Source organism: Dyella kyungheensis, from assembly GCF_016905005.1.
In the GTDB taxonomy this organism is placed as follows: Bacteria; Pseudomonadota; Gammaproteobacteria; order Xanthomonadales; family Rhodanobacteraceae; genus Dyella; species Dyella kyungheensis.
On sequence record NZ_JADIKC010000010.1, the window covers coordinates 1 to 56,263 of the forward strand.

54 protein-coding genes and 4 tRNA genes (1 of these 58 cut by a window edge) are annotated in these 56,263 nt (G+C 65.5%); 23 read left to right on the top strand and 35 right to left on the bottom strand.

Annotated elements, in window-relative coordinates; genetic code table 11:
* From ISP20_RS18635 to ISP20_RS18660, 6 genes are all read right to left on the bottom strand, one after another.
* The coding region (locus ISP20_RS18635) for a GTP-binding protein (protein WP_204637643.1) at positions 1-525 on the bottom strand (525 nt) is incomplete at its 3' end.
* Between the two features lie 66 nt (positions 526-591).
* Positions 592-667: transfer RNA gene (locus ISP20_RS18640), tRNA-Thr, on the bottom strand.
* A 29-nt stretch (positions 668-696) separates the two neighbouring features.
* Positions 697-770, bottom strand: a tRNA-Gly gene (locus ISP20_RS18645).
* Between the two features lie 17 nt (positions 771-787).
* Positions 788-873 (bottom strand) — tRNA-Tyr (locus ISP20_RS18650).
* A gap of 103 nt (positions 874-976) precedes the next feature.
* Positions 977-1,465, bottom strand: coding sequence for an acyl-CoA thioesterase (locus ISP20_RS18655; RefSeq protein WP_204637644.1), 489 nt, complete (start codon positions 1,463-1,465; stop codon positions 977-979).
* 74 nt (positions 1,466-1,539) lie between these two features.
* On the bottom strand, positions 1,540-2,004 hold the full coding sequence (locus tag ISP20_RS18660; protein WP_239536151.1) for a GNAT family N-acetyltransferase: 465 nt from the start codon (positions 2,002-2,004) through the stop codon (positions 1,540-1,542).
* Positions 2,005-2,415: 411 nt separating this feature from the next.
* Here ISP20_RS18660 and ISP20_RS18665 point away from each other — a divergent pair, with 411 nt between their 5' ends.
* On the top strand, positions 2,416-5,142 hold the full coding sequence (locus tag ISP20_RS18665; protein ID WP_338031033.1) for a TonB-dependent receptor domain-containing protein: 2,727 nt from the start codon (positions 2,416-2,418) through the stop codon (positions 5,140-5,142).
* A gap of 120 nt (positions 5,143-5,262) precedes the next feature.
* On the opposite strand, the gene ychF is transcribed toward ISP20_RS18665, so the two are convergent.
* The 8 genes from ychF to ISP20_RS18705 all read right to left on the bottom strand — a co-directional run bounded on the left by ychF (position 5,263) and on the right by ISP20_RS18705 (position 12,888).
* Positions 5,263-6,354, bottom strand: coding sequence for a redox-regulated ATPase YchF (gene ychF, locus ISP20_RS18670; protein WP_204637646.1), 1,092 nt, complete (start codon positions 6,352-6,354; stop codon positions 5,263-5,265).
* A gap of 105 nt (positions 6,355-6,459) precedes the next feature.
* Entirely contained in the window at positions 6,460-7,041 is a 582-nt protein-coding gene (gene pth / locus ISP20_RS18675) for an aminoacyl-tRNA hydrolase (protein ID WP_204637647.1), read from the bottom strand.
* A 45-nt stretch (positions 7,042-7,086) separates the two neighbouring features.
* The gene (locus ISP20_RS18680; protein ID WP_204637648.1) at positions 7,087-7,731 is read right to left on the bottom strand and encodes a 50S ribosomal protein L25/general stress protein Ctc; all 645 of its coding nucleotides are present in this window, start codon (positions 7,729-7,731) and stop codon (positions 7,087-7,089) included.
* A 203-nt stretch (positions 7,732-7,934) separates the two neighbouring features.
* Entirely contained in the window at positions 7,935-8,873 is a 939-nt protein-coding gene (locus tag ISP20_RS18685; RefSeq protein WP_204637802.1) for a ribose-phosphate diphosphokinase, read from the bottom strand.
* Positions 8,874-8,926: 53 nt separating this feature from the next.
* Positions 8,927-9,003, bottom strand: a tRNA-Gln gene (locus ISP20_RS18690).
* A gap of 16 nt (positions 9,004-9,019) precedes the next feature.
* Positions 9,020-10,414 (bottom strand): 4-(cytidine 5'-diphospho)-2-C-methyl-D-erythritol kinase, encoded by a 1,395-nt coding sequence (gene ispE, locus ISP20_RS18695; protein WP_204637649.1) that lies wholly within the window; start codon positions 10,412-10,414, stop codon positions 9,020-9,022.
* 108 nt (positions 10,415-10,522) lie between these two features.
* Positions 10,523-11,152: a lipoprotein insertase outer membrane protein LolB gene (gene lolB, locus ISP20_RS18700; protein ID WP_204637650.1), complete on the bottom strand. Its 630-nt coding sequence runs from the start codon at positions 11,150-11,152 to the stop codon at positions 10,523-10,525.
* Positions 11,149-12,888 (bottom strand): tetratricopeptide repeat protein, encoded by a 1,740-nt coding sequence (locus ISP20_RS18705; RefSeq protein WP_204637651.1) that lies wholly within the window; start codon positions 12,886-12,888, stop codon positions 11,149-11,151. Before ISP20_RS18705 ends, lolB begins: the two co-directional genes overlap by 4 nt.
* A gap of 109 nt (positions 12,889-12,997) precedes the next feature.
* On the opposite strand from ISP20_RS18705, the gene hemA reads away from it, so the two are divergent.
* From hemA to ppk2 (ISP20_RS18725), 4 genes are all read left to right on the top strand, one after another.
* A complete protein-coding gene (gene hemA / locus ISP20_RS18710; protein ID WP_204637652.1) occupies positions 12,998-14,272 on the top strand; it encodes a glutamyl-tRNA reductase in 1,275 nt (424 codons plus the stop codon).
* Positions 14,273-14,340: 68 nt separating this feature from the next.
* Entirely contained in the window at positions 14,341-15,420 is a 1,080-nt protein-coding gene (gene prfA / locus ISP20_RS18715; RefSeq protein ID WP_204637653.1) for a peptide chain release factor 1, read from the top strand.
* Positions 15,421-15,478: 58 nt separating this feature from the next.
* On the top strand, positions 15,479-17,584 hold the full coding sequence (locus ISP20_RS18720) for an O-linked N-acetylglucosamine transferase, SPINDLY family protein (RefSeq protein ID WP_204637654.1): 2,106 nt from the start codon (positions 15,479-15,481) through the stop codon (positions 17,582-17,584).
* A gap of 110 nt (positions 17,585-17,694) precedes the next feature.
* Positions 17,695-18,474, top strand: coding sequence for a polyphosphate kinase 2 (gene ppk2 / locus ISP20_RS18725; RefSeq protein ID WP_204637655.1), 780 nt, complete (start codon positions 17,695-17,697; stop codon positions 18,472-18,474).
* Between the two features lie 3 nt (positions 18,475-18,477).
* Here ppk2 (ISP20_RS18725) and ISP20_RS18730 read toward each other — a convergent pair whose 3' ends face one another.
* Positions 18,478-18,978 (bottom strand): VOC family protein, encoded by a 501-nt coding sequence (locus ISP20_RS18730; RefSeq protein WP_204637656.1) that lies wholly within the window; start codon positions 18,976-18,978, stop codon positions 18,478-18,480.
* Positions 18,979-19,212: 234 nt separating this feature from the next.
* Here ISP20_RS18730 and ISP20_RS18735 point away from each other — a divergent pair, with 234 nt between their 5' ends.
* Positions 19,213-22,047: an EAL domain-containing protein gene (locus ISP20_RS18735; protein ID WP_204637659.1), complete on the top strand. Its 2,835-nt coding sequence runs from the start codon at positions 19,213-19,215 to the stop codon at positions 22,045-22,047.
* Between the two features lies 1 nt (position 22,048).
* Here ISP20_RS18735 and yccX read toward each other — a convergent pair whose 3' ends face one another.
* The 3 genes from yccX to ISP20_RS18750 are packed head-to-tail and all read right to left on the bottom strand — an operon-like array spanning position 22,049 to position 24,068.
* A complete protein-coding gene (gene yccX, locus ISP20_RS18740) occupies positions 22,049-22,315 on the bottom strand; it encodes an acylphosphatase (RefSeq protein ID WP_204637661.1) in 267 nt (88 codons plus the stop codon).
* Positions 22,316-22,317: 2 nt separating this feature from the next.
* Positions 22,318-22,797 carry a TlpA family protein disulfide reductase gene (locus ISP20_RS18745; RefSeq protein ID WP_204637663.1) on the bottom strand — a complete coding sequence of 160 codons (480 nt, stop codon included), beginning with the start codon at positions 22,795-22,797 and terminating at the stop codon, positions 22,318-22,320.
* Positions 22,794-24,068, bottom strand: a complete 1,275-nt coding sequence (locus ISP20_RS18750; RefSeq protein WP_204637664.1) for a YihY family inner membrane protein — start codon at positions 24,066-24,068, stop codon at positions 22,794-22,796. Before ISP20_RS18750 ends, ISP20_RS18745 begins: the two co-directional genes overlap by 4 nt.
* A 127-nt stretch (positions 24,069-24,195) precedes the next feature.
* Between ISP20_RS18750 and wrbA the strand changes: the two genes are divergently transcribed.
* Together wrbA and ISP20_RS18760 are read left to right on the top strand one after the other, a co-directional pair.
* Positions 24,196-24,798: an NAD(P)H:quinone oxidoreductase gene (gene wrbA / locus ISP20_RS18755; protein WP_204637665.1), complete on the top strand. Its 603-nt coding sequence runs from the start codon at positions 24,196-24,198 to the stop codon at positions 24,796-24,798.
* On the top strand, positions 24,795-25,139 hold the full coding sequence (locus ISP20_RS18760; protein ID WP_204637666.1) for a DUF2069 domain-containing protein: 345 nt from the start codon (positions 24,795-24,797) through the stop codon (positions 25,137-25,139). The genes wrbA and ISP20_RS18760 overlap by 4 nt, the downstream gene beginning before the upstream one ends.
* A gap of 730 nt (positions 25,140-25,869) precedes the next feature.
* Here the strand turns inward: ISP20_RS18760 and pdxR are convergent.
* The gene (pdxR, locus tag ISP20_RS18765; protein WP_204637667.1) at positions 25,870-27,342 is read right to left on the bottom strand and encodes a MocR-like pyridoxine biosynthesis transcription factor PdxR; all 1,473 of its coding nucleotides are present in this window, start codon (positions 27,340-27,342) and stop codon (positions 25,870-25,872) included.
* 101 nt (positions 27,343-27,443) lie between these two features.
* Here pdxR and ISP20_RS18770 point away from each other — a divergent pair, with 101 nt between their 5' ends.
* From ISP20_RS18770 to ISP20_RS18790, 5 genes are all read left to right on the top strand, one after another.
* On the top strand, positions 27,444-28,442 hold the full coding sequence (locus ISP20_RS18770; protein ID WP_204637668.1) for a transporter family protein: 999 nt from the start codon (positions 27,444-27,446) through the stop codon (positions 28,440-28,442).
* Between the two features lie 12 nt (positions 28,443-28,454).
* Positions 28,455-29,216, top strand: a complete 762-nt coding sequence (locus ISP20_RS18775; protein ID WP_204637669.1) for a class I SAM-dependent methyltransferase — start codon at positions 28,455-28,457, stop codon at positions 29,214-29,216.
* Between the two features lie 161 nt (positions 29,217-29,377).
* The gene (locus ISP20_RS18780) at positions 29,378-30,376 is read left to right on the top strand and encodes an aldo/keto reductase (RefSeq protein ID WP_204637670.1); all 999 of its coding nucleotides are present in this window, start codon (positions 29,378-29,380) and stop codon (positions 30,374-30,376) included.
* Between the two features lie 150 nt (positions 30,377-30,526).
* The gene (locus ISP20_RS18785; protein WP_204637671.1) at positions 30,527-32,173 is read left to right on the top strand and encodes an acyl-CoA dehydrogenase family protein; all 1,647 of its coding nucleotides are present in this window, start codon (positions 30,527-30,529) and stop codon (positions 32,171-32,173) included.
* Positions 32,174-32,335: 162 nt separating this feature from the next.
* Entirely contained in the window at positions 32,336-32,827 is a 492-nt protein-coding gene (locus tag ISP20_RS18790; protein WP_204637672.1) for an asparaginase domain-containing protein, read from the top strand.
* Between the two features lie 66 nt (positions 32,828-32,893).
* Here ISP20_RS18790 and ISP20_RS18795 read toward each other — a convergent pair whose 3' ends face one another.
* The 4 genes from ISP20_RS18795 to sufT all read right to left on the bottom strand — a co-directional run bounded on the left by ISP20_RS18795 (position 32,894) and on the right by sufT (position 38,273).
* Complete coding sequence (locus tag ISP20_RS18795; RefSeq protein ID WP_239536156.1) at positions 32,894-35,551, bottom strand: protease pro-enzyme activation domain-containing protein; 2,658 nt, start codon at positions 35,549-35,551, stop codon at positions 32,894-32,896.
* A 646-nt stretch (positions 35,552-36,197) separates the two neighbouring features.
* Positions 36,198-37,295, bottom strand: coding sequence for a polyphosphate kinase 2 (gene ppk2 / locus ISP20_RS18800; protein ID WP_204637673.1), 1,098 nt, complete (start codon positions 37,293-37,295; stop codon positions 36,198-36,200).
* Positions 37,296-37,331: 36 nt separating this feature from the next.
* Positions 37,332-37,550, bottom strand: a complete 219-nt coding sequence (locus ISP20_RS18805) for an HP1242/YdcH family protein (protein WP_204637674.1) — start codon at positions 37,548-37,550, stop codon at positions 37,332-37,334.
* A gap of 165 nt (positions 37,551-37,715) precedes the next feature.
* Entirely contained in the window at positions 37,716-38,273 is a 558-nt protein-coding gene (gene sufT, locus ISP20_RS18810) for a putative Fe-S cluster assembly protein SufT (protein ID WP_204637804.1), read from the bottom strand.
* A 251-nt stretch (positions 38,274-38,524) separates the two neighbouring features.
* On the opposite strand from sufT, the gene ISP20_RS18815 reads away from it, so the two are divergent.
* Positions 38,525-38,941 (top strand): hypothetical protein, encoded by a 417-nt coding sequence (locus ISP20_RS18815; protein WP_239536158.1) that lies wholly within the window; start codon positions 38,525-38,527, stop codon positions 38,939-38,941.
* 12 nt (positions 38,942-38,953) lie between these two features.
* Here the strand turns inward: ISP20_RS18815 and ISP20_RS18820 are convergent, their stop codons facing one another.
* Positions 38,954-40,384, bottom strand: coding sequence for an NAD(P)(+) transhydrogenase (Re/Si-specific) subunit beta (locus ISP20_RS18820; RefSeq protein WP_204637675.1), 1,431 nt, complete (start codon positions 40,382-40,384; stop codon positions 38,954-38,956).
* Positions 40,384-40,689 carry an NAD(P) transhydrogenase subunit alpha part 2 gene (locus ISP20_RS18825; RefSeq protein ID WP_204637676.1) on the bottom strand — a complete coding sequence of 102 codons (306 nt, stop codon included), beginning with the start codon at positions 40,687-40,689 and terminating at the stop codon, positions 40,384-40,386. Before ISP20_RS18825 ends, ISP20_RS18820 begins: the two co-directional genes overlap by 1 nt.
* Before the next feature lie 138 nt (positions 40,690-40,827).
* On the opposite strand from ISP20_RS18825, the gene ISP20_RS18830 reads away from it, so the two are divergent.
* Genes ISP20_RS18830 through ISP20_RS18840 form a run of 3 tightly spaced genes read left to right on the top strand, consistent with a single transcriptional unit; the run spans position 40,828 to position 42,385 of the window.
* Entirely contained in the window at positions 40,828-41,412 is a 585-nt protein-coding gene (locus tag ISP20_RS18830; protein ID WP_204637806.1) for an RNA polymerase sigma factor, read from the top strand.
* A complete protein-coding gene (locus ISP20_RS18835; protein ID WP_204637677.1) occupies positions 41,409-41,789 on the top strand; it encodes a hypothetical protein in 381 nt (126 codons plus the stop codon). Before ISP20_RS18830 ends, ISP20_RS18835 begins: the two co-directional genes overlap by 4 nt.
* A 23-nt stretch (positions 41,790-41,812) precedes the next feature.
* Positions 41,813-42,385 carry a DUF3106 domain-containing protein gene (locus ISP20_RS18840; protein WP_338031034.1) on the top strand — a complete coding sequence of 191 codons (573 nt, stop codon included), beginning with the start codon at positions 41,813-41,815 and terminating at the stop codon, positions 42,383-42,385.
* Between the two features lie 64 nt (positions 42,386-42,449).
* Here the strand turns inward: ISP20_RS18840 and ISP20_RS18845 are convergent, their stop codons facing one another.
* Complete coding sequence (locus tag ISP20_RS18845; RefSeq protein ID WP_204637679.1) at positions 42,450-43,550, bottom strand: NAD(P) transhydrogenase subunit alpha; 1,101 nt, start codon at positions 43,548-43,550, stop codon at positions 42,450-42,452.
* Positions 43,551-43,720: 170 nt separating this feature from the next.
* Here ISP20_RS18845 and cdd point away from each other — a divergent pair, with 170 nt between their 5' ends.
* From cdd to ISP20_RS18875, 6 genes are all read left to right on the top strand, one after another.
* Positions 43,721-44,128, top strand: a complete 408-nt coding sequence (gene cdd / locus ISP20_RS18850; RefSeq protein ID WP_204637680.1) for a cytidine deaminase — start codon at positions 43,721-43,723, stop codon at positions 44,126-44,128.
* Positions 44,129-44,169: 41 nt separating this feature from the next.
* Positions 44,170-44,739, top strand: a complete 570-nt coding sequence (locus ISP20_RS18855; protein WP_204637681.1) for a nitroreductase family protein — start codon at positions 44,170-44,172, stop codon at positions 44,737-44,739.
* Positions 44,727-45,629, top strand: a complete 903-nt coding sequence (locus tag ISP20_RS18860) for a 5'-3' exonuclease (RefSeq protein WP_204637682.1) — start codon at positions 44,727-44,729, stop codon at positions 45,627-45,629. The genes ISP20_RS18855 and ISP20_RS18860 overlap by 13 nt, the downstream gene beginning before the upstream one ends.
* Positions 45,630-45,799: 170 nt before the next feature.
* Positions 45,800-46,375 carry an NUDIX hydrolase gene (locus tag ISP20_RS18865; RefSeq protein ID WP_204637683.1) on the top strand — a complete coding sequence of 192 codons (576 nt, stop codon included), beginning with the start codon at positions 45,800-45,802 and terminating at the stop codon, positions 46,373-46,375.
* A gap of 92 nt (positions 46,376-46,467) precedes the next feature.
* Entirely contained in the window at positions 46,468-46,833 is a 366-nt protein-coding gene (locus tag ISP20_RS18870; protein WP_204637684.1) for a hypothetical protein, read from the top strand.
* Positions 46,834-47,053: 220 nt separating this feature from the next.
* Complete coding sequence (locus ISP20_RS18875) at positions 47,054-48,250, top strand: GGDEF domain-containing protein (RefSeq protein ID WP_204637685.1); 1,197 nt, start codon at positions 47,054-47,056, stop codon at positions 48,248-48,250.
* 72 nt (positions 48,251-48,322) lie between these two features.
* Here ISP20_RS18875 and ISP20_RS18880 read toward each other — a convergent pair whose 3' ends face one another.
* The 9 genes from ISP20_RS18880 to ISP20_RS18920 form a co-directional block, all read right to left on the bottom strand.
* Entirely contained in the window at positions 48,323-48,700 is a 378-nt protein-coding gene (locus tag ISP20_RS18880) for a cupin domain-containing protein (RefSeq protein ID WP_204637686.1), read from the bottom strand.
* Between the two features lie 391 nt (positions 48,701-49,091).
* Positions 49,092-49,394, bottom strand: a complete 303-nt coding sequence (locus ISP20_RS18885; protein ID WP_204637687.1) for an STAS domain-containing protein — start codon at positions 49,392-49,394, stop codon at positions 49,092-49,094.
* A gap of 11 nt (positions 49,395-49,405) precedes the next feature.
* Positions 49,406-50,590 carry a methyl-accepting chemotaxis protein gene (locus ISP20_RS18890; protein ID WP_204637688.1) on the bottom strand — a complete coding sequence of 395 codons (1,185 nt, stop codon included), beginning with the start codon at positions 50,588-50,590 and terminating at the stop codon, positions 49,406-49,408.
* A gap of 16 nt (positions 50,591-50,606) precedes the next feature.
* Positions 50,607-51,704 carry a protein-glutamate methylesterase/protein-glutamine glutaminase gene (locus tag ISP20_RS18895; protein WP_204637689.1) on the bottom strand — a complete coding sequence of 366 codons (1,098 nt, stop codon included), beginning with the start codon at positions 51,702-51,704 and terminating at the stop codon, positions 50,607-50,609.
* A gap of 108 nt (positions 51,705-51,812) precedes the next feature.
* Positions 51,813-52,472, bottom strand: a complete 660-nt coding sequence (cheD, locus tag ISP20_RS18900) for a chemoreceptor glutamine deamidase CheD (protein ID WP_204637690.1) — start codon at positions 52,470-52,472, stop codon at positions 51,813-51,815.
* Positions 52,469-53,350 carry a CheR family methyltransferase gene (locus ISP20_RS18905; RefSeq protein WP_204637691.1) on the bottom strand — a complete coding sequence of 294 codons (882 nt, stop codon included), beginning with the start codon at positions 53,348-53,350 and terminating at the stop codon, positions 52,469-52,471. Before ISP20_RS18905 ends, cheD begins: the two co-directional genes overlap by 4 nt.
* A gap of 2 nt (positions 53,351-53,352) precedes the next feature.
* A complete protein-coding gene (locus ISP20_RS18910; protein WP_204637692.1) occupies positions 53,353-55,071 on the bottom strand; it encodes a methyl-accepting chemotaxis protein in 1,719 nt (572 codons plus the stop codon).
* Between the two features lie 26 nt (positions 55,072-55,097).
* Positions 55,098-55,604, bottom strand: a complete 507-nt coding sequence (locus ISP20_RS18915) for a chemotaxis protein CheW (RefSeq protein ID WP_204637693.1) — start codon at positions 55,602-55,604, stop codon at positions 55,098-55,100.
* 245 nt (positions 55,605-55,849) lie between these two features.
* A protein-coding gene (locus tag ISP20_RS18920) for a chemotaxis protein CheA (protein ID WP_204637694.1) crosses the window boundary here: on the bottom strand, positions 55,850-56,263 show its 3' portion. It continues 1,566 nt past the right edge of the window; the window shows 414 of its 1,980 coding nt (coding positions 1,567-1,980); its start codon lies off the right edge, out of view; it ends in the stop codon at positions 55,850-55,852.

Consider the following 56,263-nt stretch of genomic DNA (forward strand, 5'->3'; position numbering starts at 1 on the left):
GGCCGAACCCTTGATGATCGGGGTGTCGTCGCCCGGGAAGTCGTACTTGGAGAGCAGTTCACGCACTTCCATTTCGACCAGCTCGAGCAGCTCGGCGTCGTCCACCATGTCGGCCTTGTTCAGGAACACGACGATGTACGGCACGCCCACCTGGCGCGACAGCAGGATGTGTTCGCGGGTCTGCGGCATCGGGCCGTCAGCGGCCGAGCACACCAGGATCGCGCCGTCCATCTGCGCGGCACCCGTGATCATGTTCTTCACGTAGTCAGCATGGCCCGGGCAATCCACGTGGGCGTAGTGACGGTTCGGCGATTCGTATTCGACGTGAGCCGTCGAAATCGTGATGCCGCGTGCCTTCTCTTCCGGCGCCGCGTCGATCGCGTCATACGCCTTGAATTCGCCACCGAAGCGCTCTGCGCCGACCTTGGTCAGTGCAGCCGTCAGCGTCGTCTTGCCGTGGTCCACGTGACCAATCGTGCCGACGTTGACGTGCGGCTTGGTGCGTTCGAATTTACCCTTTGCCATACGCCTAAAACCCCGATGGAGTCAAAATAGTGAAAAGTGAGGTGATACCCGCGGACCGCGGTGAGATGGTGCTCATGACTGGAATCGAACCAGCGACCTCTTCCTTACCAAGGAAGTGCTCTACCGACTGAGCTACATGAGCACTGCAACAGCAAAAACCACGAGAGCCAATGGAGCGGAAGGCGGGAATCGAACCCGCGTAATCAGTTTGGAAAACTGATGTTCTACCATTGAACTACTCCCGCCCTGCGCGGAACTCGTCTGGTGGAGGGAGGTGGATTCGAACCACCGAAGGCGTAAGCCAGCAGATTTACAGTCTGCCCCCGTTGGCCGCTTGGGTATCCCTCCAACAAAGAACGGCTATTGTGTGGATCAGCCTCGAAGCTGTCAACACCTGCGGCGGGAAAATCGACCTTTTCCGGCGATTTTTTTCACGCTTCGGACGCGTCCGTCAGATGTTCTCGGCGACCTGGGCGTCCACCAGCTGCTCCATCTCCTTGGAAAGATTCATCAGCCGCATGGCCTGCTCCTGCAGCTGGCGCTCGTGCTCGTCGCGCGGCTCCCAGGAGGCCACCGGGGTGGGCTTGCCGTCGGGCGCATCAAGCGCCACGAAAACCATCACGCAGCTGGTGGCCAGGCGGTGCTCGTCCTTGCGCAGATCGCGCGCCAGCACGTCCACGGCCATGTGCATGCTGGAGCGCCCCGTGTGGATCAGGCGCGCACGCACGGTCACCAGATCGCCGATCAGGATGGGCTTGACGAACTGGATGCCGCTGACCGAGGCGGTGACGCAATACGCCCCGCTCCAGGCCACGGCACAGGCGTAACCGGCCTGGTCGATCCACTTCATCACCATGCCGCCGTGCACCTTGCCGCCGAAATTGACGTCGGTGGGCTGAGCCAGGAAACGGAAGTTCACTTCGTGCTGCTTGCCGGACATGGACCGGTGACTCCAGGAACAGGGTAGACGGCAATTATGCGCCGCGGCGCGCGGTCGCACACGATGGATATAGCTCAGGCAGCGCCGGCGAGGCGGTAGCGCATCGGAACGGAGACGATCTTGCTTCTTCCGCGAGCCGGGTCGTGATCGAGCGCGAAACCCATATGGAGGTACACGGGAACGGCGCCCGGCGCGGCATTGAGGGTGAATACCCGTGTTCCAGCCCGGCGCATGCAGTCGCGGCGAAGGCGATCCCACAACTTCCTGGCGATGCCCTGCCCCTGGTATCGCGTCCCCACGAACAGCTGAAACACATGACTGTCGTCGCGCACGGCGGCCACCGCAGCGAGCGCATCGCCGACGAAGGCGAGATGGAAACGCTGGCCCGCCTCGATCTTCTGGCGAATGACGCTGGTGCGCAGTCCTTCCTCCAGCAGCATCACGGCGGCGGCGGGCTGCTCCGGCGCAATCCATCGGCGCACCACCCGAAGCGACAGCCTCGAAACGGCCGGCGCATCGTCGATGCGTGCAAGTCGCATGTGCAATGCAGTCATGCGGGAATGACAGCACGCAGACGATTGCCGGACAAGCACGTGGCACTGGGCCGCCAGGTCGACGCTGACAGTTCCTGCGTTTTGGCGTCGGGGTTACATCGACCTTATCTGATGCACGCTTTGGGAATGCTCTGACATCGCAAATCCCGACCCCTGCGTAACTTCCGAACCTCTTAACCAAAACCTAATTGGACGGGGAGATCAGATGAATTTTCGGAACAACACGCTTTGCGCGTCGGTGCGCCTGGCACTGGGCGCACTCGTCATCGGCAGCTTGAGCACCGCGGCGTTCGCGCAGGAGGCCAGTGCGGACCAGCCAAGAGCAAGACGCTGGAAACCGTCACCGTTACGGGCTCGCTGATTCGCCGCGTCGACGTCGAGACGGCCAGCCCCGTCGTGACCATCGATCGCGCCGCCATCCAGGCGACCGGCAAGCAAACGTTGGGCGATCTGATTCAGCAGCTGCCGGCGATGACCGGCGGCAACGTCAATCCGCAGGTCAACAACAGCGGCGGTACGGGCGTCTCCAGCATCAATCTGCGCGGCCTGGGATCGAAGCGCACGCTGATCCTGCTCAATGGCCAGCGCCTGCTCAGCAAGGACCCGAACGCCATTCCCGCCGACGCCATCGAGCGCATCGAAGTGCTGCCAACCGGCGCCTCGGCGACTTACGGCTCGGACGCCATTGGCGGCGTGGTGAATTTCATCCTGCGCAAGAACTACCAGGGCGCCACCTTCACCGCCAACGTCGGCCAGTCCGATCGCAATGACGGTGAACAGAGCGGCTACACCTTCACCTTCGGCCAGACGTCCGACAAGGGCAGCATCATGGCCGGCGTCAACTACAACAAGCAGGATGGCGTCGAATCGGCCAACCGGGCGTTTTCAAAGAATGCCTTGAGCCTGTCCGGTTCGGCGGTATCCGTTGGCGGCTCGTCCAACACCCCATATGGACACATCCAGCTGCCACCGACCCTTGCCGGCAAATTCAACGGCGGGGCCGGCTGCGCCTCGGGTTACGTCACCTTGAATCCCGGCGGCAACAGCACCAGCGTGACGCCTGCGAATTACCACTGCTACGGCAATTCGGACAAGTACAACTACGCGTCGGTCAACCTGATCATGACGCCGCAGGAGCGTACCGGCGGCTTCATCACCGGCGACTATCGCCTGGGCGAGCACGTCACGGCCTATATGGACGCCGTGTACGAGAAAACCTCGGCCAACTTCCAGCTGGCTCCCGCGGTGTATGGCACGGGCACGGGCGTGGTGGTTGCACAGGACAATGCCTTCAATAGTTTTGGCCGCACATTCCAGACACCTGTTGAGAAAACGGACCTGAAGTTCGGCTCACGACTGACGACCGCCGGCAATCGCGCCGCTTTCACCGGTCGCCAGGACGCCCAGATCAACACGGGCCTTCGTGGCGATTTCACCATCGCCGACAAGAACTGGAACTGGGACGTCGGCTACAACTACGGCCACCAGAGCACCTCGATCACCACGACGGGCCTGATCGACCAGACCAAGCTCTACACGGGATCTTCCACGCTCAATGCGAACGGCTCGGCGACCTGCCCTGCCGGCGTGGATGCCGTTGCCTGTCAGTTCAACCCATTCGACAACCGCTCGGCCGGCAGTGTCGCCGCGATCAAGGCGGCCAGCACGGCGGCTCCGTCGACCGTCTATCAGATCCAGAAGACCTGGCACGCGGGCCTCAGCGGCGAACTGTTCAGTCTTCCGGCGGGTGCCGTGCAGTTGGCAGGCGGCTTCGAGTACCGCACGGACTACGTGCACTCCATTCCCTCGCCGCAGCTGGTAGTCGACCCCGCCACGGGCAATTGCGTGCTGGGCAGCCAGTGCCTGGCCGCCGTGCAGGGCGGATACACCACCAAGGATCTGTATGCCGAAGCGTTCATACCGGTCCTCGCCGGCCTGCCGGGCGTGCAGTCGCTGAATCTGACCATCGGCGACCGCTATTCGCGCATCCAGGGCTTCGGCAGCACCAACAACCTCAAGTTCGCACTCGAGTACAAGCCCATCGATGACCTGTTGTTGCGCGGCACGATGGAACACGTGTTCCGTGCACCGAGCCTCACCGAGCTGTATACGTCCGGCTCCGACGCGCCGATGATCCATTCCGATCCGTGCAACGGCTATCGCGGCGCGCCGGCCGGTTCGCCGTTGGCCCTGGCTTGCCAGAACGTGCCTACCGACGGTTCGTTCGTGAACTCCAATGCGGCGGATCGCACCCAGGCGGGCACGATCGTGCAGGGCGCCTACGTGGCAGGCGTGCCGATCAAGCCGGAGCACGGCACCTCGTACGACTTCGGCTTCGTGTACAGCCCATCCTATGTTCCGGGCCTGTCGACCACCGTGGACTTCTGGCGCGTCAACCTCAACGACACGCTCACCACGGTCGGACTGCAGAGCCTGCTCGACGTCTGTGCCGCCGGCGTCACGCAGGACTGCCAATTCATCAAGCGCGACGCCACCGGCAATATTTCGCCCGCCGCCATCGAGCCGATCACCAACCTGGGCACGATCAATACGGCAGGTATCGACTGGTCGGCCAACTACAAGCTGCCGCAGTTCGGCATTGGCCAGTTCAACATCGGCGTGACCGCGAGCTACCTCAAGTACTACGACCTGATCACCGCACCCGGTGTCGCCGATGCCGACGTCTACAAGAACGCCGGCCGCCTGCTGCCCTATGGTTCCTCGGCGTCGGCCGCCTGCCCGGATAACGCAGGCGTCTGCCTGTTCCCGCGCTGGCGCGGCCAGGGCTTCGTGGACTGGCAGTCCGGTGGCTGGAGTGCCCAGTGGCGCATGCGCTACATCGGCCGCTTCCAGAACGGTGCGGCAACGGGCTCGCCGCAGGACAGCTATCCGAACGGCGAATCCGGCACGATCCTGAAGTACGGCGCCACGGTCTACAACGACGTGTCGATCGGCTACAACATCGCGCTGATCAACACCCGCCTGGATTTCGGCGTCAACAACGTGTTCGACAAGCAGCCGCCCATGCTTTATGCGAACAACACGCTCAACGCCAACACCGACCCGAGCAGCTTTGATCTGATGGGCCGCTATTGGTGGGGCCGTGTCACGGTGAAGTTCTGATGCGCTGACAAGGTTTGGCCTCGAACAGCCGCGTGAGCCTTCATGCGGCTGCTCCCGGCTGCTTCCTGGTACAAAAAAAGCCGCGCAGTGCGCGGCTTTTTTTGCGGATTGATCGACCGGTCAAACGTTGAACAGGAAGTGCAACACGTCGCCGTCCTTGACGATGTAATCCTTGCCTTCCTTGCGCAAACGTCCTGCCGCGGCCGCGCCGGCTTCACCCTTGTACTGGATGAAGTCGTCATAGCTCATCGTCTCGGCGCGAATGAAGCCGCGTTCGAAATCGGTATGGATCACGCCCGCGGCCTGCGGCGCGGTGAAGCCGCGCTTGATCGTCCAGGCGCGCACTTCCTTCACGCCCGCGGTGAAGTAGGTCTGCAGGTTGAGCAGCTTGTAGCCGGCGCGGATCACGCGGTTGAGACCCGGCTCGTCGAGGCCGAGGTCCTTAAGGAATTCGTCGCGGTCGGCATCTTCCAGCTGCGACATCTCTTCTTCGATCGCCGCGCACACCGGCACCACTTCGGCGCCTTCGATCACGGCGCGTGCGCGCACGGCATCGAGATGCGGATTGTTTTCGAAGCCATCTTCGCGCACGTTGGCGATGTACATCAGCGGCTTGAGCGTGAGCAGGAACAGGTCGCGCACGAGCGCCTTTTCCTCGTCGTCCAGGCCCAGGCTGCGCGCGGACTTGCCCTCGTTGAGGCCGGCGGCAAGCTTTTGCAGCACCGGCTTCTTCGCGACGGCTTCCTTGTCGTTGGCCTTGGCGGCGCGCTCGGCACGGTTGAGCGCCTTCTCGACGGAATCGAGGTCGGCCAGCGCCAGCTCGGTGTCGATGGTCTCGATGTCGGCGATCGGGTCGACTTTGCCGGCCACGTGGATGATGTCGCTGTGTTCGAAGCAACGCACCACGTGGGTGATCGCATCCACTTCGCGGATGTGCGCGAGGAACTTGTTGCCCAGGCCTTCGCCCTTCGATGCGCCGGCGACCAGGCCCGCGATATCGACGAACTCGACAGCCGTCGGAATCACCTTCTGCGGGTTGACGATGTCCGACAGCGCCTTCAGGCGCGGATCGGGCACCGGCACCACGCCCACGTTCGGCTCGATGGTGCAGAACGGGAAGTTGGCGGCCGCGATGCCCGCCTTCGTCAGCGCGTTGAACAGGGTGGACTTGCCGACGTTAGGCAGGCCGACGATGCCGCATTTGATGCCCATTTGAATTCCGTAGAGTCGGCGCCTTCGGCGCCTGTAAATGGTGAATGGTAAAGGGAAAGGGCCGCTCGCTCTCCGCTTGGCGCTCAGGCGCCGCAGCGGGCGACCTCAGCCCGCCGGTGTGTGGAGCTTCTGCATCGCCTTGTCGAGCTGGCCGTCCACGGCCAGCGGCAGCACATCGAGTGCGCGCGAGATGCCGTCGACGATGGCGCTCTCATCCTTCTCGGAGGCACGCCCCAGCACCCAGGAGGTGACCCTGTCCTTGTGACCGGGATGGCCGATGCCGACGCGCAGACGATGGAACTTGGCGTGGCCCAGGTGCGCAACGATGTCGCGCAAGCCATTCTGGCCGCCGTGCCCGCCGTCGAACTTCAAGCGCACGGTACCGGGGTCGAGATCCAGCTCGTCGTGTGCCACCAGGCACTCTTCCGGCTCGATCTTGTAGTAGCGCAACGCCGAAACCACGGCGATGCCGCTCTTGTTCATGAAGGTGGAGGGCTTGAGCAGCCACACCGGCTCGCCGCCGATGCGGACCTTGCAGGTCTCGCCGTGCAGCTTGCCGTCGAAGCCGAAGCGCTCGCCCTGCCCTGACGCCAGGGCGTCAACAAACCAGAACCCGGCGTTGTGCCGGGTTCGGAGATATTCGGCACCGGGGTTGCCCAGTCCGACGATGAGTCGAAGACCCGCCATAAGATCGAACGGCCCGCGCTCGCGTGGAGCGCGGGCCGCAGCGACTTACTTCTTGGGAGCTTCCGGCGCCGGGGCGGCTTCGCCCTCGGCCGGGGTCTCGTCGACTTCTTCCTTCACCGTGTTGGCGGTGACGACGGCCGTGTCGTGGTCGGCGCCCAGGTGCAGGGCCACGATTTCCACGCCCTTCGGCAGCTTCAGCTGCGAGAGGTGCACGATGTCGCCCGGCTTGAGGTCGGCCAGGTCGAGTTCGATGAACTCCGGCAGATCCTTCGGCAGGCAGGACACTTCCACTTCGGTCAGGTTGTGCGAGATCACCACGCCCGAGGTCTTGGCGGCGGCGGACTTTTCCTGGTTCAGGAAGTGCACCGGCACGTTGACGCGCAGGGCGGCGTTTTCGTCGACGCGCTGGAAGTCCATGTGCAGCATCTGCAGCTTGTACGGATGCTTCTGCCAGTCACGCACCAGCACCTTCTGCACCTTGCCGTCGACGTTCAGGTCGAGCACCGAGGAGAAGAACCACTCGTGCTTGGCAGCGAGCAGGATGGTGTTGTGTTCGATCTGGATGCTCTGCGGGGCCTGGCCGGCACCGTAGACAACAGCAGGAACGACGCCGGTATGACGCAGGCGGCGGCTCGCACCTTTCCCCTCGTCATTGCGGGCCGAAGCCTTGATTTCATGAGTCGTAGCCATGTGGGCATTACCTATCAAAAGTGAGCTGCCTCGCGGCAGTCATGCGACTCCCCCGCGACCAGAGGAGCCGTGTTTTGGTGGAGAGTGAAGCCGCCCACTGCGTGGGCTGTAAATGGTCAATGGTGAATAGAGAAAAGCAAGCAACCCTGCTCTTTCCATTTACCCTTCACAGCCCACGCAGTGGGCGGCTTCACCCTTCACCGTTAATCGATGTACAACGAGCTCACCGACTCGCCAAAGGCGATGCGGCGAATCGTTTCCGCCAGCAGCTCGGCGACCGAGAGCTGACGGATCTTGCTGCATGCGGCGATGTCCGGCCGCAGCGGCAAGGTGTTGGTAACCACCAGCTGGTCGAGCTGGGAGCCTTCGATGTTCTTCAGCGCCGCGCCCGACAACACCGGGTGCACGCAGTACGCCACCACCTTGCGGGCGCCGCGTTCCTTCAGAGCCGCAGCGGCCGCACACAAGGTGCCGGCGGTGTCGACGATGTCGTCGACCAGCACGCAGGTCTTGCCGTCGACTTCACCGATGATGTTCATCACCGTGGCCACGTTCGCCTTCGGGCGACGCTTGTCGATGATGGCCAGGTCGGCGTCGTCCAGGCGCTTGGCCATGGCACGCGCGCGCACCACGCCACCGACGTCCGGACTGACCACGATCAGGTCGTCCATGCTGTAGTTGCGCCAGATGTCCGCCAACAGCACCGGCGACGCATACACGTTGTCCACCGGGATGTCGAAGAAACCCTGGATCTGGTCGGCGTGCAGGTCGACCGTGAGCACGCGATCCACACCCGCGGTGCCGATCATCTTGGCCACCAGCTTCGCCGTGATCGGCACGCGCGCCGAACGCGGGCGACGATCCTGGCGGGCATAGCCGAAATACGGAATCACCGCCGTCACGCTGGCGGCCGAGGCGCGCTTGAGCGCATCCACCAGCGTCAGCAGCTCGAACAGGTTCTCGGCACTCGGCGCGCCCGTGGGCTGCAGCACGAACACTTCCTGTCGGCGGACGTTCTCTTCGATCTCCACCTGCACTTCGCCGTCGCTGAACGTGCTGACCAGCGCCTTGCCCAGCGGCACACCCAGGCGTTGAGCCACATCCTCGGCGAGTGCACGGTGCGCATTGCCGGTGAAGAGCATCGGGCCGGAGATGTCGACAGTCATTTCTCTAGAACCTGTGTGAGCCATATGAATGGCTGGGGCGGAAGGATTCGAACCTTCGCATGCAGGAATCAAAATCCTGTGCCTTAACCAGCTTGGCGACGCCCCAGTAACAACTGGATTTTCTACTTGCCGTTCCCGCCGACACCGCGAAAGCGCGCCAGGGCGACATGCAACGGAGAAACGTCCTCACCCCTGGCCACGTAGGCCGTGAAATGGGCGGGACACCGCTCCGCAATGGCTTCGGCACGTTCCACGTCGCCTGTTTCCAGGAACACGCAGGCACCGCTGCCAGAAAGCCTTGCCCGGCCGAAGCCGTCGAGCCAGTCCAGCGCCGCAGCCACACGCGGATGTCGCGCGCGGACCACGGGCGCGAAAGCGTTCTCGACCGTTTCGCCCGAAGCAAAGGATGAAATTGTGGCGGGCGGAGCATTTCGTGTCAATTCAGACGCTTGAAAAAGTGCCCCGGTGGGCACGTGTTCGTGGGGGTCGAGCACCACGTACCAGCGCCGCGGAAGGCCCAGCGGCGACAGTTTTTCGCCGATGCCCTCGGCCCAGGCCGAGCGCCCGCGCACGAACACCGGCACGTCGGCGCCCAGCTGGCGACCCAGCTCGGCCAGCGCGTCCTCATCCAGGTCGGCGCCCCAAAGGCGGTTCAGCGCCACCAGCACGGTCGCCGCATCGGAGCTGCCGCCGCCCAGGCCTCCGCCCATGGGAATGCGCTTCTCCACCTCGATGTCGACGCCCACGTCCGGAGGCGCGTGGCCTTGCAGCAGACGGGCGGCGCGGACCACCAGATCAGTGTCGGCCGGCACGCCGGGGACGTCGGTGAGGCGGCGGATCTCACCATCCCGGCGGACCCGCAGGCGGATCTCGTCGCCCCAGTCGAGCAGGCGGAACACGGTCTGCAGCTCGTGGTAGCCGTCGGGGCGGCGGCCGACGATGCGCAGGAACAGGTTCAACTTGGCCGGCGCCGGCCAGACCGTCCAACCGGCCGGATCGGGTGGCGGCAGCGGCCGGCTCATGAAGACGCGCAGGTCGTCGGGAAAGCCGTTTTCGCGGTCGCGTTCGCGGGCGAAGTCGAACTCGGGGCGATGTTTGTCCACCACCTCGAAACCGTGTTTCGCGTAGAACGTCGCGTTCCAGGGCACATCGGCAAGCGTGCCCAGGTCCACCCGGTGGTAGCCGGCCAGGCGCGCCCAGTGGCAGGCGTGCTCGAGCAGGGCCGCGCCGATGCCGCGCTGGCCGTGGGACGGAAGCACATCCATCTCGGCTACACCGATGGCGTCACCACCCTCTTCCGCGTCCAGCCAGACGAAGCCCACGGGCTCGCCGGAGCCGATCACGGCGACCCACACCAGGCCGCGGGCGATGGCTTCGCGCAGCACCTCAGGCGGCACCGACACGTTGCGGTAGGACGGCCACGCGCGGTGCCCGCGAAACAGCTCCACCGCTGCACGCTCAATGGCGCACAGGGCATCGACCTGGTCGAGTTGGGCGCGCTGGATGTGGAAGGTCATGGCGGCAACAGGTTGTCGTAGGAGCGCAGCCTGTGCGCGATCGCGGCGCTCAGGGTTACTGCTTCGCTGGGTCGCGCACAGGGTGCGCTCCTACAGGGAGAACGATGATTATTGGATGGTCCACGACTCGACCGACAGCCGCACCGAACTGGTCGGGCTGCTGGCGAAAACCTTGGTCGGCAAGGCCGGCTCGCGCTTGTTGTCCCAGCCGGGATAGGTCACCGTCCAGCCATCCTGGGTCAGGCTCATCGGCAGGCCGTCGTCGCCGAACTTCAGCTCGGCCGGACCGCTGTCGGCACGCGTGCCCAGCACCCAGGCGCGCAGGTCGCGGAACGGCACCTGCCAGCCCAGCGTGTTCTGCACCAGCGACTCGACATCCGGGCTGCGCTGCGGGCCGCCTTCGAGACCTTCCAGGGTGGCGCCGACGGGCGTCACGGTCAGTTTGAAGCTCTTGCTGCCCACCGGACCTCGCACGACGAACTCGTAGTTGTCGCCGTTCTGCGTCCAGGTCAGGGTGCCGCTGCCGCCTTCTTTCTTGCCATTGACCTCGCCCGACACGCCGATCTTGCCCTGCAGGACCCAATGGTCGGTCTTCTCCAGCAGATGCTCGCGAGCGCGTTGCTCGTTGAGCAGGACCGCGTAATCCGCCTTGGGTTGCGGACGGACGGCTTCCTTATGGACGCAGGCGGCCAGCAGCAGCGGCAGGGCTGCCGCGAGGAGTCGAATCGGAAGCTTCATGGATTGAGGCGCTTGAGAGTGTTGTGGAGGTTGTTGCTTTGCGGGTCGATCTTACGCACTTCGTCGAACACGCGGCGCGCATCGTCCTGGCGCCCCTGCTTCCACAGCACTTCGCCCAGATGCACGCCGACGTCGGCGTCCTTGTGCGCCGCCCATGCACCGCGCAGCGTCGTTTCGGCCTGGTCCAGATGGCCCAGCCGGTATTGCAGCCAGCCCCAGGAATCCTGGATCGCCGGGTCATCCGGACGCGCCGCACGCGCCTGCTCGATCAACCGCTGCGCCTCGGGCAGATCGCGGTTGGCATCGGCCAGCGTGTAGCCCAGCGCGTTGCTGGCATCGGTGTCGTCGGGCTTGAGCTTGAGCAGATGGCGGAAATCGTTGATCGCCTGATCCGTCTGCCCGGCCGAGGCATAGGCCAGGGCGCGGCCATACAGCAGGCCCGGATCGTCCGGCGTCACCTGCAGGGCGCGACTGAAGGCGCGCTCGGCCTGGGCGTACTGCTGCTCATCCATGTACAGCTCCGCATCCACCTCGTAGGTGCGGCGAAGCTGGGTCGGCTGATCCAGGTAATCGGTCTGCATCTGGGCCAGTTGCTCGTGCGCCTCGGCGCTGCGGCCCAGGTCCTGCAGCAGCACCGCACTGCGAAGATCGGCGTCGAAGGCGTGATCGTCGTCGTCGGCGACCTGGTCGTACCACTTCAGCGCGTCGTCCTTCTTGTCGAGCATTTCCGCCATCTGGCCCAGCAGGTAGGCACTGCTCTGCCGCACGTCCTCGGGCGAGTGCTGCAGCTGGTTGTAGAGGCGGTTGATGGTCTTGGTGTCGTGCGCACGGGCGGCGAGCGCGGCGCGCATGGCGTAGGTGTCGGCGTTCTGCGGTCCGCTGTCGAGCATGTGCGCGGCGGCGGCGTAGTCGCCGCCCTGCCCCAGCAACGTGGCATAGGCGAGGCGCAGGTGGGTGTTCTTCGGGTCCTTCGCCAGCGCCTTGTCGAACCAGACCTTGGCGCCGTTCTTGTCGCCTTCGTGGTACTTCATCTGGCCCAGCCAGGCGTACGTGTCGGCGGTGCCGAAACGCTTGACCGCCGCTTCGGCAATCTGCACGGCGTAGGCATGGCGGCCCAGCTTGTCGCCCAGCTCGCTCATCGCCAGCCAGGCCTGCGGGTCGTTGGGCAGGCGTTGCGGAGTGGCCACCGCCTCCAGCAACTGGGCCGACTGCGCGGCGTCGCGACCGCTGACCAGGACCCGGCCGAACTGGCGCCAGGCATCCGGGTCGCCGGTGCCCACCAGGATTTCGAGCTGGCGGCGCGCCTCCACCGTGTCGCCCTGGCTCAGCGCCAGCTGGGCGCGTGCCTGGGCCAGCGGAGCCGGCTTGCCGCCCAGCGCCTGCCAGCGGGCGATGGCGGCCTGGGCGCCGTCGACGTCGCGCGTGGCAATGGCCAGGGCGGCGGCCTGTTCGGCCACCTTGGGATCGGGGGAAAGCCGCATGGCACGGCCATAGGCCGCGGACGACGCCTTGAGATCGGTGCGGGTCAGCGCCATTTCGCCGGCAAGCAGTTGGGCCATCAGGTCGTGGTCCTCGTCGGGAACCGCCACCACCAGGTGGTCCAACGGCTGCTTGGCGTTGGCCGAGGAGCGTCCCGAGGAACCGGAGACGGTGGCGCATCCGGCCAGAACCAGCGCCGCCAGGCCGGCGGCCGCAAAATGCCGCACTTGCTTGAACTTGGACCACCTGCTCAGCACACTATTCTCCGCTCATCCGTCCGTGACATGGCCGTATCCACACTGTAGAACGGTCGTCGCTAACCCCCAGTTTACGCCGGATGCCCTTCGCCTCGAATCGCCCTGAACCATGAAGCTCATCGCCTTAGGGCTCAACCACCTCACCGCGCCGGTCAATTTGCGCGAACAAGTGGCATTCGATGCGGAGTCCGCCGGAGTGGCCCTGCAGGCGCTTGCCCGTGAGCCCGGCGTGGAAGAGGCGATGATCCTCTCCACCTGCAACCGTACCGAACTTTATGTGAGCGTCTCGGCAGGAGCCGAGGACGTTCCGCAGGCGTGGCTTAGCCGACAGCATCATCTGACTGCGGGCAAGCTCGATGAGTTCCTTTACCGGCATGACGAAGACGAGGCCGTGCGGCACATGTTCCGCGTGGCCACCGGGCTGGACTCCATGGTGCTCGGCGAGCCGCAGATCCTGGGCCAGGTGAAGGACGCCTACCAGCAGGCGCGCGACGCCCAGGTCCTGCGCGCGCCGATGGAGCGCCTGCTGCAGCACACCTTCGCCGTGGCCAAGCGCGTGCGCACGGACACCCGCATCGGCGCCCACACGGTTTCCGTCGCCTTCACGGCGGTACGCCTGGCCGAACAGGTGTTCACCGACCTGCGCCAGGCCTGCGTACTGCTGATCGGCGCGGGCGACACCGTCGAACTGGCCGCCCGCCACCTGGTGGACAAGCAGGTGCGCCGGCTGATCGTGGCCAACCGCACGCTGGAAAATGCGCAGGAGCTGGCCACCCGCTACGGTGGCTACGCCATCTCGCTGGGCGACCTCCCGCAACATCTGGCCGAGGCGGACATCGTGATCAGCTCCACCGCGGCACGACAGCCGGTGGTGACGCGCACGATGGTCGAGAAGGCCGTGGCGACCCGTCGCCGCAAGCCGATGTTCATGGTGGACATCGCCGTACCGCGCGACATCGAGTCGTCGGTGGGCGAACTCGATGACGTCTTCCTCTACGGCATCGACGACCTGCGCCAGGTGATCGACGACAACCGCCGCTCGCGTGAAGCGGCCGCGCGCGAAGCCGACGCCATCATCGATCTGCAAGTCGAGCGCTACATGGCCTGGCGCCGCGCGCTCTCGCTGCGCAACCCGGCGGTGGACCTGCGCCAGCACGCCGAAACCTATCGCGACGAAGTGCTGGAAAAAGCGCGCGCCATGATCGCCCGCGGCAAGTCGCCGGACGAGGCGCTGGCCTACCTGGCCAACACGCTCACCAACAAGTTGCTGCACCACCCTAGCGCACGCCTGCGCGAGGCGGCGTTGAGCGGCGACATGGATCTGCTGCATGCGGCTGGACGTCTATACGGGATCACCGAGAAACCGGAAGTGAGCGAGGATTAGCGAGTCGCCGGGGTTGCCTGTGTGCTTGCCGTTCTTTCTCGTTGCTCACTCCTGACTCGCTTCCCGCCATGACGCCTTCGATCCGCCGCAAACTCGAATCCCTCGCCGAACGCCACGAAGAAATCGGCCTGCTGCTCGCGCAGCCCGATGTACTGGCCGACAACAACCGCTTCCGCGAACTGTCGCGCGAATACGCGCAGCTGGAGCCGGTGACGAACTCGCTGCACGAACGCGACCAGGCCGAGCGCGAGCTGGGCGAAACGCGCGCCATGCTCGACGACGCCGAGTTGCGTGAGATGGCCAAGGACGATGTCGCCCGCCTCGAACAGCGCTTGGTCGAACTGGACGACGAGCTGCAGATCCTGCTGCTGCCGAAGGATCCGCGCGACGAGGCCAACCTGTTCCTGGAAGTACGCGCCGGCACCGGCGGCGACGAGGCGGCGATTTTCGCCGGCGATCTGTTCCGCATGTACACGCGCTACGCCGAACGCAAGCGCTGGCATGTCGAAATCTTGAGCGAGAACCACGGCGAGCACGGCGGCTACAAGGAGGTCGTGGCGCGCATCGAGGGCAAGGGTGCGTACTCGCGGCTGAAGTTCGAGTCGGGCACGCATCGCGTGCAGCGCGTGCCGGAAACCGAATCGCAGGGCCGCATCCATACCTCGGCGGCGACGGTGGCGATCCTGCCGGAGATGGACGATATCGACGAGATCGAGATCAGCCCCGCCGACATCAAGACCGACACCTTCCGCGCCTCGGGCGCCGGCGGCCAGCACGTCAACAAGACCGATTCGGCCATCCGCATCACCCATCTGCCCACCGGCATCGTGGTGGAGTGCCAGGACGAACGCAGCCAGCACAAGAACCGTGCGCGCGCCATGAGCCTGCTGAAGGCCCGCCTGCTCGACGACGAGCGCAGCAAGCAGGCCGCCGCGCAGGCCGAATCGCGCCGCTTGCAGGTGGGCTCGGGCGACCGCAGCCAACGCATCCGCACCTACAATTTTCCGCAGGGGCGGATCACCGACCACCGCGTGAACCTCACCCTGTATCGCCTGCCGGAGGTGCTGCAGGGCGACCTGGACGAGCTGGTCGACACGCTCACACGCGAGAACCAGGCCGACGAACTCAAGGCGCTCACGGCCGGCTGAGCCTCCGGCCGGCACGTGCGGATTGGCAGCCGTACCCGCCCTGCGTTAATTTGGGCGGATGACTGATCTCTTTACCCCCTCTTCTCAGGTGCTCGCGCAGCAGATCGTTGAACAGATCGAGCGCGGTGCGTTCGATGCCGCCGAACAGGCCGCCAACGATGCACGCGGGCAGTATCCCGACGACGCCGAACTCGCCCGCCTGCACGGTGTGGCCCTGTTGCAGCTGCAGCGCCCGGCCGATGCCGTGAAAGTGCTGGAACAGGCTGCCCAGCTGGCGCCGCAAAGCGTGGAAGTGCAGTGCAACCTGGGCAGCGCCCGGCTCGCCAACGGCGAGGCGGACGACGCCATCGAGTACCTGCGTGCCGCCCTGCGCCAGTCGCCCGGCCATCCGGCCATCCTGCTGACCCTGGGCAACGCGCTGATGGCGGCCGCCCGCTTCCAGCACGCCCGCGAGTCGTATGCGATGGCCACCCACGGCGCGCCGGACCATCCGGGCCTGCGCCTGAACCTGGCCGCGGCCGAGCTGGAGCTGGGCAACGTCGACCAGGCCCGCACGCACACCGATGAAGCCCTGCAGTTGCATCCCCGTTTCGACGCCGCCTATGCGCTGCGCGGACGCATCCTGCAGACCCAGGGCAACGGGCCTGAAGCCAGCAGGGCCTGGCTGCAGGCCGAGCGACTGTCGCCGCGCAATCCGCAGTACCCGCTGGCCGCCGGCCAGGTGCTGGAGGACGCTGGGCAATTCGCGGTGGCCGCCGAGGCCTACGAGCGCGCGCTGCGCCTCAACCCCAACGACGGTCGCGCGCTGAGCCAGCTGCTGTTCCTGCGCCGTCGCCTGTGGGACTGGCACGACCTGGACGCACTGAGCGGCCGTTTGCAGGCCGCGGTAAACGACGGCACGGCCGTGGTGAGCCCGTTCACCATGCTGGCCGAAGACGTCGACGCCGCCATGCATTTGAAGACCGCCAAGGCCTTCGCCGCGGTGATCGAGGAACAGACGGCCGCCCTGCGCAAGCAGCAGGCCTTCAGCCATGCCAAGCCGGCCCCGGACAACGCGATCCGGGTGGGCTTCGTGGCGGACGGCTTCAACGACCATGCCACCGGCCTGCTGGTGGTGGCGATGTTCGAGGCCCTGGCCAACGACGAGGATCTCGATCTCCATCTGTTCGCCACCACGCCGGATGACGGCGGTTCGATCCGCCGCCGCCTCGCCGCCGTCACCACCATGCACGACGTGTCCGCGCTCAATCACGCGCAGGTCGCGCAGCGCATCCACGACACCGGCGTGGAAGTGCTGGTCGATCTCAACGGCTATTCGGGGCGCGACAACGCCGAACTGTTCGCGCTGCGCCCGGCGCCGATCCAGGTGAACTGGCTCGCCTACCCGGGCAGCATGGGCGCGCCCTGGCTGGATTACCTGGTGGCCGACAAGATCACCGTGCCCGATGAACTGCGCGGGCACGTGAGCGAAAAACTGGTGCGGCTGCCGCGCTGCTACCAGCCCAACGACAATACCCGCCAGGTGGCCCAGCCGCCGTCGCGCGCCGCCTGCGGCCTGCCCGAGCAGGGCACCGTGTTCGCCTGCTTCAACAACAGCTACAAGATCAATCCGGCGGCGTTCGCGCGCATGATGCTGGTGTTGCAACAGGTGCCGGACAGCGTGCTGTGGCTGCTGGGCGGCATGGATGGCGCGGACGATCGCCTGCGCGCCGCCGCCAGCGCCGCAGGCATTGCGCCGGAGCGCTTGGTGTTCCTGCCGCGCCTTCCGCATGCCGAGTATCTCGCGCACTACCTCAACGCCGACCTGTTCCTCGACACGCTGCCGTACAACGCGCACACCACCGCGTCCGACGCCTTGTGGGCCGGCTGCCCGGTGCTCACCTGCACCGGCCACACGTTCGCCGGTCGCGTGGCCACCAGCCTGCTGCTGCAGCTTGGCCTGCCCGAGCTGGTCTGCGAGGACGAGGAAGCCTTCATCGCCATGGCCACCCAGCTGGGCAACGATCGCGAGGCACTGGCCACGCTGCGCCAGCATCTGTCGCAGCAGCGCACGCAAAGTTCGCTGTTCGATATGCAGGGCTTCGCCAGCGACTTCCGCCGTGCGCTGCAGGCGATGAGCGCGCGCTACCGCATCGGCCGCATGCCGGCCGATCTGGACCTGTAAGCGCGAGCCCGGCTCCACCGAACAGGGGCAGCGGGGTGTGGAGGCTTCTTCACCCCGTGCTTGCCCCGTTTGCGGACAATGCCGAGGGGAGCCACCCAAGGAGGCCCAGCATGGGCAAGAAGAAAAAGACCTATCGCCACAGCATGGCCGAGCTCCAGCTGGAACTGGCTGGCCTGCATCGCTGGCTGCAGCGCAGCGGCCATCGGCTGGTGGTGATCTTCGAAGGGCGCGACGCGGCCGGCAAAGGCGGCACCATCAAGGCCATCACCGAGTCGATGGATACGCGCGGTTATCGCATCGCGGCGCTGTCCAAGCCCAACGACATCGAAACCACCCAGTGGTACTTCCAGCGCTACGTGGAGCATCTGCCCAGCGCGGGCGAAATCGTGCTGTTCGACCGCAGCTGGTACAACCGCGCGGTGATCGAACCGGCCATGGGTTTCTGCAGCAAGGCGCAATACAAGGCCTTCATATCGGCCGTGCCGGCGTTCGAGAAACTGCTTACCGACGACGGCATCATCCTGCTCAAGTACTGGCTCGCCGTGGACCAGGAAGAACAGGAGGAACGCTTCGACGAACGCGCCAAGGATCCGCTCAAGCGCTGGAAGCTCTCGCCCACCGACCTCGCCTCGCGCGACAAGTACGAGGAAATCGGCCACCTGCGCGACCTGATGATCGAACGCACCAGCCGGCCGCACGCGCCCTGGTTCGTGGTCGACTTCAACGACCAGAAGCGCGGGCGCATCAACCTGATCCGGCACCTGCTGGAACAAGTGCCGCGCAGCGAGGAAAGCATTCCCGAGCCCAAGCTGCCCAAGCTCAAGGGCAAGCCCAAGGCCGAACAGGTGACGCGCAAGGCGGAATGGGTGCCTGACAGCTTCGGCGAATAAGGATCACCCCGCAGCGGCGCGGCGCATCTCGTTCACATCGATCTTCTTCATGCCCATGATGGCCGCGTGGACGCGTTCCACGCTCGCCGCATCGCCGCTGGTGAGCATCGGGATCATTTCGTCCGGCACCACCTGCCACGACAGACCGAAGCGATCCTTCAGCCATCCGCACTGGCCGCTCTTGTCGGCGGCACCTTCGAGCAACCGTTCCCAGTAGTGGTCGATTTCTTCCTGCGAGCGGCAATGCACGACCAATGACAAAGCCTCGTTGAACTTGAACACCGGTCCGCCGTTCAACGCGGCGATGGCCTGGCCGTCGAGTTCGAAATCCACCGTCATCACGGAACCTTCCGCACGCCCGGAAGCGCTGGCGCTGGCGGCGGTGTAACGGGTGGTGGTGAGGATGCGGGAGTTGGGGAAGATCGATACGTAGAATTTCGCAGCCTCTTCGGCCTGGTGGTCGAACCAGAGGAACGGCGTGATGCGCTGGAATCGCGTGGACATGCGACATTCTCCTTGCGGTGATGGATCGACCGCCGGTCGGCGGGTGGTCGTCGGGCCGGGCCCTTCATGCAGACGACGAACGATGCCCGTCCGATTCGACAGCTCCGTTTACTCCCCTGCCCGTGCGGCAAAGGTCGATGTGCCGTGAAGCCACCGGCCCTGCTGGTTCAAGCTTTGTCCGCGCAGGCCGATAAGACGATGGCCTGAAATCCAGGCGCGCGTGGGAGTGCGTCTATGCCAGTCAAAGGCCGGGGGGCCGAACTGGTCAGTGGGGACAAAACGTCCGAGATCGTGATGCCGTTCGTGCTGGTCGTGGTGGTGATGATCGGGCTGTGCGTTGCCAGCCTGGACATACTTTCTGCGGCGCGCGCTTTCGTGGGCGGCGAAAGCCGCTGGTCCAAGGCACAGAAAATCGCCGTCTCGAGTCTGCAGCACTATCTCACCAGCAACGCCGAAGCGGATTACCAGCAATTTCTCGACGCCATCGCCGTGCCGCTGGGCCATCGAGCCGGCCGCATCGAACTCGATCGCGCCCAGCCGGACATGTCGGTGGTGACCGCGGGATTCCGCCGCGGTGGCACGGACGAGGCCGATATTCCGGGCATGGCCCGCCTGTACCGCTACTTTCACCACGTGGGCAGCATTCGTCGCGCGGTCGACGTGTGGGTCGAGGCCGATCGATCCATCGACGAGCTGATCGCACTCGGTACCGAGGCGCATCGCCGCATCAGCGCGGGCGAGCGCGATCGCGCCTGGAGGGCGTCGACCCGGGCGCAGCTGCGCGCCATCGATGAACGACTGACGCCGATGGAATATGCGTTCTCCGACGCGCTGGCTTCCGCGTCGCGCGAAACCGCCAACCTGTTGCGCGCGTGCCTGTGCCTGGCAGCGGCCACCATGGTACTGATCGCCACGCGACGCGTGCGCCGGCTGCTGGACGACCGTGTTCGCGTGACCCATGAATTGCGCGCCAGCGAAGACCGTTTTCAGCTGGCCGTGGCCGGCAGCAACGACGGCCTGTGGGATTGGGACCGTACGTCCGGCCATGTCTATCTTTCCCCCCGACTGCGCCAGATGCTCGGACTCAGTGCGGCGGACGATGGCGCCACCACGTCGGTGTTCCAACGCCTGCATCCGCAGGATCGTCGTCGCGTGATGCGTGCGGTGACGGCGCACGTGTGGCGCAATCATCCGCTGGATGTGGAATTTCGCGTACCGCAGCGCCATGGCGTGCCGCGCTGGTTCCATGCGCGCGGAGCCTCCTCGCGCGATGCCACCGGCACCTCGCGACGCATGGCCGGCTCCGTCACCGAGATCACCGAGCGGCGCCGGGCCGATGCCATGCTGTTCGCGGCGAAGGAGCGCGCCGAGGTCACGCTGCAGTCCATCGGCGATGCGGTGATCACCACGGATGCCACCGGCTGCATCGAATTCCTCAACCCGAGCGCCGAGCGCCTCACGCGCTGGAGCACCGAACGCGCGCGCGGCCGGCCGGTGGGCGCGATCTGCCATTTCGTGGCCGAGAGCAGCGGCGTTCCGATTGGCGATCCGGTGATGCAGGTGCTGGACGGCCAAACGGCCTGGAGCCAGCACGACAAACTCGTGCTGAGGCATCCGGAAGGCCCGGCGATTGCAATCGATCTCACGGCCACGCCGATTCGCGACCGCGCCGGCAACATGGATGGCGCGGTGCTGGTGATGCGCGATGTCAGCAGCGATCGCGAACACGCCGCGCAACTGAGCTACCAGGCCAGCCATGACGTGCTCACCGGGCTGATCAACCGGCGCGAGTTCGAACGCCGCCTCGCGCTCGCGGTGAAGGCCGCGGAAAGCAGTGGCCGGCCATTCACCGTGCTGTATCTGGACCTGGACCAGTTCAAGGTGGTCAACGACACCTGCAGCCACGCTGCCGGCGACGAACTGCTGCGCCAGATCGGCACCTTGTTCCTTGCCCAGGTGCGTGCCACGGATGCGGTGGCGCGATTGGGCGGCGACGAATTCGTGGTGCTGCTGGAAGACTGCGACGCGGATGCCGCGGTCCATGTCGCCGAGAGCCTGCGTGCCGCCATCGGCGACCTGCACTTCGCCTTCGGCGAGCGCAGCTTCGCCACCAGCGCCAGCATTGGCCTGGTCAGCCTGAGCGCGGATGAGCGATTGGCGCGCGAGGACATCCTCGGCGCCGCCGATGCCGCCTGCCACCTGGCCAAGGAGAAAGGCCGCAATCGCGTGCAGACCTATCATCTGGACGACGACGAAGTGGCCGTGCGCCAGATCGAGATGTGCTGGGTCAGTCGCATCCAGGCCGCGCTGGCAAGCAACCGCTTTGAACTGTACGAGCAGGACATCGTGGACCTGCGTCATCACATGCCTCAGCGGCACGTGGAGCTGCTGCTGCGCATGGTTGGCGAAGGTGGCGAACTGATCCCGCCGCGCGCCTTCATCCCTTCCGCCGAGCGCTACGGCCTGATGCCCTCGATCGATCGCTGGGTGGTGCAGTCGGCGTTCTCCGCGCTGCGCGAGGCGATGGATCGCGGCATGCCCGACATTCCGTCGCAATGCGCGATCAATCTCTCGGGCACCTCGCTATGCGAGAGCGGCTTCGCCGCTTTCCTGCGCCAGCAATTTGCCACGTTCGCCATTGCGCCCTCGTCGATCTGCTTCGAGATCACCGAGACGGCCGCGATTTCCAGTCTTTCGCGGGCCACTGCCTTCATCCACGAAATGCGTGCGCTGGGCTGCTATTTCTCGTTGGACGATTTCGGCGCCGGCATGTCCTCGTTCACCTATCTCAAGCACCTGCCGGTGGATTTCGTGAAGATCGAAGGCAGCTTCGTGAAGGACATGATCGACGACCCCATCGATTACGCGATGGTCGAGGCGATCAACAACCTCGGCCACGTCACCCGCAAACAGACCATCGCCGAATGCGTGGGTACGCCCGAACTGCTGGCGGCGGTGCACCGGCTGGGCATCGATTTTGCGCAGGGCTTCGTGCTCTCCGTGCCGCGGCCGTTCCTGCACGACGCGGGGGCATCCGCACCGCGCGCATCGGCGCCGTCCAGCGCCTGAATCAGTGCGTGCGGAAACCGACCAGTTCGATCTCTTCGCAGACCTCACGCAGCACTTCGTCAACGCGCGCGCCGGTCGGGCCTTGCCACAACCATCGTTCCAGTTTCTCGATGCACGGCGCGGCGCCGATGGCCATCACTTCGACGCGGCCATCGTCCAGATTCTTCGCATAGCCGGACAAGCCGAGCGCCATCGCCTGCTCGCGCGTGCTGGCGCGATAGAACACGCCCTGCACGCGACCTTTGACGAAGAAGCGCACGGCCGCCATGGCTATTTGCCCAGGCCGATGGCCTGGCCCAGCGAGCTTTCGTTGACGGTGCCGACGAAACGCTTGGCCACCTTGCCGTCCGGACCGATCAGCCAGGTCGTCGGCAGGCCGCGGGGTTCGTCGAAATCCTTCAGCGGCTTGTCCATCGTCACCTGCGCGATCGGATAGCTCACCGGATGTTTGGCAACGAACGCCTGGATGTCGGCCTTGTCGCTGTCGTCATACGCCAGGCCGATGGCACTGACCTTGTCCTTGTGCGCGCTGACGAACTTGGAGATGTCCGGCATTTCCTTGATGCACGGCACGCACCAGGTGGCCCAGTAATTGACGATCACCCACTTGCCGCGCTGCGAGGCCAGGTCGTACGGCTTGCCGTCGAGCGTGGTCAGTTTGATCGACGGCTGCTCGGGCATGGCGGCGTGCGCCACGCCGGCCAGGGCCAGCATGCCACCGATGACGGCGAGCGTTTTCAACAACTTCATCGCGATGTGTCCTTGGATAAATTCGATGCCGGTTGGCCCAGCGGATAAGCCTCATGCAGCGAGGTATGCAGCATGTCGTGCAGCGACTGCGCGGCCTCGTCGAGCAAGGCGAGCAGCGGGGCCGGCAGGCGCAGCTCGTGCACGCTGGCCTCCTGCGCCGGATGCAAGGGCACGCGGTAGCTGCAGTGAGCATACACGCGCATCAGGTCAGTACTGTCGAGACTGCGGGTGAGCAGCCAGCCGGCACCCGCTTCGCCGTCGATCAGTTTCGCCCGCTGCAGGTCGCCGAAATAATTCACGATCGATGCGCGATGCAACCGCGGCTCCCGCGCCCGCACGATATCCGGATTGAGCTTGCGCCCATCGCGCTGCGCTTCGATGAAATGGCCGAGCACCACCAGCAGGCCCAGCAGCGCAGCCTCCTCGGGAAGGAATTGCGAGGGCGGCAGGTAATCGAAGGCGGAAACCGCTGCCGCCACGGACGCGCAAAGAATCACGATCACCCACGAGAGATAGATCCACAGCAGGAAGATCGGCAGCGCCGCCAGCACGCCGTAGACCTGTTGATAGGTCTGTGCCTGGTGGATGAAGCGGGCGAAACCCCAGCGCGCCAGCTCGAACAGGATCGCCCCCATCAGGGCGCCGATGGCCGCGTTGCGCCAATGGATGCGGCGGTTGGGCACCACCATGTAGATCAGCATCAGCGTGAGGAAGGTGACGACGAACGGCAACACCGCCACCAATCGCGCCTTTAGGTTGAGCGTGTTCGCGGCATCGTTGAGCATGGGCAGCGCAGTGGCGACCGACGCCACCGCGATACCGCCCACGATCAGGATCGGGCCCAGCGTGAGCGCCGCCCAATAAAGCAGCAGTCGCGAGACCCAGCCGCGTTGGCGCTGCACGCGCCAGATACGGTTCATGCGGTCCTCGACACTGACCATCATGGACAGCGCGCTGAAGAACATCACCAGGATGCTGATGCCGGTGAGCTGGCTGGCGTTGTCGGCGAAGGCATCGAGGTATTTCTTCACGTACTCGCCCGCAGCGGGGACGAAGTTGGTGAACACGAAATCGATCAGCGTGCCGCGCGCGCCGGCAAAGGCCGGGAATGCGGCGAAGATGGCCAGCGAGGCCACGATCAACGGCACCAGCGAGACCAGCGTGGTGTAAGACAGCGCACCGGCCGTCTCGAAGCACTTGTCGTCGATGAACCGCTGCCACAGGAACCGGCGGAAGCTATGCAAGCGGTCGCGATCGAAACGCAAGGCCATGGTGACTCCTTTCGACGTCGAACGCCCCATGGTGACGCCATGCCTCATGCGCAGTCCGTGAACGGAGCGCCGACGGGGGCTTGAACGCCCGTTACACTAACCGATCGAGACACTCACGCCCAACGCCATGAGCCAAGACATCCTAGTCCTCTACTACAGCCGCTCCGGTCATACCGCCCAGCTAGCCCGGCTGATTGCACGCGGCGTGGAGGAAATTCCCGGCATGCGCGCCCGCTTGCGCCAGGTGCCGCCGGTGGCCCCCGTCACCGAAGTGGCGCAGCCGCCGGAGCCAGACGAAGGCGCTCCGTACGTCACGCGCGACGACCTCGCCGCATGCGCCGGCCTGGCTTTGGGCAGTCCCACCCGCTTCGGCAACATGGCCGCACCGCTGAAGTACTTCCTCGACTCCACCGGCGCGGAATGGGCCAGCGGCGTACTCGCCGGCAAACCCGCTGCCGTGTTCACCGCCACCAGCACCATGCATGGCGGCCAGGAATCCACCCTGCTCAGCATGGCCTTGCCCCTGCTCCATCACGGCATGCTGCTGGTGGGGCTGCCGTATACCGAGCCTGCACTCACCGCCACCCAGAGCGGCGGCACGCCGTACGGCGCCAGCCATGTCGCCGGGGCCAAGGGTGACAACGCGATCAGCGAACACGAACGCGACCTGGCCCGCGCCCTGGGCCGTCGCCTGGCGGATGTGGCGCGTCGCCTGGGCTCGGCCGCATGACGACGCCGGTGACTGCGAACTATCGCGTGGGTTTGCTCGCATGGGCGTTGCTGACTGTGCTGCAGCTGCTATGGCACGGATGGTTGTTCCCCGCGCAAAGCATGTCGCCGATGCTGGTGCTTGCGCTCACGGTGGTGCCGCTATTGCTGCCTCTGTTTGCTCTGCGCGATGTGCGGCGTGCGCTGTTGTGGGTGGGCATTCTCAGCCTGTTCTACTTCTGCCATGGGGTGAGCGAGGCTTGGAGTGCGCCTGGGGAGCGTTGGTTGGCGTGGCTGGAGATTGGGTTGACGTTGACGTTGATTGGGGTGTTAGGGGCTGGGGTGAAGCGGCGGCGCGCCTGAAGGCGGCATAGGTTTGTACCGCTCGACCGAAGTTTTATCGCGACCTGGCTCGCCTGCCGCGGGCTTCCGTCCTCCTGCCGGAGGCCGGGTCACTTTCTCTTGCTTGCCCAAGAGAAAGTAACCAAAGAGAAGGGCCCCCCGGATGACGCGCCTTCCGGGCTTCGCCCTCCAGGTGCGCGGGTGGGTTGCGGGGTTTTTCGACAGGGCATCCTGCCCTGGCGAAAAACTGGCCCGCATCCATGCGGGCCACCCTTCGGGCTTTCCTCCACCCACCCGCCGCGTCATACGGGGTCCCCTGAGAGCCAAGAGCCAAGAGCAAATAGCCAAGCTCGACTTGGCGATGCTTTCGCGAGCACCCGCCCCTCACCCCGGCCCTCTCCCCGCAGGGGAGAGGGAGAAGTGACGCGCACCGCAAAGGGCGATGCGAAGCGAGCCTCCGCTTTAAGTCCTCAGCGATTCGGGCGCGTTGCGCAGCGCATTGAAGTACCCCTGGGGTATCCTCCCATGGAGATCCGGTGGGACGCGCCTCGAGCGTTCGCGCTTGGATTCAACACGATGCTGCCAGCTTTAAAGGCCATTTCTTTGGGTTACTTTTCTTTGGGCCAGCAAAGAAAAGTGACTCGAGCGGCGGCAGCCGATCGAAACGCCCGCTGCGTAGGCGGCCCGGTCGCGGTATCGCGACAATCACAGCGCATCGAAACTGGATTCCGGCCTGCGCCGGAATGACGAGCTAGAAACACTCCGCCAACCTACGCACCCCCTCATCGATCTGCAGCAAATTCGCCCCGCCATAACCCAGGATCAACCCACCCCTCTGCGGCGGCTCGATGTAACACGGCGTCAACGGCCGCACCGAGACCCCCTTGGTCGCCGCCTTCCGCGACACCGCCACATCGTCCACCCCATGCGGCAACAACCCGGCCAACTGCATGCCGGCCTCCGTGCCAATCACCTGCAGGCGCTCACCCAAATACTTCCGGATCGCATCGTGCACCGCCACGCGGCGCTCCATGTACAGCGTGCGCATGCTGCGGATATGCCGCGCGAAATGGCCTTCGCGGATGAATTCGGTCATCGCCGATTGGTAAAGCATCGACGAGAACGTATCGATCGCATCGCGCCCGGCCTGGAAATCGGCGACGAGGTCGGGCGGCACCACGGCGTAGCCGAGTCGCAGCGCGGGAAACATCACCTTGCTGAAGGTGCCCAGATAGATCACCCGCTCGTGCGTATCCGTGCCTTGCAGCGACGACAGTGGGCGGCTGCCGAAGCGGTACTCGCTGTCGTAGTCGTCTTCGATGATCCAGGCGTCGTTGTGTGCGGCCCAGTGCAACAGCTGCATGCGCCGCGATGCGCTCATCGCCATGCCCAGCGGGAACTGGTGCGATGGCGAGATGTATACCGCCCGTGCGCCGGCACCGACGCGTGCGCCGTGGGCCACGTCGATACCTTCCGCATCCACGGGTACCGGCACCAGTTCGGCGCCGGCCGTGCGCAAGGCCTGGTGTGCGCCGGAGTAACCCGGATCCTCCATCCAGACGCGCTCGCCGGGATCCAGCAGCACGTGCGCGCAGATCTGCAGCGCCTGCTGCGAGCCGGTGGTGATGAGGATCTGCGACGCATCGCAGCGCACCGCGCGGGACGCGCCGAGGTATTCGGCAATGGCTTCGCGCAGCGGCAGGTGCCCCATGGGATCGCCGTAGCCCATCGCTTCCAGCGACAGATGTCGCGCGTGCCGGCTCACCAGCTTCGACCACAGAGCCGTCGGAAACGCATCCAGCGCCGGCAGGCCCACGCGGAACGCGCCCATGTTGGCCAGCCAGGTCGGCTCCGGCGTATGCATCTGCGCGGCCCGCAGCGAGGTGCGGCGTGACCCGCCGCGTGCCGCCGGTTGCAGACGCGGTGCCTTGCTGCGCTCCATGGTCATGTCCGAGGGGATCGCCCTGGCCACGCAGGTGCCCGCGCCGGTGAAGGTTTCCAGGAATCCTTCGGCCTGCAGTTGCTCGTAGGCGCCCAGCACCGGAATGCGCGAGATGCCCAGCTCGTTGGCCAGGCTGCGAGTGGAAGGTACGCGCTGCCCCGGCCTCAGCTGGCCGCTGCTGATGGCGCGGCGGAACCAGTCCGACAACTGCTGGTACATCGGCGAATCGCTGCCCATGTCCATGGCCACAGGGGGCAGGAACCCGGCGGGAATGCGCTGCATGGCGATGGCTCCAAAGTGGTCATATCCAATTTGCGTTAAGTGGCTATTTCCGCCAACCACTTGCGGGCATAGCTTGCGCTCGTCTGCCCGAGCCATCAACCATGAAGCGACACCTGCCCTCACCGCTGCTCGACCCACGCTTTTTCGTGCTGTGCCTGGCGCTGCTGTTGAGCCTGCCGGTCAGCTGCGAGCGCGCCTATGCGCAGGACGAATCCTCGGCCGCCGAAGTGCCGCAGACCCGTGACAACGCCTGGTGGACCGGCCCGATGATGGCCAACTCGGCCGAGACCCTGCCGCCCGGCCACATACTGCTGGAACCCTATCTCTACGACGTCACCAGCCGCGGCATGGACAGCTTCGGCTCGCGCACGTACATGAACTACGGCGTGGCCAACAACTTCACCATGGGCATCATCCCGGTGTTCGGCTACAACCGCGTCAGCGGCGCGCCGAACAGCAATGGCGTGCAGGTCGGCGACATCACGTTGCAGGCGCAATACCGGCTGCGGCAATTCCACGAAGGCAGCTGGCTGCCCACGGTAGCGATCCAGCTGCAGGAAACGTTCCCTACCGGAAAATACGACCGCCTCGGCAATCGTCCCGCCGATGGCATCGGCAGCGGCGCGTACACCACCATGGTGGCGCTCAACACGCAGACCTATCTGTGGATGCCGAACGGCCGCATCCTGCGCGTGCGCTTCAATGTCTCCTATTCGTTTTCGTCCAGCACGGACGTGCACGGCGTAAGCGTCTACGGCACCGACGCAGGTTTCCGCGGCCATGCGCGCCCGGGCGACAACACCTTTGCCAATGCCTCGTTCGAGTACAGCCTCACGCGCAACTGGGTGCTGGCGCTGGATGTGCTCTACAACCACAACAGCAGCACGCATGTCGGCGGCCAGGAATATGCGAACGGCGATCCGTTCCCGCCCGATACGCCGCTGGGCGCGCGCTCCAATCGTTACATCGGCTTCGCGCCGGCCGTGGAATACAATTGGTCGCCGAACATCGGCCTGCTGCTGGGCGTGCGTGTCATTCCTTCGGGCAACCGCACCACCTCGTCCGTCACGCCAGCGATCGCTCTCAACTACGTGCATTGAGGAAGTGACGACATGAAGCGCTTGTGCCTGCTCGCTGTTGCTGCATTGCTTACTGTCACCGCGGCGTCGGCTGCACCGCCGACGCATCCGCTGCCCAGCTTCGTCGGGCTCGCGATTGCCGACAAGAACCGTCCCGAGGAAGACCGCGCGCTCGACGCGCAACGCAAACCGGCCGAGGTACTCCGCTTCAGCGGCATCAAACCCGGTGACATCGTCGTGGACCTGATGCCCGGCAAGGGCTATTACACGCGCCTGTTCAGCCGCATGGTCGGCAGCAAGGGCAAGGTCTACGCCTTGCAGCCTGCCGAGATGGACAAGATCGCGCCGAAGGGCCTGGAAAGCGTGCGCGGTTTTGCCGGCAAGGAGGGCTACGCCAATGTCACGGTGCTGGTGGAACCGGTGAACGAACTGAAGCTGCCCGAGCCGGTGGATGTGATCTGGACGTCGCAGAACTACCACGACCTGCACGATCCCTTCATGGGCTCGCCCGACATGGCCAAGCTCGACAAGAGCCTGTTCGATGCGCTGAAGCCTGGCGGCACGCTGATCGTGCTCGATCACGCCGCCGCCGATGGCACGGGCGTGAGCAAGACGAACGATTTGCATCGCATCGATCCTGCCGCGGTGAAAAGCGAACTCACTGCCGTGGGTTTCCAGTTCGACAGCGAAAGCGACGCGTTGCGCAATCCTGCCGACGATCACAGCAAGGGCATCCGCGATCCCTCCGTCAAGGGCAACACGGATCGCTTCATCTACAAGTTCCGCAAACCCTGAGGCTAAGAGCCTGTTCACGATCTCCGGCGCATCACCGTCCCCCTACTGCGCGCCTTCATTCGAACGACGAAGGCGCGCAGTGGCGCTGGCCTAGGCGCTGGGCCGAGCTGAAAGCATACTGATCTCCTCCCGCATGCCGCGGTCCCCCCTGGAGATTCCCCGTGCAACATCGTCAACTTGGCGCCACCGGTCCCCGCGTTTCCGCCCTTGGTCTTGGCTGCATGGGCATGTCCGGCATGTATGGCCCGTCGGACCGCGCCGAAAGCGTCGCCACCATCCACGCTGCGCTCGATGCCCGCATCGACCTGCTCGACACCGGCGACTTCTATGGCATGGGCCATAACGAAATGCTGATCGGCGAGGCGCTGAAGAACGTGCCTCGCGACAAGGTTCTGATCAGCGTGAAATTTGGCGCCTTGCGCGATCCGGGCAATGGCTGGGGCGGCAATGACACGCGCCCGGCCTCGGTGAAGAATTTCCTCGGCTACACGTTGCAGCGCCTGGGCGTGGACCATATCGACGTCTATCGCCCCGCCCGGCTGGACCCCAACGTGCCGATCGAAGACACCATCGGCGCCATCGCCGACATGGTGAAGGCAGGCTATGTGCGCCATATCGGCTTGTCGGAAGTGGGCCCGGAAACGATTCGCCGTGCTGCTGCCGTTCATCCGATCGCGGATCTGCAGATCGAATACTCGCTGATCTCGCGCGGCATCGAAGACGCCATCCTGCCCACCTGTCGCGAACTGGGCATCGGCATTACAGCCTACGGCGTGCTGTCGCGTGGACTGATCAGCGGGCATTGGGACAAGGACAGCGCGCGCAAGGGCGATTTCCGCGCCATGAGCCCGCGCTTCCAGGCCGGCAATGTCGATCACAATCTCGCGCTGGTGGAGGCCTTGCGCGGCATCGCCGCGCGGAAACAGGTGTCTGTCGCCCAGCTCGCCATCGCGTGGGTCGCGGCGCAGGGTGAGGACATCGTGCCGCTGGTGGGTGCACGTCGCCGCGACCGCCTGCAGGAAGCGCTGGGATCGCTCGATGTGTCGCTGAGTGCGGACGACCTGGCCACCATCGAGGCCGCCGTGCCAAAGGGTGCGGCAGCCGGCGATCGTTATGCAGCGGCGCAGATGGCGCACCTGGATAGCGAACGCCCGCACTGAGGATTTTTGTGGGAGCGCACCCTGTGCGCGACTCAATCTTGCGCTGAGGCCAGGCCCGTCGCGCGCAGGGTGCGCTCCCACAGAGGAATCCGAACCGAATCGCCACCGGCCTATACTCGTTTCACCGATCCGAACCATCGAGAGCCGACCATGGGATTTCTGCAGGATCCTCCGCAGCTCGCTCATCCGTATCGTGACGATCCACTCTTCCGCGCCATGTTGCGCCGCGCGCTGCCACCAGCGCGGCTGGCGGCCATCGAGGCCGATCTGCAGGCACTGGGCGATTACGCGTTGATGGAATGGCATCGTGCGTGCCGCAGCACGCGTCGCAAGCCTGTGCTGACCCAATGGGATGCCTGGGGCAACCGCATCGATCGCATCGAACTCACCGAGGCCTGGCAGGAAGGTCCCCACATAACGACTGAACATGCCGTGCTCGCATCCGGCCATGAAGCGCACGAGCATGCGCGGCTGGAGGAGTTCGCGCGCGTCTACCTGTATCACGTGGCCAGCGAGTTCTACAGCTGCCCGCTGGCGATGACCGACGGCGCGGCCACCGCGCTCAAGGCTTCCGGCAACAAGGCGTTGATCGAACGCGCGCTGCCGCACCTGCTCAGCCGCGATGCATCCACGTTCTGGCTAAGCGGCCAGTGGATGACCGAGAACGCCGGCGGTTCGGACGTGGGCCATACCGAAACCGTGGCGCGCCAGGATGCATCGGGACAATGGCGTCTGTACGGACGCAAGTGGTTCAGCTCCGCGGTGGTCGGCGAAATGGCGCTGGCGCTGGCACGTCCGCAAGGCGCGGGCGACGGTCCCGCGGCGCTCGCGCTGTTCTACGTCGAGACCATGGACGGCGAACGGCGCAAGCCCGAACTCGTCATCGATCGCCTGAAGGACAAGCTCGGCACGCACGAACTGCCCACCGCGGAAATCCATCTCGACGGCCTGCCGGCATGGCCGCTCGGCGAACTGGCCAATGGCGTGCGCCAGGTGGCGCCGATGCTCAACATCACGCGCACCTGGAATGCGATGGGCGCCACCGCCAGCATGGCCCGTGCGCTGTCGCTGGCGCGCGACTACGCCACGCGACGCCGCGCGTTCGGCAAGCGGCTGATCGATCAGCCGCTGCATGCGCACACGCTGGCCGACATGCAGGCGGAATTCGAGGCGGCCTTCGCGCTCACCTTCGAAGTGGCGCACCTGCTGGGACGCGTGGAGCATGGCGCCGCGCTGCCGCACGAAGTGGCCCTGCTGCGCCTGCTCACCCCGCTGGCCAAGCTGTGGACCGGCAAGATGGCGGTGAAGCTGTGCTCCGAAGCGCTCGAATGCTTCGGTGGCGCCGGCTACGTCGAGGACACCGGCCTGCCCCAGCTGCTGCGCGATGCGCAGGTGTATGCGATCTGGGAAGGCACCACCAATGTGTTGTCGCTGGATAGCCTGCGCGCATTGGCGGGCGACAACCTCGGAGCCTTGCGCACGGCGATCGAAGGCTGGCTGGCCGATAGCATCGATGCGCACGCGAGGCAGGAAATCCATCGGGCGCTGGATGCTGCAGGTGCCTATTTGCAGGCCCATGGCAGCGAGCGCGAATCGCTGGAGGCGGGCGCCCGGGGCTTGGCGCTGACGCTCGCTCGCTGCACGGCGGCGGCCTTGCTGGCGCGGCACGACACCTGGTCGGCGCCGCATGGGGCGGCGCGCACCGGAGCGGCGCTGCGGCGGTTTGTGGCGCATGGATTGATGCGCTTCTCTACCGGTAACGCCACCGATACGGCCTTGCTACTGGGACCTCACTGATCCCTCTGTCTTGTGGGAGCGCACTTGTGCGCGACTGGGGCTGCGGCTGTCGCGCACAAGTGCGCTCCCACAGTGGTCTCAGGACCTCGGAAGGGCCCAGGCATGCGGAAGGCGCTGATAGGCCCTAAAATACCCATCTCCCCACCCTGGCGACTCCCGACCATGCAGCACCTGACCATCGTCACCACCGGCGGCACCATCGACAAGATCTATTTCGACGACAAGTCGGACTACAAGATCGGCTCGCCCCAGATCGGCGACATCCTCAGCCAGTTGGGCGTGGCCTTCCAGTTCGACGTGATCCCGATCCTGCGCAAGGACAGCCTGCACATGGGCGACGAGGATCGCGCGCTGGTGCGTTCCACCATCGAAGCGCAGCCGCATCGCCACGTGCTGGTGACGCACGGCACCGACACCATGGTGGAAACCGCGCGCGAACTGGCCAGTCTCAAGGGCAAGGTGATCGTGCTCACCGGCGCGCTCAATCCCGCGCGTTTCCAGGGCTCGGATGCGGTGTTCAACATCGGCTGCGCCGTCGCTGCCGTGCAGACGCTGCCCGATGGCGTGTACATCACCATGAACGGCCGCGTGTGGGATCCGGCCAAGGTGCGCAAGAATCGCGACGCCAATCGCTTCGAGGAAAACAACGGCTGATCGCTACACCGCTGACGAACGACAAAAGGCCCGGTCATCGCTGACCGGGCCTTTTGCTTTCTGCCGTTACTGCACGTTGAGGTTCACGTCATCGAGCACGAACGAAGTCTGCTCCGACGAATCCTCGGTGCCGGTGAACTTGATCGTCACCGTCTGGCCGATGTACGCGCTGAGATCGAAGTTCGCCTGCGCATAACCCGCCGCCGCATTGAGGTTCGAGTACGTGACCAGCGTCTTCAACAGCGTGCCGCTGCTGTTGAGCACCTGCACGGTGAGCTTGTCGTACGCCGTGGTCTTGGTGGTCTCGGCGGTATCGATGTGCAGGTAGTAGCTCAACGTAGCCGAGCTCTTGCCGCTGGGGATGGTCACCTTCTGCGACGCCGTGTCGGTGTGCGTGCTGCCGTAACCGTCCAGCCACACGAACCAGGTGCCGGCATGCGCCGTCTCGCCGCTGCAGGTGCTGTTGCTGCAGAGCGCGCCGGAGCTGATCGTCCACGGGGTGGCCGTGCCGGTTTCGAAGCCCGGATTCACGATCAGTTGCGACGGCGTACTGCCGCCCGACACCGTCACCGACGAGGTCTTGCTTGAGGTCTTGGCGCTGACGCCATCGGTCACCGTCTCCGTCACGCTATAGGTGCCGGCCGCCGCATAGGTGTGGCTCGGGCTCGTCGCGGTCGAGGTGCCGCCGTCGCCGAAGGTCCACGCATGCGAGGAAATGCTGCCGCCTGTATCGGTGGAACTATCGGTGAAGTTCGCGACGAGGCCATTGGTGACGACGCTGAAGTTCGCCGTCGGGGTGCCGCCGGTACCACCGCCGCCGCCACCGCCCCAGTACTGGGTGACGTAGCTGTTGAACTTGGCGATGTCGAGCGAACCCCAGCCGGTGGCGTTGTCGTAGCCGGCCTTGGCGGTGTAGCCGTTGCCGCTGTAGCCGTTGTTGCCCGAAGTGACGTCATGCAGCGGCGTGGCGTCGGTGGGGAAATGCGCATACATGTTCTGGGTCGGCAGGCCCAAGGTGTTGTTGTTCGCCGAAAGGATGCGCGCCCAGATGCCCACGAAGATCGGCGAAGCCAGGCTGGTGCCGCCGATCTGGTAGGTCTGCCCCTGGATCACGATGTTCGCGCCGGTGGATTGCGCGGCATCGAACGCCACGTCAGGCACCTGGCGCTTGGTGACCGACGAACCCAGCGCGGTGGTCTGCCAGCTCGGTGCGCTTTCGAACAGGCTCACGCCGCCGCCGGTGGCCCACAGGCGCTTGTTGTTGTCGCCATTGTTCGGATCGACGGCAGCCAGGCCTTCGTTCCACACCGTCTCGCCCGACCACGTGGTACCCGTGGTGCTGAGCGTGGTGCCGCCGACCGCCACCACGTTCGGCGAGCTGGCCGGCTCGCTGACGGAGTAGTGCGTTAGCGAGATCTTCACCGTGCCCGCGGAGTTCGCGACGTAGCCCGGCGCGCCTTCGGTGGGATCGCTGGACCACTGGTACACGCCCGCATCGCCCGAAGCGATCGAGAAGGTCTGACCCTGTGCCACCGCCTGCGCGAAGATCGCGTCGTCGGCCGACTGCGTACCGGAGCTGTTGGCTGCCGATTCGTCCTCGCCCAGCGACACGTTGATGACCTTCGCGGTGTTGTCGGTCACCGCGCGGTTGTACGCCGCGGTGATGGCCGCATCGGTGAGGCAGCTGTCGTTGGAGCAGTTGGGCGCGGTGTAGAAGATCAGCGTGTTCACGCCGCCGGAGGTACCGGTGATGGTCTGGCTGTCCAGGTTCCATTCGCCGTCGCCGTCGGGATCGTCCGCATAGGCCTGGCTGCCGGTCTTGACGACCTGCGTGTTCACCGTGCTCATGCCGGCGCCGGTGGTGAAGGTCTTCAGATCGGCAATGGTCTGGGTCATGTCGCCCCAGGTGACGATGCCGACCTTGGTGGCGGACGCCGTCGGCGTGCTGCCTGCGTCGTAGATCGCCGGGAAATCCTTCGGGCTGTGCGAGGTCTGCGCCGCCGCGGCCTGGATGCCGACGTTGTTCGCATTCGCATGCACCGGCCCCACGATGTGATGCATGGTGTGCGGCACGTTGAGGTTCTGCAGGCCGAGCACGGCATTGACGATGCCACCGAGCGCTGCCGGCACTTGCACGGCCGAATCGTTCGCGATGCGCTGCTTGCCGCCGTAGGCGAAGGTACGCATGGTCGTGCGGAAGGCTGCGTTGACCGAGTTGGCGTTGCCGTCGGCCTCGATCAGCATGTTGTTGGGCGACACCTGCGCATTGCTGAAACCCGACTGGCGCAGATGCGCCAGCACTTGTGCCACCTGGTCGTCGGTCGGCGCATAGCGCGCCTTGAACTGTGCCGGCGTCAGGAAATGGTGGAACTGCGCGCTGGCGGGATCGTTCACCGCATGCAGGAACGTCTCCAGTTCATCCACATTGCGCAGGTTGAGGCTGAGAGCGACATGCACCGGCTTGCTCGCTTCCAGCGGCGACACCGTGGCCGCGTCGACGGTCGGCGAGCCGTGCATGCTCAGTGTCCACGTGCTGTTGCTTGTCGTGGCCGTGGTGGCGGCGGTGGTGAGCCCGGACGAGCGGCTCATGGCCGCCTGCGTGCGGACGCCTACCCAGGCATCGGTGGTCGCCGCGTGCAGCGATCCTGCCATGGCCATGGACATCGCCATCGGCAGCAGTGCCTTGCGAATTGCCTTTCCCCGCAAATCGATACGAACAGTCATTCTTATCTCCTTGACGTTTTTTGAGGACGAATCGACCCGATGCGGTGCGTTGCACCACATGCATGAAGGCGCCGCATGACGCGGCCTCGGGTTTCGTGACTGTGTTGCGATCCGATAGGCGCCCGGACTTGTTTCCCCCTGCCCTTCCTTGGAATGGCATGCCCGGGCACAGACTCGCTAAACGACGCACACCGGGCGAAGGCCGGTGTCCACGTCGCCAAAGGACCATCCGTCAACCCTCCCGTTGACGGATCGATTGACGCTAATCAAGAAAATTCGAAGCGTCAACGCTGATCGCAAGCAACAAAAAACACCTGGAAAACAGCAATAAAATGCGATTTTCCAGACGGTCTCGCTTTTTCTTGCGCTCGCTTGCGTCAGACATACAGCGATGCCATCGCTGAAAATTACCAGCAAAAAGAAATCGTTGAAAAAAAGGGGTGACACTGTTCTCAGTATCGCTACGCGCTCGACAATGGCGGTTTGACGCGAGTTATATCGATTCTAAAAAACCGGCGCCTGACGACGCCGATTTCAGCCCAAACGCGGTCGTGCGAAAGATATTGCGCAGGCGCCAGCTCCCGTTCTGCACGCGACAAACACAAAACTAAACTTCCGCTAAATAGCCGCCCAAACGATAGCGCTGTCATCCGCCGAACAAGGCGCGCCCTACGATCAACGGATCGGCCAGACCGATGGCCTGCTCATCGCGGCTGGCGTATGCGATGCGATTGAGCACGTGGCGTAGCGCATTGAGTCGCGCCCGCTTCTTGCAGTCGGAGCGAATCACCATCCACGGCGCATCGGCGGTGTCGGTATGGGCAAACATCGCCTCCTTGGCCTGGGTGTAGGCATCCCACTTGTCCAACGACGCCAGGTCCACCGGGCTGAGCTTCCACTGCTTCAAGGGATGCAACTTGCGCTCCTCGAAACGCCGCCGCTGTTCCGCCCGGCTCACCGAGAACCAGAACTTGAAAAGATGGATGCCGCTGTTGACCAGGTGCCGCTCGAACTCCGGCACCTGGCGCATGAATTCGTCGTATTCGGCCGTCGTGCAGAAGCCCATCACGCGCTCGACCCCGGCGCGGTTGTACCAGCTGCGATCGAACATCACGATTTCGCCGCGGGTGGGCAGATGCTGGATGTAGCGCTGGAAGTACCACTGTCCACGCTCGGCGTCGGTGGGCTTTTCCAGCGCCACGACGCGGGCGCCGCGCGGATTGAGGTGTTCCATGAAACGCTTGATGGTGCCGCCCTTGCCCGCCGCGTCGCGGCCTTCGAACACGATCACCACGCGTTGCCCGGTCTCGCGCACCCAGGCCTGCAGCTTCAGCAGTTCCACCTGCAGGCGGTACTTCTGTTTCTCGTACTGGCGTCGCGACATCTTGTGCCGATAGGGGTACTCGCCCTTGCGCCAGCCCGGTGCGAGTTCGTCGTCGGGATGACGCTGCGCCACGCCCGGCCAGCCCGCATCGGCATCCAACAGTAGATGGCGGATGCGCGACGCATCATCGGGCGACATGCCATCCAGCAAGGTGCGCATGCTTTCGTAAAGCGAATCGGCCGCGGTGGCGGCACCGTTGAGCACGATGTCGTGCAACCCTTCGGCCATGCCCAACTGCGCGGACGCCACGGCGCGACCGACCGTCTGCACTTCACCAGCATGCGCTGGACCGGGATGCGTGGAAGCAGGCGTGCTTGAGCGTCGGGACGCCGCACGGCGTCCCTTCGATGGCGTAGACATGGGAATCCTTTCTCTGGGAACAGCGAGGCCCGTGGCTCAGGCGGCCGAAGCCTTGCGCAGGATCGTGTAGAGCTGATCCTTCAGCTGCAGCTTTTCCTTCTTCAGCTGCTCGATCGCCATGCCGCCAGCGGGCGTCACGCCGATCTCCATGTTCTTGATCTCGTGGTCCAGCTCGTTGTGCCGATGGAACAGGCGAGTGAAATGGGCATCGCGCCCCTTCAGGTCGGTGATGAGGTCGCGGTATTCGGGAAACATGAGGTGGGCTCCTGCCGAGGATCAGACTGCGACTCGCAGTCTGTCGTCGCCGGGAACCCGCGGTGCTGACCTGTATCAACGAGCCCGGACAAAAGCGCCGCAACCACGCAGGACAGGCCATGCGCGGTGTGGTTTTTTAAAGAGAGCGACGCCGTCGTTGCGGCGTCAGAGCATGCCGGTTTCCAGCTTCGCGGCGTCCGACATCATGGAGTGATTCCACGGCGGATCGAACACCAGGTCGACGTCGGCCTCGCTCACGGTGGGAATCAACTCGAGCTTGGTGCGCACGTCGTCGACCAGGATGTCGCCCATGCCGCAACCCGGCGCGGTCAGGGTCATCTTCACGTAGACCTTGCGCTGGTCGGGGGCGAGATGTTCCATGCTGACGTCGTAGACCAGCCCCAGCTCGACCACGTTGATCGGAATTTCCGGGTCGAACACCGTACGCAACTGCTGCCACAGCAGCGCCTCGACGTCGGCGTCGCTGGCATCGCTAGGCAGTTCGATCGGCGGCGGCGGCTCCTTGCCCAACGCGTCGGCGTCGTTGCCGGCGATGCGGAACAGGTTGCCTTCCACATAGACGGTGAAGCTGCCGCCCAGCGCCTGGGTGATGTAGCCGATCTGGCCGGCCGGCAGGCTCACCGTTTCGCCCTGGGGAACCATGACTGCCTGGCAGTCGCGTTCCAAGGTGAAGGGTTCGCTGCTAAGACTGAAACCGCTCATGCCGATCCTGCTCACATCTCATCGTTGGGCGCGGCAAGCTGCCACGCCAAGCTAGCCATTATGCCGGTTGACGACCGGTCATGTCCGTCGAAATCAGGTCGAAACCGGTCAATCTCAAGGGGACCGAGCACCTGCGGCCAGGACAGTGGGACGGCGCGGCGCGTTATCATGGGGGTTTTACGCCCGGGAAGAACCGTGTCCGACGTCCAGTTTGCCGTTTGCCGCTCATGAGCGTCCGGGCCGTTTTTTCCATGCTGTTCGCACTGCTGAGCGCGCTGATGCTGGGCTTGGCCGCCGGCGCCGTGTGGATGGTGCCCACGCTTTACCTGCGCCAGCCGCTGCCCTGGCTGGCGCTGCCGCTCGGCTGGCTGCTGGGCAAGGCGATCCGGCATTGGGTGCGGCCCGCCAGCGGCAACGCCGCGATCCTGGCCGCGCTGGCCACCTTCATCGCCGCGCTCTACGTGAATCTGCTCACCGCTGCCGCACGCATCGCCGGCCTGATGGGGCTGGGGCTGATCGACTCGATGCGCACGGCCGGCTTCCGCCTGCTGCTGCAACTGGCCGAAATGGGTTGCACGTCGACGGACGGCGTATGGTTCATCGCGGGCATGGGCATTGCCGCCTTCGTTGCGCTGCGTCCCGACCGCCAGCCCAAAACCAGCGGCTGACCGCCCGATCGTTTAGCTCTCGAGCGTTTTCAGCGCCGCCACCAGCTCGCTGGCCGCGGCCTGCCCATCGCCGTACAGCATGCGGGCGTTGTCGGCATAGAACAGCGCATTCTCGATGCCGGCGAAGCCGGTGCCCTTGCCGCGCTTGACCACGATCACCTGCTTCGCGGCCGACACGTCGAGGATCGGCATGCCGTAGATGGGCGACGCCGGGTCGGTCTTGGCCAAGGGATTCACCACGTCGTTGGCGCCGATCACCAGGGCCACGTCGGTCTGCGGGAATTCGGGATTGATGTCGTCCATGTCGGCGATCAGGTCGTAAGGCACGCCCGCCTCCGCCAGCAGCACGTTCATATGGCCCGGCATGCGGCCGGCCACCGGATGAATGGCGAATTTCACCTTCACGCCGAGCTCGATCAGCAGCTTGGCGAACTCCCACACCTTGTGCTGCGCCTGCGCCACGGCCATGCCGTAGCCGGGCACGATCACCACGCGCTCGGCGTAGGCCATCATCACCGCCGCATCGCTGGCCTCGATGGGCTTCTGGCTGCCGGCAATCGCCTGCGCCTCGCCACCGGCCGCGCCAAAGCTGCCGAACAGCACGTTGCCGATGGAGCGATTCATCGCCTTGGCCATCAGCTGGGTGAGCAAGGTACCGGCTGCGCCCACCACGGTGCCGGCGATGATCATCGCCTCGTTCTGCAGCACGAAGCCCTCGAATGCCACGGCCAGACCGGTAAAGGCGTTGTAGAGCGAAATCACCACCGGCATGTCCGCGCCGCCGATGGGCAGGGTCATCATCAGGCCGAACAACAGCGCCAGCACGAAGAAGGCGACGATCAGCGGCCCGCTCAGCTGGCCGCTGACGATCATCCCGCCCAGCACCACGGCCGAGGCCAGCACCAGCATGTTCACTACGCGCTGGCCGGGGAAGACGAAGCGCCGGTCCAGCCAGCCCTGCAGCTTGGCGAAGGCGATCAGCGAACCGGAGAAGCTGACCGAACCGATCAGGGCGCCGAGCACCGCCAGCACCAGTTGGGCCGTGCCGGGGGTATCCGCGCCGTTGGCGGTGAACTGGCCACCGTCCAGCAGGGTCACCGAACGCCCCGCATAGCTGAACAGCTCGGCCGCACCGATGGCCGCGGCCGCACCGCCGCCCATGCCGTTGTAGAGGGCCACCATCTGCGGCATGTCGGTCATGGCCACCCGCCGCCCCGACCACCAGGCCGCGGAGACGCCGATCAGCACGGCCGCCAGGATCAGCCCCCGGTTGTGCAGGTCGGGCAGCGCAAAAGTGGCCAGCACCGCCACCAGCATGCCCACCCCGGCCCAGACGATGCCGCCCCGCGCCGAACGCGGCGAGCTCATGCGCTTGAGACCGAGGATGAACAGCAGGGCAGCGAGGAAGTAACAGGCCTTGATCACCACAGGCAGCCAGGCCATTACTTCGCCTCCTTGCCGGCGTTGGGTTTGCTGGCCTTGAACATCTCCAGCATGCGTTCGGTCACCACGTAGCCGCCGGCGGCGTTGCCCGCCCCCAGCAGCACGCCGATGAATCCGATGGACATTTCGAAAGGAGTCTGTGCATGACCTAGCGCTATCATGGCGCCCACCAGCACAATGCCGTGGATGAAGTTGGAGCCGGACATCAACGGCGTGTGCAGAATGACCGGTACCCGGGCGATGATTTCGTATCCCGTGAAAGCGGCCAGCATAAAGATGTAAAGCGCCAGGAAACCGTCGAGCATGACCCCTCCCTGCCAGGACATCGGTGTAACTGCACTATACGGTTGCGGGTCAACGCGTGCGAGCGTCGGACGTTGATGTCAGAGGACGTACCGATGGAGTCTCACGATGGCCGAGCCGACGAACCGGACGAGGACGGCATGAACACTGCCGTATCCGCGCTAGATACCGATTTGTTGGCCGCTGACGTCCGGGCGACGCCCGCTTCCATGAACGCCTTCCTGGCCCAGGTGGAGCGCCGCGCCTTCCGCATGGCCGAGCTGAACCTGGGGCATCGCGAGGACGCCCTGGATGCCGTCCAGGACGCCATGTTGAGGCTGGTCAAGCATTACAGCGACAAACCCGCCCAGGAATGGACTCCCCTGTTCTGGGGCATCCTGCGCCGCCGCATCGTGGATCTGCAGCGTCGCCGCAAGGTGCGCTCGATCATGGTCGGCTGGCTGGGCGGCCGCGATGATGACGGTGAGGATCTGCCCGCCTGGGAACCGGCCGATACCGGCCCCGGTCCGCTGGAGCGGTTGAACGACGCACAGTCTTACGCGGATATGGCGGCAGCCGTGAAACTGCTGCCCCAGCGCCAGCGCGAAGCATTCATGCTGCGCGTACTGGAGGGCCTGGATGTGGCGGAAACCGCCCAGGCCATGGGATGTTCGGAAGGGAGCGTAAAAACACATCTGTCGCGCGCGCTGCAACGTTTGCGCGACCTACTGGAGGAATGGCGATGAACGCGCCTGACAACCACCTCGAACGCCGTGCCCGCGAGCTGTACCGCGAGGCTGCGCGCCAGCTCGATCCGACCGTGGCCGCCAAGCTGCGCTCGGCCCGGCGCGAGGCGCTGGCAAAAGCCAACGATTCGTCGCTGGCGCACCGACTGCTGCAGCTGATGCTGCCGGCAGGCGCGTTTGCCGCCATCGCTTTCGTTGCCCTGTTCATGTCTTCCCCGGTCCAACGCCCGAGCACGGCCCCCAACGGCGCCGTGCAGGCCGTGGACGTCGACGGCGAACTGCCGCCGGATGCCGCTGCCGCCGACCCCACGCTGTACCAGAACCTGGACTTCTACGGATGGCTGGCCAAGAACAGCGACAGCGAGGCGAGCAGGTAACCATGCGTCGATGCCGTGTTTTCGTGTCGCTGCTTTTGGTCCTCGGACTTAGCGGCATCGCCACTGTCACGCTGGCCCAGCAGTCCCCGCCTCCGGGCGTGTCGGGCGACGGCCAGCACGGTCCACCGCCGGGCAGCCCTCCGCCGGATGGCATGCGCGGTCCGCCGCCGGGAGCGCCGCCCTCGCCGCGCAGCTGGCAGAGCCTGTCGGCCGATGAGCGCAGCATCCTGGCCCCGCTGGCCGACAAGTGGAACACCTTTCCGCCCGAGCGCCAGGCGCACATGCTGGAACGCGCGCAGCAGTGGAAGGCGCTGCCGCCGGACCAGCGCGAGGCGATCCGCCAGCGCATCGACCAGTGGCAGAAGATGACGCCGCAGCAGCGCGAGCAGGCCCGCGAGAACAGCAAGCGCTTCCAGCAACTGCCGCAGCAGGAGCGCGAGCAACTGCATGCGGCGTTCCAGCGCTTCCAGCAGTTGACACCCGATCAGCGCGACCAGCTGATGCGCCAGTGGCACAGTGAAATGCGCGACGGACCGGCGATGGGCCCGCCCATGGGTGGCCCGCCCAAGGGATCGTCCGGCGGCCCCAGGCATTGAACGAAAAAGCCCCGCCATGCGGGGCTTTTTTCATGTATCCGAAGGCCAATGGACGGCTAGCGCATCACCCCTGGAAATGCGGCTCGCCGTTGCGGGTGACGCAGCTCTTGGCCACCAGTTCGTCGTTGAAATCGGGTGCGAGGCTGCCGCCCTGCAGCAGCAGTTCGACGAAGTTGTACACGTTGCGCGCATACATCTCCGACGCATGCAGCGGCGCACCGGCCGGCAAGTTGAGCGGCCCGAGGATGACCACGCCGTTGTGCTCCACGCGCTCGCCCGGCTGGGTCAGTTCACAATTGCCGCCGCCTTCGGCAGCAAGGTCCACGATCAATGCGCCCGGCTTCATGCCGTCGACCATCGCGCGCGTGATGATCTTCGGCGAAGGACGGCCAGGCACGGCCGCCGTGGCCACGATCACATCCACGCTCTTGAGGTGCTCGGCCAGCGCCTGCTGCTGTGCCGCGCGCTCCTCACTGGTCAGCTCACGCGCATAACCGCCGCTGCCCGCGGCGCTGACGCCCAGTTCGATGAACTTGGCGCCCAGCGATTCCACCTGTTCGCGCGTTTCGGGACGCACGTCGTAGCCTTCGATCTGCGCACCCAGTCGACGTGCCGTGGCGATGGCCTGCAGTCCGGCCACGCCGGCACCGATCACCAAGACGCGCGACGGGCGAATGGTGCCGGCCGCGGTGGTCAGCATGGGAAAGAATTTCGGCGACGCCTCGGCGGCGATCAACATGGCGCGATAGCCAGCCACGGCGGCCTGCGAACTGAGTACATCCATCGCCTGCGCGCGCGTCGTGCGCGGCAGCAGTTCCAGCGCGAAGGCCGTGAGCCTGCGCTTGCCCATCGCCACGATGCGCGCCGCCGCGCCGTAGGGACGCAGCTGGCCCACCACCACCGCCCCCTCGCGCAAGCGCGCCCACACGCCGTCGTCGGGCGGCAGCACGCAGGTCAACAGGTCCGCCTGCGCCAGCACGCTGTCGGCATCGGCGAATTCGACGTCGGCATAGGTCTGATCGGGAAAACCCGCAGATGCACCGGCGCCGCGTTCCAGCAGCACGCGCACATCCTTGCCGCGCAGTTTCTTCGCCACTTCCGGCGTGATCGCCACGCGGCGTTCGCCGGCAGCGGTTTCGCGCAATGCAGCCACGGTGATCGGCATCGTGCATCCTCGGCGGAAAGGTGAGAGCTTCGGCCATCCTATCCGATGGCCTGTCGGCCACACCACCGGCTACTTGCAGTCGCCGCTGCAACGGAGTTAACTGGCCCGCCACCGGTACCGAAAACGCCTTGGGCGACGGTATGGATGGGGATCCCGTAATGGAGATCCCGATGACCGAAGTCGTTGTTTCCGATGTCCTGCTGAAGCTGGCGCGCCAGGCGCGCGAACATGCGTACGCCCCCTATTCCCACTTTCTGGTCGGCGCTGCGCTGGTAACCCGCGACGGCCGCTACTTCAGTGGCTGCAATGTGGAAAACGGCTCCTATGGCCTGTGCAACTGCGCCGAGCGCACGGCGCTGTTTTCGGCGGTGGCGGCCGGTTGCCGTCCCGGCGATTTCGCCGCGCTCGCGGTGATTGGCGACACGCCCGGCCCGATCAGTCCCTGCGGCGCCTGCCGCCAGGTCATGTCCGAACTTTGCAGCCAGACCATGCCGGTGTGGCTGGGCAATCTGACGGGTACCGTGCAGGAAACCACCGTACAGGCCCTGCTGCCGGGATCGTTTCGACTGGTCAGCTGACAAAGCGTTAGCATCTGGGTTTGGCCTCCCCGGACCTCCCCATGTCGCATCCTCTTGCCCTGCTGCAAACCCGTCATTCGGCGCCGTCGCGCCAGCTGGGTGAACCCGGTCCCGACGCGGCCACGCTGAAGACGCTGCTGGAAGCGGCCATCCGCGTGCCCGATCACGGCAAGCTCGAACCCTTCCGCCTGATCGTGCTGCAAGGCGAGGCCAAGCAGGTGTTCGGCGAGCGGCTGGCCACGCTGTCCCTGCGCGTGAATCCGGACATGACCGAATCCAAGCGCGAGAAAGACCGCACCCGCTACGACTTCGCGCCGCTGGTGGTGGTGGTGGTCGCGCGCATCGACGCCACCAGCAAGGTGCCGGTGATCGAGCAGCAGCTGTCCGCCGGATGCGTCGCCTACAACCTGCTGCTGGGCGCCGAGGCGTTGGGTTTCGGCGCGCAGTGGCTGACCGGCTGGGCGGCGTACCAGCGCGACGCGACCGCCATCCTCGGCCTGAAGGACAACGAACAGGTGATCGGCTTCGTGCACATCGGCAGCACGCAGATCGAGGTGCCCGATCGCGAGCGCCCGCAGCTCGACCAGGTGGTCAGCACATGGACGCCATGAGCCGTCCAGCCGTCCATCTGGTCGATGGCAGCCTGTATGTGTTTCGCGCCTGGCATTCGATGCCGGACGAGTTTCACGACGTCGACGGACATCCCGTCAATGCAGTGCACGGCTTCACCCGTTTCCTGTGCGAACTGCTGGAACGCGTGAAGCCCGAGCATGTGGCGGTGGCGTTCGACGCCTCGCTCACCACCTCGTTCCGCAATGCGATCTACCCGGCCTACAAGGCCAACCGCGAACTGCCGCCGCCGGATCTCGAACGCCAGTTCGTGCTCTGCCGCGAGGTGACGCAGGCGCTGGGCATACCGGTGATGATCGACCACGCGTTCGAGGCCGACGACCTGATCGGCAGCGCCATGTGGACGCTGCGCGGCCACGGTTTCCGCAGCGTGATCGTTTCGGCGGACAAGGACTTCGGCCAGTTGCTGGGCGAATTCGACGAACAGTGGGACTACGCGCGCAACCTGCGCTGGGGCCCAGCGGGCGTGCACGAGAAGCTGGGCGTGCATCCGCATCAGGTGGCCGACTATCTCGCGCTGTGCGGTGATGCGGTGGACAACATTCCCGGCGTGCCGGGCGTCGGCGCCAAGACGGCGGCTGCGCTGCTGGCGCATTTCGGCAGTCTGGATGCATTGCTCGATCGCGTGGACGAAGTGCCGTTCCTGCGCCTGCGCGGCGCCGCCAGTTGCGCCGCGAAACTGCGCGAGCATGCGGAATCGGCGCGCCTCTATCGCCGTCTTACCCGTATTGCGCTGGACGCACCGGTGCCGCCCGAAGCGGACGCCCTGCGCCGGCTGCGCGGCGAGGCCGAAGCAATGGATGCCTTGTGCGAGCGGCTGCGCTTCGGCCCGCTGACCCGTACGCGCCTGAAGGCCTTGCTCGAGGTCTAGCCGTTACCTTGTGGGAGCGCACCCTGTGCGCGACGGCCACGCCTGGGTGTATCGCTCCGTAGGTTTGTCGCGCACAGGGTGCGCTCCCACATGGCGCAAACGGACACGGTTGTCGGCGGCAAGGGCACGCGGCAACATGCAGGACTCCCAGCTGCCCTGCGGCCACGCCGATGAATCATCCCGATACCCGCATTCCCGCCGATGCCAATGCACCGGTGGAAACCCTTTATGTCGGCAAGTGGCTGAGCCTGCGCAAGCGCGGGCGCTGGGAGTATGCCGAGCGCAACAACCCGGGCGGCGCGGTGATCATCCTGGCGGTGACGCCCGACGACAACGTGCTGTTCGTCGAGCAGTACCGCGTGTCCATCCTCAAGCACACCATCGAGATGCCCGCGGGCCTGGTCGGCGACCTGCACGAGCACGGCGATGAAGACGCCCTGCTTGCCGCCGGCCGCGAGTTGGAAGAAGAGACCGGCTACCGCTGCGGACGGCTGGAGTTCGTGCATGAAGGCCCGTCGTCCTCGGGCATGAGCACCGAGATGATCGCCTTCGTGCGGGCCTGGGACCTGCAGAAGGTCGGGCCCGGCGGCGGCGACGAGAGCGAGAACATCATCGTCCACGAAGTGCCCCGCGCGCAGGCCGGCGCATGGCTGTTCGCGCGGGCGGCCGAGGGTTACTCGATCGACCCGAAGCTGTTCGCCGGCCTGTGGTTCATCGAGCACACCGAGCTGAAGGGCCGAATCTGAACACAATCCTTCGCGGGAGCTAAAGATTTCGGCGGGACCGCCGATGTGAGTCATGTCGACCCATCCAAACTGACCACATCACGGACCCCCTTATGAAGAAGACCCTGATCGCCGCCGCCCTGTTCCTGGCCGCTCCGCTGGCCGCCCATGCCGCCTGCGCTCCCACCGATTTCGCCGTGCAGGACTTCAAGATGAAGCTCGTCGGCGCCGGTGCTGCCGCCCGCCTGAGCCTCAGCGGCTCGCTGGTGAACCATTGCGCCGAAGCCGCTGCCGCGCAGATCAGCATCGACGCGAAGGACGGTGCGGGCAAGGTCATCCAGAGCAAGAAGGGCTGGCCGGCCGGCACCACCAACATCGGCCCGGGCCAGTCGGTGGAGTTCGATCTGGGCCGCCTGTTCCGCTTCGATCCTGAAATGCAGCAGTACACCGTCGGCGTGGCCGACGTGCGCACCTGGTAATCCTCGTTTGGTGTAAGCCCCCACACTCTGTTTTTGGTTATTTTTTTCGAGGCTCCTCCCGGGGCCTCTTTTTTTTGCGCTGCGGGGCATGCCCTACAAATGTGACGCAGTTCAAGTTTTGGAAGATTTGTCCGATATGCTTGGGTGACCCAGTCAACGCCTCGTCGGAGGCCCAGGGCGTCCTCTTGGCCAAGAGGGTTCGCTGGTACCAGGGAGCGCCATGCATCTAGACATCCCCACCCTGACCCTCGTCAGTCTGCTGATGGGCATTGGCGCGTCGATTGGTTTCACCTCGTTGATGGCGGTGTTGAACACCCAGAGGGTGTTGCGCATCTGGGTGGCCAGCATCTGGATCAACACGTTGGGCATCACCCTGATCGGGTTGCGCAACCACATTCCCGATCTGGTTTCGATCGTGGTCGGCAACGGCCTGCTGGTCACCGGCAACATCCTTGCGCTCAAGGGCATTGCCCAGCATCTGGCACTGCCGATGCGCTGGCGCTGGCCGTGCAGCCTCGCGGCCGTCTACACCGGTGCCATCGCCTGGTTCGCCTTTGCCTCGCCCAACCTGGGCGCGCGCTTGCTGGCCGGCAGCCTGCAGGCCATGGCGTTCAACTTTGCCTATGCGTACCTGTTGCTGCGCTACAGCGAGCCGGACATCCGCAAGAGTTGCCGCATCGCGGGCGCGGTACTGGTGACCAACGGGCTGTTCTACCTGGCCCGCGTGTTCACTCCGCTCGATCCGACCTCCAGCCAGGACTTGATGATGGCGGGCCTGCCGGTGGCGGCGACGTATGTGGTCGGCATCCTGACCACGCTGGCATCGTACTTCGCGCTGCTGCAGCTGATCACCGAACGGCTGGTGGTCGACCTGCGCCGCGCGGCGCGCACCGACGGCCTCACCGGCCTGCTCAACCGCAGCGCCATCGTGGCGGAAGGACGGGCGTCGCTGGAGCGCTGCCTGGAACGCGGACAGCCGTTCGCGCTGCTGATCTTCGACCTCGATCACTTCAAGCAGATCAACGATCGCTGGGGCCACGACGCCGGCGATGCCGTGCTGCGCCACGTCACCGAGATGATGCGCAAGGCGATCCAGTGGCCGCGCTACCTGGCCAGCCGCTACGGCGGCGAGGAGTTCGTGGTGGCGCTGCCCGGAGCCACGCTGGTGCAGGGCCTGGAAGCCGCCGAACGGCTGCGTCTCGCGCTGGCCCATTCGCATGCGCGTGTCGGTGACCAGACCATTCCGGTGACCGCCAGCATCGGCGTCGCCAGCGCGCGGCACGGCACGCGTTTCGAGCATCTGGTACGGCAGGCCGACCAGGCGATGTACCGCACCAAGTTCGACGGCCGCAACGGCGTGAGCTTCGCCGGCGATCGCGATTCGCGCCTGGTCGAAGCAGGCGATTCGCGCTGCTGAGTGTTTCGCGCAGCGTCGACCGGCTCGCCGAACGGGCCAAGCCGGCCGCCATCGTCGTCCCGGCATGCGCCGCTATTTGGCCGTCTTCAGTTCGACCACCAGCGCCTTGGTCGGCGTGGTGCCCATGTTCTGGTTGCTGTGCGTGATGGCCTCGCTGTAGATCGCCTCGCCCGCCTTGCGTTCGGTCTCGGTGACCTTGCCATCGGGCGTGGTGGATTTGGCTTTGCCGCCCGTCTCGAAATAGACGACGTTGGCCGGGTGCGAATGCATCGGCAGCGATTCCCCGGGTTTGAGCCAGACTTCGATCACCCTCACCTGATCGTTGTCGATCAGCACCTTGGTGTTCTTCGGCGCCACCTTTGCCATGTCCTGGGCCAGGGCCGATCCTGCACAAACACAGGCCAGCACCAGCAACGCACACTTCATGCCGCACGGAACGGAAATAGCCATCGCACGTTCTCCCGCTGTTGGACGAAGTCAGTTGGGCCTCCGATCGGGTAGCGCCCGCGGAAGCCTGCTGTTGGGACGTCCCTATCCCGGCGGAGACACTCCGCCGCATGCCCCTGCATGGATCCGAACGGCTGCTTTCATGCAGGACGACGCCGATGTCGCCGTGTTGGCGTCATGTGCGTGCGCAGGTCGAGGGGGCGGGAGCGACGACGTGTGCGTTGAACAACGCCGGACACGAAAGGCCGGGAGATTACTCCCGGTGACTCGAAGAAACCTACGCCCCGTCCGGGGCAGCGTCAATCGAGCGGAAGGCCGAGCCGATCCAGGCCGCTTTGCCTTCGCCACGCTGACTCGATGAGGGGAAGTTCCGCTTTGAACAGCGGCCCGATCGTCAGTGCAGCACGAACAGCTTGTCGAAACCGGCCACCCGCAGCGTGCCGCGCAGTCCGGTGTCGGCGTTGACGATGCGGATTTCCGCGCGGTCGGCGCCGGCGTGTTCGCGCAGCAGGAGCAGCATGCCGAGGGCGGAGCTGTCCATGCTGGCGACTTCGCCCAGGTCGATGACGTAGCTGCGCGCGGCGCGTCCGCCGAGGCAGGCGTCGTGGAAGGCGCGGTGCACGGTGAAGTCGAAGCGCTCGCCCAGTTGCAGGGTGACGCAGTCGAGGTCGGGGTCGTGGTGAACGGTCAGGCTCATGGCTCAGTTCCTCAAAACAGTTCGATCTCGCCGGCATCCATCGAGTTCTGCAGCGCCGGGCCGCGCGAACGGATGCGGGCCTTTTCGCGCTGGATGGCCAGGCGGTTGCGCACGCGCTCGGCACGCTGGGCCAGCGATTCGGCGTCGATGGGGCTGCACGCCAGCTCCTGGATGTCGCGGGTGCATTCGGTGGTGATGTCCTGCAGTTCCACCAGGCGCTGGCGCGTCTGGTTGATCAGCTGGCTGAGGATGTCCTCGAACTGCAGCGAGCGCACCGTGGTGGCCACGTCGGTGCCCAGGCCGCGGTTGATCTCCACCACCTGGTCGGCGACCTTGCTGGTACGTGCATCGCTTTCGGTGACGTGGGCCATCATCGCGTCGATGCCGCCCTTGGCCGAGAGCGCCACGTTGAGGTCCTGCGAGGCCATCGTGCCGACCAGGCCGCGCAACTGTTCCATCGCGGTGCGGGCGCGCTCGACGTGGCTGCCGATCTGTTCGTTGAACTGGTTGGAGTGGCTGGCGAGGTTGCGGATCTCGCCCGCCACCACCGCGAAACCGCGGCCCGATTCGCCGGCACGCGCCGCTTCGATGGCGGCGTTGAGCGCCAGCAGGTTGGTTTCCTCGGCGATGGTGTTGACGTTCTTCAACAAGCCGAACACCGCGTCCATTTCCTTGGCCATGCCGTCGATGCGGTAGACGATGCGCAGGCTCTCGCGCGACATCTGCACGATCATGTCGACGAAGTGCGCCAGCAGATCGCTGGTGCGTGCGGCGAAATCCTGCACCGACACGCCTTCGCTCTGACCGTCGATGATCTGGCGCAGCAGCGATTGCTGCATGCCGGTCTTGCGCGACAGGCCGTCGAAGCCGCCGCCGAGTTCGGACACCGCATCGCGCAGCAGGTCCAGCGCCTGATGCAGTTCGCGGGTGGCGTGGCCGAGTTCGTCGACCAGCGAGCTGCGCACTTCTTCCAGCGCTTCGCGCACCGGTTCGTGATGCGCCAGCGAAGCTTCGATGACGGGTTCGGCAACAGGCATCGCACGACGCGTCTCGACGATCCACGCCGCGGTGAGCAGAACGATGATGACCGGGCCCAGCCAGGCCGACGGCCACAGCATGGTCAAGATCAACGCCACCGCGCTGGCGGCAAGGCCGGCCACGGGGCGCACGCGCATGAAGGAAAGGAAGGCATGCATAGACATCATCCGCAGATCAGGTGGCCGGCACGGCGGCGCGGGAAACGGGTTGGTGCGCCATCGCGAGCAGGCGCGCGGCAATGTGTTCGAGCGGAAGCTTTTCGCTGGCGGCGCCCAGCTTCCAGGCGGCGCCGGGCATGCCCCACACCACCGATGATTCTTCGTCCTGCACCAGCGTGTGCGCGCCGCCCTGCTGCAGTTCCAGCAGGCCGCGCGCGCCGTCGTCGCCCATGCCCGTGAGCAGCGCCGCAATCGCGGCCTTGCCCACGCTGGCGGCCATCGAGCGGAACAGCACGTCCACGCTGGGCTTATGACGATTCACCGGCGGGCCGTTGTGCAGGCGGCACACATACTTGGCGCCATCCCACATCACCAGCAGATGCTGGCTTCCCGGCGCGATGTACGCGTGGCCCGGCTGGATCGGCTGGCCGTCGCGTGCTTCGCACACGCGCATGGCCGAACAGTGGTCCATGCGCGAGGCGAACGGACCGCTGAAAGCGGCGGGAATATGTTGCGTGATGACGATCGGCGGCGCGTCCGGCGGCATCGCCTCGAGCACCACGCGGATCGCTTCGGTGCCGCCGGTCGACGCGCCGATCGCGATGATCGGCATGCCGCCGCGCGTTCCGGCGCTCTGCGCGCGCGGCAGCACGGCGTCCGCGGTGAGCCGCGGCGGCACATCGAGTTTGCGCACGGCAGCGCGCTGGCGTGGCCGTGCCAGCGCGGCCAGCTTCACCTTGGCGCAGATTTCCTGCGCGCCTTCGGCAAAAGTGCTGGCCAGATCGTTGCTCGGCTTGGTGAAGAAATCGACGGCGCCCAGCTCCAGCGCGCGCAAGGTGACTTCGGCGCCTTCCTGGGTGAGCGAGGAGACCATCACCACCGGCATGGGGCGCAGGCGCATCAGGTTCTCGAGGAAGGTGATGCCGTCCATGCGCGGCATTTCCACGTCGAGCGTGAGTACGTCGGGATTGAGCTGCTTGATCTTCTCGCGCGCAATCAGCGGATCGGCGGCGGTACCCACCACCTCGATGCCCGGATCGCACGAAAGCATGGTCGACAGCAGCTTCCGCACCAGCGCGGAATCGTCGACTACCAGGACACGTACTCTTTCCATCGCGTATTCGTCTCGCCTTCGTGGTACGGCGTGGGTGTCGGACCCGCGTCCGCCGGCCCTTGTCGGCGCCAGATGCCTGCCTGATGAAACCGTCGTGACGCGCTTGCGTCAGAACAGTTCCACCTCTCCCTTTATCGGATCGTTTGCCAATCGCTTGAGATACTGCCGCTCGCCGTCCACCAGCACGGTGTCGGTGCGGCCACGCAGCTGGCGCACGCGCGCCTTGCCGGTGGTGGGGAAAAACTGCACGTGGCGCGGATGCACGTCGCCCAGGTCTTCGGCGGCCACTTCCAGCCGCTCCGCTTCCAGGTAGCGCCGCACGAAGGCGATGTTGCGCTGGCCGATGTCGGTCATGGTGGCCAGCACGCGGCCGCCGCCGAACACTTTCACCACCATGTTCGCGCGCTGACCGCCGGCCTTGAGGATGGCGTTGATCAGCTGTTCCATCGCGTCGTTGCCGTAGCGTGCGGCGCGGCCCACGGTATCGGCCCAGCCACCGCGTTCACCGCCGATGGGCTCGGGCAACATGAAGTGGTTCATGCCGCCGATGCCGCGCACGCGATCGAAGATGCAGGCCGACACGCACGAACCGAGCACCGTCGAAATCATTTCCTGCTGCGCGCTCACGTAGAACTCGCCGGGCAGCACCTTCACCGTCATGCACGACTGCGCGGGGTCCCAGAAACGGCGCAGGTGTTCGAACCCGGGCAACACCCGGGCCGGGTCGTACTCGGCCCCTGCGGGAATCTTGACGGCAACACCATTCATGCACTGCGTTTCCGATAGACCGTGCGTCCGATCAGGTCGAAGTTGTCGTTGAGCCCGTACATCGACTCCGAGTGGCCGAGGAACAGGTAGCCGCCCTCCGGCAACAGGCCGGCGTAGCGCTGGAACAGGCGCTGCTTGGTCGGCTTGTCGAAATAGATCACCACGTTGCGGCAGAAGATCGCGTCGAACGGGCCCTGCATCGGCCAGTCGTGCAGCAGGTTCAGCGGCAGGATGCTGACCAGCTCGCGCAGGCGCGGATTCACGCAGACGTAGTCGGCGTAGTCGCCCTCGCCGCGCAGGAACCAGCGGCGCCGGCGTTCCACGCTGATCCCTTCCAGGCGGTCGAGCGCATACACGCCCTTGCGCGCCGTTTCCAGGGCCTGCGGCGACAGGTCGGTGGCGAGGATCTTGGCGTCCAGCTGTTGCGCGCCGTGTTTCTCCAGCGCTTCGGCCAGCACCATGGCGAGCGTGTAAGGCTCCTCGCCGGTGGCGCAGCCGGCCGACCAGATGCGCAGGCGGCCGCCGTTCTTCTTCTCGGCGATCCAGCGCGGCAGCAGTTCGTCGATGAGCAGCTCGAAGTGATGCGATTCGCGGAAGAACGCCGTGACGTTGGTGCTGATCGCGCTCGCCAGCTCACCCAGCTCCTGCTGCGGATCGCGCCGCAGCAGTTCGCAATAGGCCTGGAAATCGCGCAGCTTCAGCGCGCGCAGGCGACGCAGCAGGCGTCCCTGCACCAGCTGCCGCTTGTGCTCGCCCAGCGAGATACCGCATTGCTCGTAGACGAACGTGCGCAGGAATTCGAACTCGGCGTTGCCCAGCAACGGGCCGCCCACGGCCGCCACGCCACCGTTGTTGTCGATCGTGGCCGCCGTGCTCATGCTCAGAATTCCTTCCAGGCGCCGGCATCGGATGCTTCGGCGCGGACGGCGCGCGGTGCCGGTGCCGGCGCGTGCGAGCTGCGCACCGCGGCGAACACCGCTTCGGTTTCCGCCATCACCGACTGCGAACGCGCCTTCTCGGTCGCCACTTCGCTACCGCTTTCGCCCAGCTGGAAGAAGCCGACCTGGCGTGCCAGTTCGCTGGCCTGCTCCTGCATGGCGCGGGCCGCGGCCGCGGCCTCTTCCACCAGCGCGGCGTTCTGCTGGGTCATTTCGTCCATCTGCAGCACGGCGTGGTTGACCTGGTCGATGCCGGCGGACTGTTCCTGCGACGCCGCGGCGATTTCCGCCACGATGTCGGTGACCTTTTTCACGCTGTCGACGATGTCGGCCAGCGCCTTGCCGGACTGATCCACCAGCGCCGAACCTGCACGCACCTTCTCGGCGCTGTCGTTGATCAGGCCCTTGATCTCCTTGGCTGCACCCGCACTGCGCTGGGCCAGGTTGCGCACTTCCGTGGCCACCACGGCGAAGCCGCGGCCCTGTTCGCCGGCACGTGCGGCTTCCACCGCGGCGTTGAGCGCGAGCAGGTTGGTCTGGAAGGCGATTTCGTCGATCAGGCTGACGATGTCGGAAATCTTGCGGCTGGAATCGTTGATCTCGCGCATCGCGGAGCTGGCCTGCGCGGCCACTTCACCGCCGTGCTCGGCCTGGCGGCGCGTGGCGCTGGCGAGCTGGTTGGCGTGGCTGGCGTTCTCGGCGTTCTGCTTCACGGTGGAGGTCATTTCCTCCATCGACGAAGCGGTTTCTTCCAGGCTGGAGGCCTGTTCCTGCGTGCGCTGACTGAGGTCGTCGTTGCCGCGGGCGATCTGCTGCGCGGCCGAACTCACCGAGCCCGCACCGTGGCGCACTTCGCCCACGATGTTGCTCAGGCGCTCGTCCATCGTGCGCAGCGCGTCGAGCAGTTCGCCCAGCTCGTCCTTGCGGGTGTTGGCGATGTGGTGACCGAGCTTGCCGCCAGCGATGGCGTGAGCCACCTTCACGGCCGTGCCCAGCGTGTTGAGGATCGAGCGCATCAGCAGTACTGCCATCACACCGGCGATCAGCAGGCCGAGGATCAACGCGGCGATGCTGATGGTGCGCACGAACTGGTAGCGGCTCACCTGCGCGTCATAGATCTTCTTGGCGTCGCTGCGCTGTGCTTCGACCAGCTTGGCCAGCGAATCCTGGCGCTGCATCATCAGCGGACGGACCTGCATTTCCAGCAGTTCCGAGGCACCCGTGTCGGCCTGCTTCAGGGCGTCGACCAGCGAATCCTTGGCGTCCTTGTAGTCGGCATCGGTGGAGCGCCAGTCGTCGAACTGCTTCTTCACGCCGGCACTCATGGGGATGGCTTCGAACTGCTTCTTGAACGCCTCCATGTCCGACTGCATCTTCTCGTAATCGGCCAGCTTGGCCTTGACCTGGTCCGGCTTGCTGGTCAGCGAGCTGGCTTCGCCCAGCAGGATGAAGGACATCAGCGAGCGCTGCGAGATCTGCGAGATCAGCTGCGCGGGCACGATCTCTTCGTCGTAGATCTGGCCCATGCCGGCGTTCTGCTGCTGCATCGAGCCGATGCCGATCACGGCGCCGGCGATCAGCATCAGGCCGAGCAGACCGAGCACGGCACGCATGCGGTTTCGGACGTTCAGTTCCGGAGCTTTCAGTGCGAACTTCTTCATGATGATTCCAACCCTGCGTATGTCGGTCAGGCCACGGCTTTGACATCGGAGGCAGCTGGCAGCGCCGCCTCCAGCATTTGTGCGTCATGGGGTTGCAGCAGCTTGTCCACGTCCAGCAGCAGCACCATGCGCTCGCCGGCAGCGGTCAACCCCTTGAGGTATTCGGTATCCACGGTGGTGCCCATGTCGGGCACGGGGCGGATGGCGTCCGGCGTCACGTCGAGCACGTCGGAGACGGCATCGACCACCACGCCGAACAGGCGGCCGGCCACGGTGATGATCACGGTGACGGTGGTGGCGCCGTATTCCTCGCGCTCCAGACCGAAGCGCAGGCGCATGTCGATCACCGGCACGATGGCGCCGCGCAGGTTGAGCACGCCCAGCACGTATCCCGGTGCCTGCGGAATGCGCGTCACCGGCGTCCAGCCGCGGATTTCGCGGACCGCCAGGATGTCGATGCCGTATTCCTCGTGGGCGAGGTTGACGGTGAGGTACTGCGACTGGAGCGCCTCGCTCCGGGTGTTATCGGACATGTTCGCCTCGTGGTCGGGGCCGCGTGCGAGGCCCCCTATCGGGTTCTGGATCGGCGGTGGCGGGGGAAACTTGAGGGGAATGCGCGTTTTCGGCAGGAGCGCTTTTCGCGGCGATCGCCACTCCGCGCAACCTTTGTGGGAGCGCACTTGTGCGCGACGGTGCATGGATCACCGCCGCGGCATCCGGGTGTCGCGCACAAGTGCGCTCCCACAAGGGAGAGGGAAACGGGGCGCCCGTCGCTTGCTCAGGCCGCTTTCCTGCGCCCCTGCATGCGCACCAGGCCGGCGATGTCGACGATCAGCGCCACCGAGCCATCGGCAAGAATGGTGGCGCCCGACACGCCCTGCACGCGGCGGTAGTTCGCTTCCAGCGACTTCACCACCGCCTGCTGCTGGCCGATCAGGCCGTCCACGAACAGGCCCACGCGTGAACCGTCGCCTTCCACCACCACCATCAGGCCTTCCTCGATGGCGTGGATCGCTTTGTCGCAGCCGAACGCATCGTGCAGGCGGATCACCGGCAGGTATTCGCCGCGGAAGCGGAACAGCTCGCCGCCGCCGACCACGCTGCGCACCGCTTCGGCCTTCAGCTGCACCGATTCCACGATGGACACCAGCGGCACGATGTAGCGCTCCGCGCCCACCGCGGCGGTGAGGCC

Bases quoted from the DNA above. Each gene is read 5' to 3' on its own strand.
- ISP20_RS18655 (WP_204637644.1), bottom strand. From the start codon at position 1,465: ATGTCCGGCAAGCAGCACGAAGTGAACTTCCGTTTCCTGGCTCAGCCC.
- ISP20_RS18660 (WP_239536151.1), bottom strand. From the start codon at position 2,004: ATGCGACTTGCACGCATCGACGATGCGCCGGCCGTTTCGAGGCTGTCG.
- ychF (WP_204637646.1), bottom strand. From the start codon at position 6,354: ATGGGCATCAAATGCGGCATCGTCGGCCTGCCTAACGTCGGCAAGTCC.
- pth (WP_204637647.1), bottom strand. From the start codon at position 7,041: ATGGCGGGTCTTCGACTCATCGTCGGACTGGGCAACCCCGGTGCCGAA.
- ISP20_RS18680 (WP_204637648.1), bottom strand. From the start codon at position 7,731: ATGGCTACGACTCATGAAATCAAGGCTTCGGCCCGCAATGACGAGGGG.
- ISP20_RS18685 (WP_204637802.1), bottom strand. From the start codon at position 8,873: ATGCTCTTCACCGGCAATGCGCACCGTGCACTCGCCGAGGATGTGGCT.
- ispE (WP_204637649.1), bottom strand. From the start codon at position 10,414: ATGACCTTCCACATCCAGCGCGCCCAACTCGACCAGGTCGATGCCCTG.
- lolB (WP_204637650.1), bottom strand. From the start codon at position 11,152: ATGAAGCTTCCGATTCGACTCCTCGCGGCAGCCCTGCCGCTGCTGCTG.
- hemA (WP_204637652.1), top strand. From the start codon at position 12,998: ATGAAGCTCATCGCCTTAGGGCTCAACCACCTCACCGCGCCGGTCAAT.
- prfA (WP_204637653.1), top strand. From the start codon at position 14,341: ATGACGCCTTCGATCCGCCGCAAACTCGAATCCCTCGCCGAACGCCAC.
- ISP20_RS18720 (WP_204637654.1), top strand. From the start codon at position 15,479: ATGACTGATCTCTTTACCCCCTCTTCTCAGGTGCTCGCGCAGCAGATC.
- ppk2 (WP_204637655.1), top strand. From the start codon at position 17,695: ATGGGCAAGAAGAAAAAGACCTATCGCCACAGCATGGCCGAGCTCCAG.
- ISP20_RS18730 (WP_204637656.1), bottom strand. From the start codon at position 18,978: ATGTCCACGCGATTCCAGCGCATCACGCCGTTCCTCTGGTTCGACCAC.
- ISP20_RS18735 (WP_204637659.1), top strand. From the start codon at position 19,213: ATGCCAGTCAAAGGCCGGGGGGCCGAACTGGTCAGTGGGGACAAAACG.
- yccX (WP_204637661.1), bottom strand. From the start codon at position 22,315: ATGGCGGCCGTGCGCTTCTTCGTCAAAGGTCGCGTGCAGGGCGTGTTC.
- ISP20_RS18745 (WP_204637663.1), bottom strand. From the start codon at position 22,797: ATGAAGTTGTTGAAAACGCTCGCCGTCATCGGTGGCATGCTGGCCCTG.
- ISP20_RS18750 (WP_204637664.1), bottom strand. From the start codon at position 24,068: ATGGCCTTGCGTTTCGATCGCGACCGCTTGCATAGCTTCCGCCGGTTC.
- wrbA (WP_204637665.1), top strand. From the start codon at position 24,196: ATGAGCCAAGACATCCTAGTCCTCTACTACAGCCGCTCCGGTCATACC.
- ISP20_RS18760 (WP_204637666.1), top strand. From the start codon at position 24,795: ATGACGACGCCGGTGACTGCGAACTATCGCGTGGGTTTGCTCGCATGG.
- pdxR (WP_204637667.1), bottom strand. From the start codon at position 27,342: ATGCAGCGCATTCCCGCCGGGTTCCTGCCCCCTGTGGCCATGGACATG.
- ISP20_RS18770 (WP_204637668.1), top strand. From the start codon at position 27,444: ATGAAGCGACACCTGCCCTCACCGCTGCTCGACCCACGCTTTTTCGTG.
- ISP20_RS18775 (WP_204637669.1), top strand. From the start codon at position 28,455: ATGAAGCGCTTGTGCCTGCTCGCTGTTGCTGCATTGCTTACTGTCACC.
- ISP20_RS18785 (WP_204637671.1), top strand. From the start codon at position 30,527: ATGGGATTTCTGCAGGATCCTCCGCAGCTCGCTCATCCGTATCGTGAC.
- ISP20_RS18790 (WP_204637672.1), top strand. From the start codon at position 32,336: ATGCAGCACCTGACCATCGTCACCACCGGCGGCACCATCGACAAGATC.
- ISP20_RS18795 (WP_239536156.1), bottom strand. From the start codon at position 35,551: ATGACTGTTCGTATCGATTTGCGGGGAAAGGCAATTCGCAAGGCACTG.
- ppk2 (WP_204637673.1), bottom strand. From the start codon at position 37,295: ATGTCTACGCCATCGAAGGGACGCCGTGCGGCGTCCCGACGCTCAAGC.
- ISP20_RS18805 (WP_204637674.1), bottom strand. From the start codon at position 37,550: ATGTTTCCCGAATACCGCGACCTCATCACCGACCTGAAGGGGCGCGAT.
- sufT (WP_204637804.1), bottom strand. From the start codon at position 38,273: ATGAGCGGTTTCAGTCTTAGCAGCGAACCCTTCACCTTGGAACGCGAC.
- ISP20_RS18815 (WP_239536158.1), top strand. From the start codon at position 38,525: ATGCTGTTCGCACTGCTGAGCGCGCTGATGCTGGGCTTGGCCGCCGGC.
- ISP20_RS18820 (WP_204637675.1), bottom strand. From the start codon at position 40,384: ATGGCCTGGCTGCCTGTGGTGATCAAGGCCTGTTACTTCCTCGCTGCC.
- ISP20_RS18825 (WP_204637676.1), bottom strand. From the start codon at position 40,689: ATGCTCGACGGTTTCCTGGCGCTTTACATCTTTATGCTGGCCGCTTTC.
- ISP20_RS18830 (WP_204637806.1), top strand. From the start codon at position 40,828: ATGAACACTGCCGTATCCGCGCTAGATACCGATTTGTTGGCCGCTGAC.
- ISP20_RS18835 (WP_204637677.1), top strand. From the start codon at position 41,409: ATGAACGCGCCTGACAACCACCTCGAACGCCGTGCCCGCGAGCTGTAC.
- ISP20_RS18845 (WP_204637679.1), bottom strand. From the start codon at position 43,550: ATGCCGATCACCGTGGCTGCATTGCGCGAAACCGCTGCCGGCGAACGC.
- cdd (WP_204637680.1), top strand. From the start codon at position 43,721: ATGACCGAAGTCGTTGTTTCCGATGTCCTGCTGAAGCTGGCGCGCCAG.
- ISP20_RS18855 (WP_204637681.1), top strand. From the start codon at position 44,170: ATGTCGCATCCTCTTGCCCTGCTGCAAACCCGTCATTCGGCGCCGTCG.
- ISP20_RS18860 (WP_204637682.1), top strand. From the start codon at position 44,727: ATGGACGCCATGAGCCGTCCAGCCGTCCATCTGGTCGATGGCAGCCTG.
- ISP20_RS18865 (WP_204637683.1), top strand. From the start codon at position 45,800: ATGAATCATCCCGATACCCGCATTCCCGCCGATGCCAATGCACCGGTG.
- ISP20_RS18870 (WP_204637684.1), top strand. From the start codon at position 46,468: ATGAAGAAGACCCTGATCGCCGCCGCCCTGTTCCTGGCCGCTCCGCTG.
- ISP20_RS18875 (WP_204637685.1), top strand. From the start codon at position 47,054: ATGCATCTAGACATCCCCACCCTGACCCTCGTCAGTCTGCTGATGGGC.
- ISP20_RS18880 (WP_204637686.1), bottom strand. From the start codon at position 48,700: ATGGCTATTTCCGTTCCGTGCGGCATGAAGTGTGCGTTGCTGGTGCTG.
- ISP20_RS18885 (WP_204637687.1), bottom strand. From the start codon at position 49,394: ATGAGCCTGACCGTTCACCACGACCCCGACCTCGACTGCGTCACCCTG.
- ISP20_RS18890 (WP_204637688.1), bottom strand. From the start codon at position 50,590: ATGCATGCCTTCCTTTCCTTCATGCGCGTGCGCCCCGTGGCCGGCCTT.
- ISP20_RS18895 (WP_204637689.1), bottom strand. From the start codon at position 51,704: ATGGAAAGAGTACGTGTCCTGGTAGTCGACGATTCCGCGCTGGTGCGG.
- cheD (WP_204637690.1), bottom strand. From the start codon at position 52,472: ATGAATGGTGTTGCCGTCAAGATTCCCGCAGGGGCCGAGTACGACCCG.
- ISP20_RS18905 (WP_204637691.1), bottom strand. From the start codon at position 53,350: ATGAGCACGGCGGCCACGATCGACAACAACGGTGGCGTGGCGGCCGTG.
- ISP20_RS18910 (WP_204637692.1), bottom strand. From the start codon at position 55,071: ATGAAGAAGTTCGCACTGAAAGCTCCGGAACTGAACGTCCGAAACCGC.
- ISP20_RS18915 (WP_204637693.1), bottom strand. From the start codon at position 55,604: ATGTCCGATAACACCCGGAGCGAGGCGCTCCAGTCGCAGTACCTCACC.